At 73.0% G+C, this 54,721-nt stretch carries 53 protein-coding genes, 1 tRNA gene and 2 pseudogenes (1 of these 56 cut by a window edge); 25 read left to right on the top strand and 31 right to left on the bottom strand.

What is annotated here, in order from left to right; genetic code table 11:
- Positions 1–590: the 3' end of a M6 family metalloprotease domain-containing protein gene (locus IF99_RS0118940; protein WP_030997732.1), read on the top strand. It extends 613 nt beyond the left edge of the window; the window shows 590 of its 1,203 coding nt (coding positions 614–1,203); its start codon lies beyond the left edge, outside the window; its stop codon occupies positions 588–590.
- A gap of 72 nt (positions 591–662) precedes the next feature.
- On the opposite strand, the gene IF99_RS0118935 is transcribed toward IF99_RS0118940, so the two are convergent.
- The 7 genes from IF99_RS0118935 to IF99_RS30920 all read right to left on the bottom strand — a co-directional run bounded on the left by IF99_RS0118935 (position 663) and on the right by IF99_RS30920 (position 7,280).
- Positions 663–736 (bottom strand) — tRNA-Lys (locus IF99_RS0118935).
- The gene (locus tag IF99_RS32560; RefSeq protein WP_030997731.1) at positions 727–1,311 is read right to left on the bottom strand and encodes a hypothetical protein; all 585 of its coding nucleotides are present in this window, start codon (positions 1,309–1,311) and stop codon (positions 727–729) included. The genes IF99_RS0118935 and IF99_RS32560 overlap by 10 nt, the downstream gene beginning before the upstream one ends.
- 206 nt (positions 1,312–1,517) lie before the next feature.
- On the bottom strand, positions 1,518–1,859 hold the full coding sequence (locus IF99_RS0118925) for a hypothetical protein (protein WP_030997730.1): 342 nt from the start codon (positions 1,857–1,859) through the stop codon (positions 1,518–1,520).
- Between the two features lie 166 nt (positions 1,860–2,025).
- Positions 2,026–3,357, bottom strand: coding sequence for an AAA domain-containing protein (locus IF99_RS0118920; protein WP_030997728.1), 1,332 nt, complete (start codon positions 3,355–3,357; stop codon positions 2,026–2,028).
- Positions 3,354–4,946 carry a hypothetical protein gene (locus IF99_RS0118915; RefSeq protein ID WP_030997727.1) on the bottom strand — a complete coding sequence of 531 codons (1,593 nt, stop codon included), beginning with the start codon at positions 4,944–4,946 and terminating at the stop codon, positions 3,354–3,356. Before IF99_RS0118915 ends, IF99_RS0118920 begins: the two co-directional genes overlap by 4 nt.
- Positions 4,946–6,193, bottom strand: a complete 1,248-nt coding sequence (locus IF99_RS0118910) for a hypothetical protein (RefSeq protein ID WP_030997726.1) — start codon at positions 6,191–6,193, stop codon at positions 4,946–4,948. The genes IF99_RS0118915 and IF99_RS0118910 overlap by 1 nt, the downstream gene beginning before the upstream one ends.
- A complete protein-coding gene (locus IF99_RS30920; RefSeq protein WP_234340752.1) occupies positions 6,114–7,280 on the bottom strand; it encodes a phosphatase PAP2 family protein in 1,167 nt (388 codons plus the stop codon). The genes IF99_RS0118910 and IF99_RS30920 overlap by 80 nt, the downstream gene beginning before the upstream one ends.
- 342 nt (positions 7,281–7,622) lie before the next feature.
- Between IF99_RS30920 and IF99_RS0118900 the strand changes: the two genes are divergently transcribed.
- Complete coding sequence (locus IF99_RS0118900; RefSeq protein ID WP_030997724.1) at positions 7,623–8,228, top strand: histidine phosphatase family protein; 606 nt, start codon at positions 7,623–7,625, stop codon at positions 8,226–8,228.
- A 162-nt stretch (positions 8,229–8,390) separates the two neighbouring features.
- On the opposite strand, the gene IF99_RS35000 is transcribed toward IF99_RS0118900, so the two are convergent.
- Positions 8,391–10,055, bottom strand: a complete 1,665-nt coding sequence (locus IF99_RS35000; RefSeq protein ID WP_234340751.1) for a hypothetical protein — start codon at positions 10,053–10,055, stop codon at positions 8,391–8,393.
- 190 nt (positions 10,056–10,245) lie between these two features.
- On the opposite strand from IF99_RS35000, the gene IF99_RS0118890 reads away from it, so the two are divergent.
- Both IF99_RS0118890 and IF99_RS0118885 read left to right on the top strand, forming a co-directional pair.
- Complete coding sequence (locus IF99_RS0118890; protein ID WP_051703566.1) at positions 10,246–10,617, top strand: hypothetical protein; 372 nt, start codon at positions 10,246–10,248, stop codon at positions 10,615–10,617.
- Positions 10,618–11,060: 443 nt separating this feature from the next.
- Positions 11,061–12,482 (top strand): hypothetical protein, encoded by a 1,422-nt coding sequence (locus IF99_RS0118885; RefSeq protein ID WP_030997721.1) that lies wholly within the window; start codon positions 11,061–11,063, stop codon positions 12,480–12,482.
- A 178-nt stretch (positions 12,483–12,660) separates the two neighbouring features.
- Here the strand turns inward: IF99_RS0118885 and IF99_RS0118880 are convergent, their stop codons facing one another.
- Positions 12,661–13,515 (bottom strand): spermidine synthase, encoded by an 855-nt coding sequence (locus IF99_RS0118880; RefSeq protein WP_030997720.1) that lies wholly within the window; start codon positions 13,513–13,515, stop codon positions 12,661–12,663.
- A gap of 156 nt (positions 13,516–13,671) precedes the next feature.
- Here IF99_RS0118880 and IF99_RS0118875 point away from each other — a divergent pair, with 156 nt between their 5' ends.
- Together IF99_RS0118875 and IF99_RS32555 are read left to right on the top strand one after the other, a co-directional pair.
- Positions 13,672–14,400 (top strand): response regulator transcription factor, encoded by a 729-nt coding sequence (locus IF99_RS0118875; protein WP_051703565.1) that lies wholly within the window; start codon positions 13,672–13,674, stop codon positions 14,398–14,400.
- A 186-nt stretch (positions 14,401–14,586) separates the two neighbouring features.
- Positions 14,587–14,760 carry a CsbD family protein gene (locus IF99_RS32555; protein WP_078655155.1) on the top strand — a complete coding sequence of 58 codons (174 nt, stop codon included), beginning with the start codon at positions 14,587–14,589 and terminating at the stop codon, positions 14,758–14,760.
- Positions 14,761–14,939: 179 nt separating this feature from the next.
- On the opposite strand, the gene IF99_RS0118865 is transcribed toward IF99_RS32555, so the two are convergent.
- The gene (locus IF99_RS0118865; RefSeq protein ID WP_030997718.1) at positions 14,940–16,616 is read right to left on the bottom strand and encodes a bifunctional aspartate transaminase/aspartate 4-decarboxylase; all 1,677 of its coding nucleotides are present in this window, start codon (positions 16,614–16,616) and stop codon (positions 14,940–14,942) included.
- A 33-nt stretch (positions 16,617–16,649) separates the two neighbouring features.
- Complete coding sequence (locus tag IF99_RS34045; RefSeq protein ID WP_158716622.1) at positions 16,650–16,841, bottom strand: hypothetical protein; 192 nt, start codon at positions 16,839–16,841, stop codon at positions 16,650–16,652.
- A 323-nt stretch (positions 16,842–17,164) separates the two neighbouring features.
- Here IF99_RS34045 and IF99_RS0118860 point away from each other — a divergent pair, with 323 nt between their 5' ends.
- Entirely contained in the window at positions 17,165–18,199 is a 1,035-nt protein-coding gene (locus tag IF99_RS0118860; protein ID WP_030997717.1) for a LacI family DNA-binding transcriptional regulator, read from the top strand.
- Between the two features lie 187 nt (positions 18,200–18,386).
- Here IF99_RS0118860 and IF99_RS0118855 read toward each other — a convergent pair whose 3' ends face one another.
- The 3 genes from IF99_RS0118855 to IF99_RS0118845 all read right to left on the bottom strand — a co-directional run bounded on the left by IF99_RS0118855 (position 18,387) and on the right by IF99_RS0118845 (position 20,265).
- On the bottom strand, positions 18,387–18,995 hold the full coding sequence (locus tag IF99_RS0118855; protein WP_199806518.1) for an endonuclease: 609 nt from the start codon (positions 18,993–18,995) through the stop codon (positions 18,387–18,389).
- 54 nt (positions 18,996–19,049) lie between these two features.
- The gene (locus IF99_RS0118850; protein WP_030997714.1) at positions 19,050–19,658 is read right to left on the bottom strand and encodes a DNA polymerase ligase N-terminal domain-containing protein; all 609 of its coding nucleotides are present in this window, start codon (positions 19,656–19,658) and stop codon (positions 19,050–19,052) included.
- Between the two features lie 220 nt (positions 19,659–19,878).
- Positions 19,879–20,265, bottom strand: a complete 387-nt coding sequence (locus IF99_RS0118845; protein ID WP_030997713.1) for a DUF4267 domain-containing protein — start codon at positions 20,263–20,265, stop codon at positions 19,879–19,881.
- 113 nt (positions 20,266–20,378) lie between these two features.
- On the opposite strand from IF99_RS0118845, the gene IF99_RS0118840 reads away from it, so the two are divergent.
- Entirely contained in the window at positions 20,379–20,957 is a 579-nt protein-coding gene (locus tag IF99_RS0118840; RefSeq protein WP_030997712.1) for a TetR/AcrR family transcriptional regulator, read from the top strand.
- A 242-nt stretch (positions 20,958–21,199) separates the two neighbouring features.
- On the opposite strand, the gene msrA is transcribed toward IF99_RS0118840, so the two are convergent.
- The gene (gene msrA / locus IF99_RS0118835; protein WP_030997711.1) at positions 21,200–21,709 is read right to left on the bottom strand and encodes a peptide-methionine (S)-S-oxide reductase MsrA; all 510 of its coding nucleotides are present in this window, start codon (positions 21,707–21,709) and stop codon (positions 21,200–21,202) included.
- Between the two features lie 449 nt (positions 21,710–22,158).
- On the opposite strand from msrA, the pseudogene IF99_RS34370 reads away from it, so the two are divergent.
- From IF99_RS34370 to IF99_RS0118820, 3 genes and pseudogenes are all read left to right on the top strand, one after another.
- A pseudogene (locus IF99_RS34370) lies at positions 22,159–22,497 on the top strand (hypothetical protein); the annotation flags it as partial.
- Positions 22,483–22,974 (top strand): thiol-disulfide oxidoreductase DCC family protein, encoded by a 492-nt coding sequence (locus IF99_RS0118825; RefSeq protein ID WP_030997710.1) that lies wholly within the window; start codon positions 22,483–22,485, stop codon positions 22,972–22,974. The pseudogene IF99_RS34370 and the gene IF99_RS0118825, both read left to right, overlap by 15 nt.
- Before the next feature lie 23 nt (positions 22,975–22,997).
- Positions 22,998–23,936 carry a TetR/AcrR family transcriptional regulator gene (locus IF99_RS0118820; protein WP_030997709.1) on the top strand — a complete coding sequence of 313 codons (939 nt, stop codon included), beginning with the start codon at positions 22,998–23,000 and terminating at the stop codon, positions 23,934–23,936.
- Here the strand turns inward: IF99_RS0118820 and IF99_RS0118815 are convergent.
- Together IF99_RS0118815 and IF99_RS0118810 are read right to left on the bottom strand one after the other, a co-directional pair.
- The gene (locus IF99_RS0118815; protein WP_030997708.1) at positions 23,926–24,948 is read right to left on the bottom strand and encodes a hypothetical protein; all 1,023 of its coding nucleotides are present in this window, start codon (positions 24,946–24,948) and stop codon (positions 23,926–23,928) included. The two genes, IF99_RS0118820 and IF99_RS0118815, sit on opposite strands and share 11 nt — an antisense overlap.
- Positions 24,945–25,607, bottom strand: coding sequence for a hypothetical protein (locus tag IF99_RS0118810; protein ID WP_030997707.1), 663 nt, complete (start codon positions 25,605–25,607; stop codon positions 24,945–24,947). Before IF99_RS0118810 ends, IF99_RS0118815 begins: the two co-directional genes overlap by 4 nt.
- A 245-nt stretch (positions 25,608–25,852) precedes the next feature.
- On the opposite strand from IF99_RS0118810, the gene IF99_RS0118805 reads away from it, so the two are divergent.
- Positions 25,853–26,572: a VOC family protein gene (locus IF99_RS0118805; protein ID WP_030997706.1), complete on the top strand. Its 720-nt coding sequence runs from the start codon at positions 25,853–25,855 to the stop codon at positions 26,570–26,572.
- Positions 26,573–26,609: 37 nt separating this feature from the next.
- Here IF99_RS0118805 and IF99_RS0118800 read toward each other — a convergent pair whose 3' ends face one another.
- Together IF99_RS0118800 and IF99_RS0118795 are read right to left on the bottom strand one after the other, a co-directional pair.
- Entirely contained in the window at positions 26,610–27,377 is a 768-nt protein-coding gene (locus IF99_RS0118800; RefSeq protein ID WP_030997705.1) for a hypothetical protein, read from the bottom strand.
- Positions 27,374–27,559 (bottom strand): hypothetical protein, encoded by a 186-nt coding sequence (locus tag IF99_RS0118795; protein WP_030997704.1) that lies wholly within the window; start codon positions 27,557–27,559, stop codon positions 27,374–27,376. Before IF99_RS0118795 ends, IF99_RS0118800 begins: the two co-directional genes overlap by 4 nt.
- Before the next feature lie 107 nt (positions 27,560–27,666).
- Between IF99_RS0118795 and IF99_RS0118790 the strand changes: the two genes are divergently transcribed.
- From IF99_RS0118790 to IF99_RS0118765, 7 genes and pseudogenes are all read left to right on the top strand, one after another.
- Complete coding sequence (locus tag IF99_RS0118790; protein WP_030997703.1) at positions 27,667–28,500, top strand: helix-turn-helix domain-containing protein; 834 nt, start codon at positions 27,667–27,669, stop codon at positions 28,498–28,500.
- Positions 28,497–28,688, top strand: coding sequence for a DUF397 domain-containing protein (locus IF99_RS0118785; RefSeq protein ID WP_030997702.1), 192 nt, complete (start codon positions 28,497–28,499; stop codon positions 28,686–28,688). Before IF99_RS0118790 ends, IF99_RS0118785 begins: the two co-directional genes overlap by 4 nt.
- Before the next feature lie 127 nt (positions 28,689–28,815).
- The gene (locus tag IF99_RS34995) at positions 28,816–28,947 is read left to right on the top strand and encodes a hypothetical protein (protein WP_234340754.1); all 132 of its coding nucleotides are present in this window, start codon (positions 28,816–28,818) and stop codon (positions 28,945–28,947) included.
- Complete coding sequence (locus tag IF99_RS0118780) at positions 28,916–29,137, top strand: DUF397 domain-containing protein (RefSeq protein WP_030997701.1); 222 nt, start codon at positions 28,916–28,918, stop codon at positions 29,135–29,137. The genes IF99_RS34995 and IF99_RS0118780 overlap by 32 nt, the downstream gene beginning before the upstream one ends.
- Positions 29,138–29,302: 165 nt before the next feature.
- Positions 29,303–29,497 carry a DUF397 domain-containing protein gene (locus IF99_RS0118775; RefSeq protein ID WP_030997700.1) on the top strand — a complete coding sequence of 65 codons (195 nt, stop codon included), beginning with the start codon at positions 29,303–29,305 and terminating at the stop codon, positions 29,495–29,497.
- 302 nt (positions 29,498–29,799) lie between these two features.
- A pseudogene (locus IF99_RS35770) lies at positions 29,800–29,973 on the top strand (hypothetical protein); the annotation flags it as partial.
- Between the two features lie 156 nt (positions 29,974–30,129).
- Complete coding sequence (locus IF99_RS0118765) at positions 30,130–30,537, top strand: hypothetical protein (RefSeq protein ID WP_030997698.1); 408 nt, start codon at positions 30,130–30,132, stop codon at positions 30,535–30,537.
- A gap of 24 nt (positions 30,538–30,561) precedes the next feature.
- Here the strand turns inward: IF99_RS0118765 and IF99_RS32545 are convergent, their stop codons facing one another.
- On the bottom strand, positions 30,562–30,945 hold the full coding sequence (locus IF99_RS32545; RefSeq protein WP_199806516.1) for a hypothetical protein: 384 nt from the start codon (positions 30,943–30,945) through the stop codon (positions 30,562–30,564).
- A 597-nt stretch (positions 30,946–31,542) separates the two neighbouring features.
- Here IF99_RS32545 and IF99_RS0118760 point away from each other — a divergent pair.
- The 3 genes from IF99_RS0118760 (at position 31,543) to IF99_RS0118750 (ending at position 37,147) form a co-directional block, all read left to right on the top strand.
- Positions 31,543–32,091, top strand: coding sequence for a GNAT family N-acetyltransferase (locus IF99_RS0118760; RefSeq protein WP_030997697.1), 549 nt, complete (start codon positions 31,543–31,545; stop codon positions 32,089–32,091).
- 460 nt (positions 32,092–32,551) lie between these two features.
- Complete coding sequence (locus IF99_RS0118755) at positions 32,552–35,974, top strand: CARDB domain-containing protein (RefSeq protein WP_030997696.1); 3,423 nt, start codon at positions 32,552–32,554, stop codon at positions 35,972–35,974.
- A 210-nt stretch (positions 35,975–36,184) separates the two neighbouring features.
- The gene (locus tag IF99_RS0118750; RefSeq protein WP_078655153.1) at positions 36,185–37,147 is read left to right on the top strand and encodes a LysR substrate-binding domain-containing protein; all 963 of its coding nucleotides are present in this window, start codon (positions 36,185–36,187) and stop codon (positions 37,145–37,147) included.
- Between the two features lie 40 nt (positions 37,148–37,187).
- Here IF99_RS0118750 and IF99_RS0118745 read toward each other — a convergent pair whose 3' ends face one another.
- The 6 genes from IF99_RS0118745 to IF99_RS0118720 all read right to left on the bottom strand — a co-directional run bounded on the left by IF99_RS0118745 (position 37,188) and on the right by IF99_RS0118720 (position 43,408).
- Entirely contained in the window at positions 37,188–38,180 is a 993-nt protein-coding gene (locus IF99_RS0118745) for an SPFH domain-containing protein (protein ID WP_030997694.1), read from the bottom strand.
- 114 nt (positions 38,181–38,294) lie between these two features.
- The gene (locus IF99_RS0118740) at positions 38,295–40,751 is read right to left on the bottom strand and encodes an FtsX-like permease family protein (protein ID WP_030997693.1); all 2,457 of its coding nucleotides are present in this window, start codon (positions 40,749–40,751) and stop codon (positions 38,295–38,297) included.
- The gene (locus tag IF99_RS0118735) at positions 40,748–41,434 is read right to left on the bottom strand and encodes an ABC transporter ATP-binding protein (protein WP_030997692.1); all 687 of its coding nucleotides are present in this window, start codon (positions 41,432–41,434) and stop codon (positions 40,748–40,750) included. The genes IF99_RS0118740 and IF99_RS0118735 overlap by 4 nt, the downstream gene beginning before the upstream one ends.
- Positions 41,431–41,955: a PadR family transcriptional regulator gene (locus tag IF99_RS0118730; protein WP_030997691.1), complete on the bottom strand. Its 525-nt coding sequence runs from the start codon at positions 41,953–41,955 to the stop codon at positions 41,431–41,433. The genes IF99_RS0118735 and IF99_RS0118730 overlap by 4 nt, the downstream gene beginning before the upstream one ends.
- A 98-nt stretch (positions 41,956–42,053) precedes the next feature.
- Positions 42,054–42,383 carry a hypothetical protein gene (locus IF99_RS0118725; RefSeq protein ID WP_030997690.1) on the bottom strand — a complete coding sequence of 110 codons (330 nt, stop codon included), beginning with the start codon at positions 42,381–42,383 and terminating at the stop codon, positions 42,054–42,056.
- Between the two features lie 68 nt (positions 42,384–42,451).
- Positions 42,452–43,408 (bottom strand): SPFH domain-containing protein, encoded by a 957-nt coding sequence (locus IF99_RS0118720; RefSeq protein ID WP_030997689.1) that lies wholly within the window; start codon positions 43,406–43,408, stop codon positions 42,452–42,454.
- Between the two features lie 346 nt (positions 43,409–43,754).
- Between IF99_RS0118720 and IF99_RS0118715 the strand changes: the two genes are divergently transcribed.
- Entirely contained in the window at positions 43,755–46,052 is a 2,298-nt protein-coding gene (locus IF99_RS0118715) for a transglycosylase domain-containing protein (protein ID WP_030997688.1), read from the top strand.
- Between the two features lie 127 nt (positions 46,053–46,179).
- On the opposite strand, the gene IF99_RS0118710 is transcribed toward IF99_RS0118715, so the two are convergent.
- From IF99_RS0118710 to IF99_RS0118690, 5 genes are all read right to left on the bottom strand, one after another.
- Positions 46,180–48,219 (bottom strand): ATP-binding SpoIIE family protein phosphatase, encoded by a 2,040-nt coding sequence (locus tag IF99_RS0118710; protein ID WP_037827146.1) that lies wholly within the window; start codon positions 48,217–48,219, stop codon positions 46,180–46,182.
- A 23-nt stretch (positions 48,220–48,242) separates the two neighbouring features.
- A complete protein-coding gene (locus IF99_RS0118705; protein WP_051703564.1) occupies positions 48,243–48,914 on the bottom strand; it encodes a class I SAM-dependent methyltransferase in 672 nt (223 codons plus the stop codon).
- Between the two features lie 146 nt (positions 48,915–49,060).
- A complete protein-coding gene (locus tag IF99_RS0118700; RefSeq protein ID WP_030997685.1) occupies positions 49,061–49,735 on the bottom strand; it encodes a DUF402 domain-containing protein in 675 nt (224 codons plus the stop codon).
- Positions 49,736–49,778: 43 nt separating this feature from the next.
- Positions 49,779–51,191, bottom strand: a complete 1,413-nt coding sequence (locus IF99_RS0118695) for a class II fumarate hydratase (protein WP_030997684.1) — start codon at positions 51,189–51,191, stop codon at positions 49,779–49,781.
- Between the two features lie 165 nt (positions 51,192–51,356).
- Positions 51,357–53,030, bottom strand: a complete 1,674-nt coding sequence (locus IF99_RS0118690; RefSeq protein ID WP_030997682.1) for a fumarate hydratase — start codon at positions 53,028–53,030, stop codon at positions 51,357–51,359.
- Between the two features lie 270 nt (positions 53,031–53,300).
- On the opposite strand from IF99_RS0118690, the gene IF99_RS0118685 reads away from it, so the two are divergent.
- On the top strand, positions 53,301–53,975 hold the full coding sequence (locus IF99_RS0118685; RefSeq protein ID WP_030997681.1) for a DUF1707 SHOCT-like domain-containing protein: 675 nt from the start codon (positions 53,301–53,303) through the stop codon (positions 53,973–53,975).
- Positions 53,976–54,227: 252 nt separating this feature from the next.
- The gene (locus IF99_RS0118680) at positions 54,228–54,596 is read left to right on the top strand and encodes a WhiB family transcriptional regulator (RefSeq protein WP_030997680.1); all 369 of its coding nucleotides are present in this window, start codon (positions 54,228–54,230) and stop codon (positions 54,594–54,596) included.
- The last annotated feature ends 125 nt before the right edge of the window (positions 54,597–54,721 follow it).

The following is a 54,721-nucleotide window of genomic DNA, read 5'->3' as shown; positions in this document are numbered from 1 at the left end:
TCGCCCACGAGACGGGCCACGTCTTCGACCTGCCCGACCTCTACCACCGCCCGGCGGACGGCAAGGGGGACTGGGACACGCACGTCGGGGACTGGGACCTCATGGGCAGCCAGTTCGCGCTGGCCCCGGAGTTCTTCGGCTGGCACAAGTGGAAGCTGGGCTGGCTCGACGACGCGCGCGTCGCCTGCCTCCCGGCGGGCGGCGACAACCGCGTGGACCTCGCCCCGCTCGCGGCTCCGCTGCCGAAGGGGCTGCGAGGCGCGCCCCGGCTCGCCGTGGTCCGCACGGGCCCGTACCGGGCGCTCGCGATCGAGGTGCGCACGGCGCGCGGCAACGACGTCACGACCTGCTCCGAAGGAGTCCTCCTCTACGAGGTGCGCACCGACACCGCCTCGGCGCAGGGCCCCGTCAAGGTCTACGACACGCACCCCGGCACGGGGGGCTGTGCGAGCCGCTCCGTCCAGCCGGGCCTGGCCGACGCCCCGCTCGGCGTGGGCGAGACGTACACGGTCCCGGGCAGCGGCCTGCGGATCACGGTCGAGGCGAAGACCCCGGACGCCGAATGGACCGTCCGCGTCCGTAGCTCCTGACTCCCGCACCCGCCCCGGCGGGACCGCACGACAAGAAGGCCCCCCGATCGCTCGGGGGGCCTTCTTTGTCTGTGCGCCGCCAGGGACTCGAACCCCGGACCCGCTGATTAAGAGTCAGCTGCTCTAACCAACTGAGCTAGCGGCGCCTGCTGACGTCGTAGACATTAGCACCCTGGTCGGCGGGGTGCGAAATCGCAATCCGCACACCTGTCCGGGCCGCCCACAGCAGGACCTTCGGGCCCGGGAGCCAGGGGCGCGCACCCTTCGGGGCCACGAGCCAGCGGTCCCGGCCCGCGCCCGGAAGCGGGCGTTCCAGGGGCGGCAGGCTCGCGAGATCACCGCGTCCGTGGCAGAGCAGGGGCGGGAGGGGATGGCGGGGGCTGCCGCCCCACCGCTCCCAGCGCAGCAGCGCGGCGAGGCGGTCGGCCGTGCCCGGGGCGGCGAGCAGGAGGAGGCGGTCGCCGCGCTGCGCGAGCGGGCCGCAGCCGGGGCCCTCGGCCCACAGCCGCTCCACCATGCGGCGCCCGAAGAGCAGCGGCGCGCTCACGAGGTCGAAAGCGGTGCCGCAGGGGAGACGGAGCGGGGCGTGCGGCCGGGCGGCCCAGGCGCGGAGCGTCGCCTCCGGGTCGGGTGTCGCGCTCGCGAGCCAGCGGGCCCCGCCCAGGTCCCGTGCCGTCTCGCCCGTGCCGTCGCGTCGCTCCTGCTGTGTGCTGCTCGTCATGCCCCCACGGTGGCCCGCCCGCCCCGGCGGCGGACGGAGTTCGCGGAAACGGGGACAGGACATGCCGTACGGGCGTACCGTGCCCTGTCACTCGGCATATGCCCGCACGCGGCCCTGCCGCAGGCCCCGGGGCCGCCCGACGCGGGGGCGTCACGCTTCCTCGGGCGACGCGGGGGCGTCACGCTTCCTCGGGCGACGCGGGGGCGTCACGCTTCCTCGGGTTTCCCCTTGAGCAGATCCCGCCCGAACTCGATCATCTTCCGCGCGTAGTCCTCGGTCCACTGCGCCCGCTCGCCGATCGAGGCCGCCGAGAGGCGGTCGAAGCGGCGCGGGTCGGCGAGTTGCGCGGCGGCGATGGCCTGGTACTCCACCGCCCGGTCCGTGGCGGCGCGGAAGGCGTGGCTCAGCTCGGTCGCCCGGTCGAGCAGCCGGCGCGGGTCCTCGATCGCCTCCAGGTCGAAGAAGTGCTCGGGATCGGCCGCCACCTCCCTCGGCTCGTGGAGCAGCGGCGCCGGACGCAGCCGCGGTCGCCGTTCGGGCTCCGCCATAGAAACTTCCTCCATCGCACGGGTGGGAGCGGCGCGGACCACCTCCGCACCACCCACCATTGTCCCTCGCCCCCGCAAGACCGGCCTTTGGCCTCCGCCCGGCACGCGCCCCCGCCGGGCCCCGGGGCTCCTCACGTCCGGGTTTCCGTCCGCCCTCCTTCCCCCCTCACACCTCCACCCGGTGTTCCCCCAGCCGCGCGAGCACCGCGTGGTGCGCCTCCCACCCGTCGGGAAAGCGCAGCTCGACCCCCAGCCGCACCGGCTCCGTCGAAGGATGCGCGTCGAGCAGTTCGGCGACCCCGGCCCTGCACACCACGAGGCACGCGTGCCGGTGCCGTGAGGCGAGCACGCACAGGCGACCGGTCTCCAGGTGGAAGTCGGTCGCGTCGGGGCGGCCCGAGAGCGGGTGCAGGACGACGGTCACGTCGTACTCGCGGCCCTGGAGCCGGTTCGCCGTGTCCACGGTGACGTCCGTGACGCCGAGCGCCGCGAGCGCCCCGCGCACCGCCGCTGCCTGGTCGCGGTGCGCCGTGCCGACCGCGATCCGGGCCGCCGTGAGCGGCACCGCGTCCTCGCCGGGCGAGACGGAGGTGCCCTCGCGGTCCAGGAGCCGCCGCACGAGGCGCGCGAGCGCGCCCACGGCCTCCGGGTCGGTGCGGGGCGTGATGCGCGCGGGCAGTTCGAGCAGCCCCCAGCCGCCGCGCGCCGCCTCGTCGATCACGGCGTCGTAGGGGGAGCCGTCGGCGGCCCCGGCGAAACCGAGCCGCCGGTCGCCGGGATTCGTACCGCTGCGGAAGGGCGTGTACGGGTAGAACGCGGCGCTGACCAGCGGGGCGGCGGAGGCGGGCAGCCGCCAGGAGACCGGCAGGCGGTGCTGCGGAAGCTCCGGGTTGTGCGCGAGGAGGGCCGCGACGGCGGAGGCCGAGGGGTCGTGGGCGAGGCCCGCCCACTGGTCGGCGCCGACGAGCGCGAAGGGGTCGAGCTGCCCCGGGTCGCCGACGAAGAGGGCGCGCTCGAAGAGGCCCGCGACGGCGAGGAGCGCGTCCGAACGCATCTGGTACGCCTCGTCGACGATCGCGTGCGGCCACGGCTCGACGTCGCGTACGTGCGCCCACTTCGCCGCCGTCGACACGACGACGGGCAACTCCGCGAGGTCCCCGGCCCGGCTCGACTTCACGACCTGCGTGTACGCGTCGAGCGCCGGGTCGTACGCGTCCTGGTCACTGCTGTGCAGCCGTCCCACGGGCAGCTCGGGGTCCTTCGCCGCGAGGCGCAGCACGAGGTCGTCGACCTGGGCGTTCGTCTGCGCCACGATCATCAGGCGCCGCCCGGCCGCGACGAGTTCGCGCGCGGCACGCACGACGAGCGTCGACTTGCCCGCGCCCGGGGGCGAGTCCACCACGACGCCCCGGTGCGTCCCGTGCAGCGTGTCCGCGAGGATCGCCTCCGTCGCCCGCGCCGCCTCGGCACCCGGGTCGAAAGCCACGTCGTCCGTCACAGCACGTCCTCCTCGGTCACCGCGTCCGGCGCCTCCGCGACCGGCACCCCGTCCGGCGGCCCCCCGTGCGTCCACGGCGTCGCCTCCGCGTCCGGCAGCCCGGGCCCCGGCCGCTGGTCGTGCGGGAAGAGCGTGAAGCACAAGGTCTCCCCGACGGCCGGGACGGAGCCCGGGTCCGGCTCCGCGCCGCGCCCCATCCGGTCCCGCACGGTGAGCAGCAGCGCCCCGTCCTCCGTGCGCCCCGTGAAGTCGGCGGTCTGGGGCTTGCCTTCGAGCACCCGGAACACCGGTGTCCGCTCAGCGAGTTGCGGCAGGTCGTCGGTGCGCACGGTGAGCACGGGGCGGGGGCGCGGCCTGCGCCCCTCGGTGTACGTCATCTCGACGGCCTCGACGCGCCCGTGGAACGCCTCGCCCGCGAGCCGCCGTTCGGCCATGACGAGCGGGTCGTCGAGCGCTTCCTGCGCGTCGAGCCGCGCCTGCTCGCGCTCGCGCGCGGCGAGCTTGCGCGCGGCGGTCACGGCGTCGTCGCGGCGCGGCTGCGGCGGCTCGCCCGCGGCGAGGCGGTCGCGGTGGCTCGTGTACGAGAGCCGGTCGCGCGTCCAGCGCTCGGCCGCGTACGGGGCCTCCGGCAGGGTGCGGAGCAGGTCGATGCCGTGCCACACGGCGTCCCACGTGGGCCGGGTCACCCGCAGGACGAGCTGCCCGATCGCGTGCTCGGCCTCGTGCAGGGCGGCGAGGAGCGCGTCCGCGTGCTCGGGGTCCTCGGCGGCGGCGAAGCGGAGCCGGGCCGCGTCGTAGCGCTCGATCGCGGGGGCGAGGAGCTTGTTGTCGAAGGCGGGATCGGTCGCGGGGCCCGCCGGGGGGTGACGCAACTGCCCGTCCTCGTCCCGCTCCAGCTCGGCGGCGAGCGCGGCGGCGGCGCCGTCGGCGCCCTCGGGCGGGTCGAGCCAGCCGAGGAGCGCGCCGAGGTGCTGCTCCTCCATCCGGCTCTGCCCCGTCGCCCAGTGCCGTCCGAGCAGCCCCGTCATCGGCAGGAGCAGCGCCGAGCCGGGCACCCGCGCGCGCTCGCCGAAGTGCGTGAGCCACCGCCCGAGCAGCGGGACCCGCGCGGGCGCCGGATACGGCTCGTCCGGGTCCTGCTCGGCGGTCCGCCGGAACCGCATCGAGCGCCCGAGCAGCCGCACGAACTCGACGCCCGCCGTGCTCGGTACGAGCAACTGCGGCGCGTCACGGCACAGTTCCGCCTCCACCGTGACCTTCTTGCCGCTCTCGGGATCGGTCTCCTTGCGCTCGACCGTCTCGACATCCGCCGCGAACGACTCGACGTACGGGAGGACTTCGGCCGCGAGCGCCGCGAGGAAGCCGAAGCGCAGCTCGCGGTCGCGCGGCTGCGGCACGTACAGCAGCCGGGGGCGCTCGCGCTCCGTGCCGACGAGCGCGCCGAGCGGGGCCCCCGTCTCACCGGCGGTGGTGAGCGGGACGAGGACGAGGGGCCGCTCCGAGAGGTGCCGGTGCAGGCGGGTGGCGAGCGGCTGCGCGCGGCCGGCGCGCACCGCTTCGAGGCGGGCCAGAGTGGCGATGAGCGACATCAGGCGGCCTCCCCGGCGCGGGCGTCCTCGGGCGCGGTACGGGCCCGGGGCGCCCCCACCGGCGCCCCGCCACCCGCCGCCGCGCCCGTACCTCCGCCCGGTGCCTCGTGGCGGGCCAGCGCCTCGCCGCGCAGCCGGTGCGCCCGGCGCAGCGCGGCGACGGCCGGGTCCGCCGGGTCGCCCGCCTCGCCGTGGGCCGCGGCGAGGACCGCGCCGACCGTCGCGAGCCCGCCCAGCTCGCCCCGTACCGCCCGGCCGAGCGCCGTCACCTCGTCGCCCGAGCGGGCCGCGGCGCGGCAGTGGAAGGCGAGTTCGCACGCGGAGAGGCACTCCGGGGCGTACGTGGCGGGCACGGCGGCGACCGCCGCGCGCAGTTCCTCCGCGGGCAGCGCCGGGTCGAGGACCGTGCCCTCGGGGAGCGCGGCGAGCAGGTCGGCGACGCGCGTGAGCCGCGCGAGCTGGCGGCGCGTGACGGAGAGCTGCTTGCGGATGTCGACGGGGGCGGCGGTGGGGAGGTTGGAGAAGTCGCGCGGGCAGACGAGCAGCACCCTGTCGCGCACGCGCGCCGCCGGAACCCCCTCCGCGAGCCCTTCGAGGGCCAGCACGTACACCGCCGACTGCCGCGCCGCCGCGCCCACCTTGGCGGGATCGGCGGCGCCGTCGATCATCGGGAACGACTTGATCTCGACGACCGTCCACGTGCCGTCCGGGGCCACGACGACCGCGTCCGGTTCCAGGTACGCGGGCGAGCCCGCCACGTCGAGCGCGAGCATCGGGTGGTCGAGCAGCGTCCACCCCTCGCGCCCGGCCGCCTCGCGCAGCGCCTCGGCCGTCCGCCGCGTGCGCGCCTCGGGGCCCTGCGCGGCGAGATCCGGTACGTGCCGGGAGGCGGGCGTCGGCTCGGGGCCGCCGCCGAGCAAGGCGTGGGTCAGGCGCAGGAGTTCGGCGCCGCCGTCCGCCTTGACGCGCGCCTCGAAGGCGTTGCCGCGCATGAACGCGAACTGGGACTGCCCGGCGTCCGAGGGCGCGCCGAGGGCGGTGGCGAGGGCGTTCTTGTCGATACCCGCGCCGTCGAGCAGGGCGCGGCGGTCGCAGCCCGGGTTGGCGGCGAGCGCGGCGAGCGCGCGGGCGTCGAGCGGGCGTGGCGCCGTCCCGGGCCCGCGCAGCTCAGCGAGCCGCCGCCGCAGCCCCGCCGGGGCGCTCGGCGGGGCTCCGGTGCGAGGGTCGTTGCTGGGGTATTCGCTCACCCGGCGAAGTCTCGCATCCCCCACCGACAACACCCTCACCGCCGACACCCTCGCCGCCCCCGGCCACCGTGTACGTCCTCCCGCCCGCGAGCAGGACGGGGCGCAGCCGCCGCGGCAGCCGGGGCCGCAGCCACTCCCGTGCCCGCGCCGTACCGTGCAGCAGCGGGCGCGCCAGGAGCGCGCCCGCGCCCATCACGGCCGCGCCCGCGAGCGCGTCGAGGAGGTAGTGGTTCGCCGTGCCCATCACGACGAGCGCCGTGATCGTGGGGTAGGCGATCCCCGCGGCCCGCATCCAGCGCGTGCGCGCGTGGCGCCACAGCAGGAAGCCGCACCACAGCGCCCAGCCGACGTGCAGGCTCGGCATCGCCGCGTACTGGTTCGTCATGCCGCCGAGGCCGCGCGGCGCGCTCGCCTCGCCGCCCCACCAGCCCCAGTCGCTGAACTGCGCCATGGTGTCGACGAATCCGTGTCCCGCCGCGAGCAGGCGCGGCGGGCACGTGGGCAGGAAGGTGAAGCCGATGAGGCCGATGAGAGTCGAGGCCATGAGCCAGGTGCGGGCCGCGCGGTAGACGGTGTGCCGGGCCCGGAAGAGCCAGATGAGCACGAGCGGCGTGACGAGGTAGTGCAGCGAGGCGTACCAGAAGTCGGCCGGGATGCCGAGCCACGGCTCGCGGGTGAAGAGGCGGTTGAGCGGGTGTTCCAGGTTGATGTGGAGGAACTTCTCCACACGGAGTATCGCGAGGCCGTGGTCTATCGCGTCCCGCACGTCGCCGCGGGCGAAGAGGCGGCCCGCCGAGTAGACCCCGTACAGGAGGGCGAGCAGGGATATCTCGCTCCACCAGCGCAGCCGCACGGGCGGGGGAGGGGCGGGTGGCGCCGGGTCGGCGGATAGCGGGGAGTCCACGGGCGCCGCCGGGTCCGCGGGCGCCCCCGGGTCCGCGGGTATCTCCGTGTCCGCGCGTATCGCGGGGTCGGCGGATATCGCGGGCTCCGTCGGCGCCGCGGGGTCGGTGGCGGCGGGCGCTCCTCCCGGCTTCCGGCGTACGGGGCCGAGCCCGCGAGGGGCCGGGGCCTCGGTCTGCTGCATCCGCTCGTTCTCCTCGCTCCGCCGTTTCCAGGCCGGGTGCCCGCGCCCGCCGCACCCAGACCTCGCCCCGGCGCGGCGGCCCACTTTACGTACGGATGCGGCCTTGTGGCGGGGGTGACCCCCCCGCCTCGTGAGATCCCCGCGTGTCACGTGGGCTTTCGGTGCGGTTCTCCCGGGGTTTCCCCGGGAGGATCACGTCGCCCGCGAAGAACACGGGTACAGCGCGCAAGCGGGACGAACCCGCGCGGAGCGGACGCCGGGGCCTGCGCGATGATGGGGCGGCGCGCCGTCGATCCGTACGCCCCGCGCCCCGTTACGCACCCGTACAGGAGAGACCCCGCCATGTCATCGTCGTCCGCCACCCGTGTCCTGCTCGTCCGTCACGGGCAGACCGCCTGGTCCCGCTCCGGGCAGCACACTGGGCGCACCGACATCCCGTTGCTGGAGGACGGCCGGCGGGACGCGGCGCTGCTCGGCAAGCGGCTGCGGGAGGAGCCCTTCGCCGGGCTCACGGAGGCGGTCGTGCGGACCTCGCCGCTCGCGCGGGCCGCCGAGACCTGCGAGCTCGCCGGGTTCGGCGGGCGCGCCGAGCCGTGGAACGCGCTCATGGAGTGGGACTACGGGGACTACGAGGGGCTCACCCCGGCCGGGATCCAGGAGCGGAACCCCGGCTGGTTCCTGTGGCGTGACGGGGCGCCCGGCGGCGAGTCGGTCGCGGAGATGACGGCGCGCGTGGACTCGGTCGTGGAGTGGGCGCGGGCGCTGGGCGGCACCGTGGTGCTCTTCGCGCACGGGCATGTGCTGCGGTCGGTGTGCGCGCGATGGCTGGGCGAGCCGCTGGAGTTCGGGGCGCGCGTCCGGCTGGCCCCGGCGTCGCTGTCGGTCCTGGACTGGGCGTACGGGCGTCCGGCGATCGACACCTGGAACGACACCGCCCACCTCTCCTGACGGACCCGGCCTCGCCGCCGGGAGCGCCCGCGCCGGTATCGGGCGGCTCGACGTGCCCGGTCGCTCCTACCTCGCGCCCCGCGCGCGACGAGCGTCCCGCCACCGCCGCGCTGTCTCCCGCCCCGCCCCGCCGCGCCGGGCGGTCGCGCGGGCTCGGGCGGGTCAGGCCGCCGCCAGGAAGCGTGCCACCTCTTCGCTTCTCCTGGCCCCGTGCTGCGCCAGCCGTCCCCGGGTCGTCCGGAGTATGGCGTCGATGCGGGAGGAGCGGACCTCGCGGTGCAGGAGGCGGAGGACCGCACGGCCCGTCGTCGCCGCCTCCTCCGGGTGGCCGGCGGCGCTGAGGTCCTGCGCGAGTTCGGCGGTGTAGAGGGCCTGGTTGCGGGTCAGGTGCGGCGTGCGGGTGGCCGCGTGGGAGGCGGCGCGGCGGGCGTGGGTGAGGGCGCGGGGCCAGTCGCCGAGGCTGCTCCAGCACTGCGCTTCCAGCCAGTCGAGTTCCGCCTCGCTGTAGAAGCAGAGCAGCCACTCGGGGTCGTCGGGGCCCGGCCCCTTCGCGTACAGGCGGTGGGCGCGCGCGAGCGCCTCCTCGCAGGCCGCGCGGTCCGCGAGCCCGGCGCGCCCGCCCGCCTCGCGCAGCGCGAGCAGCGAGAGCAGGTGCGGCGCGGTGAGCCGCCGCGCGGCCCGCGCCCCCGCCTGGGCCGCGCGCACCGCCTCGCGCGGGTGCCCGGCGTCGCGCGCGAGGAAGGCCGAGTTGCAGAAGGCGTGCGCCTCCAGGCCCGCGTCGTCCGCGAGCCGGGCGGCGGCGAGCGCCTCCCCGTAGTGCGAGCGGGCGTCGGCGTAGCGGCCCGAGTCGTGCGCGAGCCAGCCCACCGAGAGGGACAGCTCGCCCGCCGCCACGTGCAGCCGGTCGCTGGTGGACTGCCGCGCGGTGCCCGCGTCGAGGAACTCGTGCGTGCTGCGGAGCACCCCGGCCGCGTGCTGGAAGACCCGGCCCGCCCCGTGCCTGTCGTCGAGGCGCCTGATCTCCCGTACCGCGTCCTCGACGGCGGCGATCTCCCGCTCGCCCGCCCGCTGCCCAGGGATCGCGGGAATCCGCGGCGCGGCGGCGGCCGTCGCGCCCGTACCGAGGAGTCCGGCCGCGAGCGCGCCGGCCGTCGCCGCCCCTGAACCGATGAACGCGCGACGGTGCACGTCGCTCTCCTCGTCGTGTCGGTGCGGCTCGCCGTCGGCGGGCGCCTGCCGGTGCCCGTCCGGCGGCGCGCCCGGTCGCGGCGGCGCGTAAGGCGGTTGCTGGCCCGGGGGCGTCGGGCGTGCCGCCCTGCGTCCCCGTACCGTCTCGCGCGGAGCGAAACCGAGGTCACTGAGTGTGTGCCCGGGAAACAGGTGCAGGAACACTCGTTCGTAGGCGTAATTGGGGCAGCGGATCTCCCCGGCCTCGACGCGTCCGATGTACCGCGCGTCGCACGAGACCGCTTCGCCGATCTCCCGTCCCGCCCGCCGCACCCGCGCCGCGAACTCCCCCGGCGAGAGCCGCCCGCGCAGCGCGCGGAAAGCGGTGTTCGGCCGGGGAACGCGCTGCTCCAGCACCTGTGGGGGCGAGTTCGGCACGTGGGGTGGCGAGGGGGCGCCACGCTCTCCGGCAGGCTCCTGGGACGAAAGCGGCTGCGGTGCCGACGAGGTCATGACCGGCCTTTCGTGCGGTACGGGGTCGGGGCGGGGCGGCCGTCGAGACGGGGCCACTCGTGTGCCGACGGAGCAGAAAGATACCCGCTGTGACCGGATCGACACAGGCGGTTGGCTGACGGGGGAGGAGCGGCCGTGATCCGCCATGAAATGCCATGCTTCTCGGTGGTGTCGTGCCGTAGCCCCCGAGGGGGTGCGCGCGTTGGACGGTGCGGGGAACGAGGAGCCGCGCCCCCGGCCTGGCGGCCGGGAGGTGCCCCCGGCTTCGCAGCGATAAGGAGGGGTTCCCGTGCCGGAGTCCACTGCGTCCACCGATCCGTTGCCGGCCCAGCCGCCGATGGGCCTCCCGCCCGCCTGGGACCTCGTCACGGTCCCCGTGCGCCAGGGCCTCGAAGCGGTGGACATCCTGCGGCGCAGCACACCGCTGCTCGGCCCGGTCGTGCACGACGCCCCCTGCGAGACGCTCGGCTTCGTCGTCCCCGAGGGGACCGCGCGCGGCTGGGACGTGCCGGGCAGCGCGTGTACGGAGACGGCCGGGCGCGGACTGCGGCTCACCACCCCGCCGGACGCCTGCGGGCACACGGGCAACGCGACGGGCACGTGGCTGCTGCCGCCCGAGGAGAGCGGCGAGTCCACGGACCCGGCGATCCTGCGCCACGCGCTGGGCGAGGCGGCCCGCACGATCGAGGCGGCGGACGGCAGGCGCTGACCCGGCGGGGGCCCCACCGCGCGGCCCCTGCCTCGCGCCCGCCGGGGATCAGGCCGGTAGCGCTGGGCGAACCGGCTCGGCCGGAAGGGCGGAACAAACGCCATCCGCTCCGCTTCCCTCGCCCGCCGCGAGGTGCGCGCGCGTCACGGCGGGCCGAGTGGCGGGGCTCGTTGCCTCAGCCCGCGAACCCGGCCACCCAGGAGCGCGCGGCCCGCGCGGCGACCTCCTCGGGCCGGGCTCCTCGCACCACGTGCCGAGCCCGCCGCCGACGGCCGGCGCGGCGACGCCGTGGGCGATCGCCCACAGCTCGGCGGCCCGCTCGGCCGGGACCCCCTCGTTCTCGGCGCTCGCGGGCCATATTTCCCGCGCCCTGCGCGGACCCGGCCCCCTACGATCACCCGGTACGGCTGCTGGAGGGGTGGGAATGCTTTGGAGGGGTGGGAATGCTTGAGGACGTCGAAGGCGGGAGAGCGGCAGCAATACGGCTCGCGGGAGGTGCGCCGCTTCGGCGCACGCTCGATGTCGCCGATCCCGCTGACTGGCTCGCGCTGGACGCAGGGGTGCGTGAGGTGGCCTGGCACCGCTCTCAGGTCTTGCCGGGGTGGGAGCGCTCCGCCCCCCTGCCCGCCGACCTGGCTCAGGCCGACGAATCACGGCTCGCCCTCGCCCTCTGCCACCGCGACGGGCGGATCCGTCAGGAGGCGGTACGTCAGTCGGTCCGGTACCCCGGTCTGTTGCCGTTGGTCGTGATCCGGTGCGCCGACTGGGTCGGGCCGGTGCGCGAGCACGCGCGGCGGCTGCTGTGCGAAGCCTTGAACGTGGGCTCTGCCCTCGACCTCGCGCCGCTCATCCTCCGCGTCGGCCGCCGCGGCAGAGGTGCCTTCGGCGTCGAGGTGCTCGGCCACGTCCTGCGCCAGGCATCTCACGGGCAGCTCGCTGTCCTCTTCACCGCCCCCGACCGCATCGTCCGGCGGTTCGCGTACCGGCTGGCCATCGAGGGCCGCCTGCTCCGTCCCGCCGAGCTGGCCCGCGCCGCCGCCTGGGACCAGGACACCGTGGTCCAGGACCTGTGTGCCACAGCGGCGCTCACGGCTCTGGGGGATGAGGATGCCTACGAGGCTGTGCTGCCTCTACTACTGTCCGCACGCAACCCGCGTGTCCGTTCGACCGGCGTCACCGCGCTGAGACGGGCGGGGTGGCCGGAGCGGGCGGAGCCGTTTCTCAGCGACCGTTCCGCGATCGTGCGCGCTTGTGCCCGGTATGTCGTACGACAACGGGGCGGTGACCCGGCCGCCTGGTACAGGGAGCGGTGCATGGCACCTGACCACCCCGAGTTGCCGCCCGGTGCGGTCATCGGGCTGGCCGAGTGCGGGAACCGCGCGGACGCCGGGCTGCTGCGGCCGCTGCTCGCGCACCCGGCGGCCAGGGTGCGGGCGCGGGCGGTAGCAGGGTTGCGGACGCTGGACTGTGCAGACGCGCAGCAGATACGGCCGCTTCTCGACGACCCTGCCCCCGAGGTCGTCCGCGAGACCACCACCGCCCTGCTGCCCTCGGCCAAGGAGCTGCCCGCCGACTGGCTACTGGAGCGCACCGGTTCCCAGCGGCCGCGGCACGTCCGCGTCGGCGCCTTCCGGCTGCTCGACGCGCGCGGCGGCATCGTGGCGATTCGGGCGGCGGTCGGTCTGCTCCAGGATCCCGATGTGAAGCTGCGCACCTGGGCCGCGCACTCAGTGCAGCGCTGGCATCCGTCCCCGGACGAGCGGCGCGGAGACGCGGAGGTGGGGGAACTGCTCGGCCGGAGCCGACACCTCCTCAGCGACTACACGCTGCACCGGCTCAAGTGGGAGGCCGGGGTGAACAGTTGAGAGTGCGCTGCGGTCCAGAGAACCGCGCTCAACACTCGCCGCCCGGGGGACGGTCGTCGCCCGATCCCCCCGCCGTCGCGGGACAGCCCGGCCCGTCCCCGTCGCCCGCAGTCGCCGGGCGTCCCTGGACCGGCACCCGGGCCCGTCCCTCCGTCCCCGGTCCGCCCCCCGTCGCCTCCTACGGCGCGAACACCCCCGCCGGTGGGGCCGGTGAGCGTTTCGCGGTTGTGTCCCGGACCGCTGTCGCCCCGCCCGTGAAGTCCCGGAGCGCGCGGCCGTGTTCGACGCGGCCGGGGTGGGGGTCGGAGGCGACCGCGCGGGTGTAGGGCGCGAGGGGGAGCGGGACGGCCGAGGCGGCGAGGACCGCGTTGCCGAAGTGCTTGCCGCGCAGCACCGCGGGGTCGGCGGCGAGAGCGAGTTCGGGGAAGACCTCCGCCGCTGTCGCGATCTGGCCGCGCAGGAAGGCGAGCGGCGGCCCGTCGGTCAGGTTCGCGACGTACGTGCCCGCCGGGGCCAGTACGCGGCGGACCTCGACGAGGTACTCGGTGCTCGTGAGGTGCGCGGGTGTGCGGGCGCCCGCGAAGACGTCCCCGATGACCAGGTCGGCCCAGTCCTCGGGGAGCTTGGTGAGCACCTCGCGCGCGTCGGCGGCCCGTACCCGTACCCGCGCCCGCGGATCGAGCGGCAGGTGCGCGCGCACGAAGGCGGTCAGCGCCGCGTCGACCTCGGCGACCTGCTGCGTCGAGCGCGGGCGGCTCGCGGCCACGTACCGCGCGAGCGACAGCGCGCCGCCGCCGAGGTGCAGCACTCGCAGGGGGTGTCCCGCCGGGGCGATCAGGTCGGCGAGGTGGCCGATGCGGCGCTGGTAGGCGAAGTCGAGGTGCTGGGGCGCGTCAAGATCCACGTAGGACTGCGGCGCCCCGTCCAGCGTCAGGGTGAAGGCCCGCGCGCGCCCGCGCTCGGGGACCAGCTCCGCGCGCCCGCCGGCCACCTCGGCCGTGAGCCCTCCGGCCTCGTTCCTCTTCCGTGCCATCCGGGCATGCTACGGGGGTGGCGCGAAACCTCCCAGGTCACGGCCGCCCCGCACCCCCGGCCCCACCCGCCCCTACCGCGCCAACCACGCTCCCGCCAGGGCCGTTTGGGCCCTTCCGGGGCCTCGCGCCCGCCGGATGGGCTACCGTCCCTGCCTATGGCGCGTGTGCTCGTGGTGGAGGACGACCCGTTCGTGCGTTCGGCCCTGATCCGGCACCTGTCGGAGGCCGCGCACGCGGTGCGCAGCGTGGGCACGGCCCTGGAGGCGCTGCGGGAGGTGGCCCAGCACGAGGTGGACCTCGTCGTACTCGATCTGGGCCTGCCCGACCTCGGCGGGGCGGAGGCGCTGCGGATGCTGCGCGGCCTCACCAACGTGCCCGTCATCGTCGCGACCGCCCGCGAGGACGAGGCCGAGATCGTCCGCCTCCTCCACGACGGCGCCGACGACTACCTCGTCAAGCCCTTCTCCGCCGTCCACCTCCTCGCCCGTATGACCGCGGTGCTGCGCCGCTCCCGGCCGGGCCGCGAGGAGCCCGCGGGCGTCCTCACGGTCGGCGGACTGCGCGTCGACCCCTTACGCCGCCGCGCCGAACTCGACGGCGTGGAACTGGACCTGACCCGACGCGAGTTCGACCTTCTCGCCTTCCTCGCGGGCCGCCCCGGCGTGGTCGTCCCGCGCCGCGAACTCCTCGCCGAGGTGTGGCAGCAGTCCTACGGCGACAACCAGACCATCGACGTTCACCTCTCCTGGCTGCGGCGCAAGCTCGGTGAGACAGCCGCGGCCCCGCGCTACCTCCACACGCTGCGGGGGGTCGGCGTGAAGCTCGACCCTCCCGTACGGGAGCCGGCACCGCCCCCGGCCCTGCCCCTGCCGCCGCTCTCCTGACACGCCCGCGGGACCACCCGACTGACGCGCCCGCGGGACCACCCGACTGACGCGCCCGCGGGACCACCGGACGGAGCGCTTGAGGGGGCCCGCGCGGAACTTTCCCGGACTCGCGGGTTTTCCCTCGCGTCCCTCGGGCACCCGGATCGTGACGGAACTTACTGGACCAAACGGACGGAGCGCGACATGGCCACGGACGACAAGACCCAGGCGAAGACCGAGCAGGCCAAGGGCAAGGTCAAGGAGACGGCCGGCCGTGCGGTGGGCAACGAGCGGCTCACCGCGGAGGGCCGTGCCGACCAGATGAAGGGCGACGCCCGCCAGGCCAAGGAGAAGATGAAGGACATCGCCAAGGACTGAGGAGAGCGCCACGGCTGACGACGCCTCGTGGACGGCCGGAGCGACCGGCGCGTCCGGGAAGAGGCGCGGAGCCCTCGGCGACCCCGGTCACGGGTGGTGGCCCCCGGAAGACTCTTCCTGGGGCCACCACCCGTGTGCCGTGCGCACCACCCGGGCCGCGTCAGCTCTTCCGGCACGCGTCAGTTCTTCGCCCGCCGCCACTCCTCCTCGTACTCGTCGAAGACGGCCCGCAGGCGGTGCCCGATCCGCAGGTAGTCGAGGTCGTCGAGGTTCGCGAGCGAGACCCGTACCGACCACTCCGGGCCGTCGAAGCCGCCGCCGTTGAGGAGGACGACACCGGTCTGCTCGGCGAGGCGGAAGAGCGGGTCGATGGGCTCGTACGTGTCCCGGAGGTAGCGAGCGAAGTCGGCGCCGCGTGTGCGCCCGGCCTCGGCGAGGAGGTCCAGCTCGACGTAGTACCCGGCCCGCAGCGGGTCCTCGGGGAGCGTCATCCCGGCGCCCTCCAGGAGAAGTCGCAGCCGGTCGGCGACGATCCGGCGGACGCGGTGCTTGTACGCCCGGCCCTCGTCGAGCAGGCCGAAGAGCGAGAAGAGCGTCATGAGGACCTGCTGCGGTGTCGAGAGCCCCGCCGTGTGGTGGAGTGCGACGTCCCGCGAGTCGGCGACCATGCGGTCGATGAACCGCATCCTCTCCGGTTCCAGCGTGAGCGTCCCGTACCGCTTGGCGAGCCGGTCCTTCGCCTCCTCGGGCAGCGCGGCGATCCGCCGGTCGATCACGTTCTCGTCGTGCAGCGCGACGACACCGAGCCGCCAGCCCGTCGCGCCGAAGTGCTTCGCGTACGAGTACACGAGCAGCGTGTGGTGCGGGAGGTCGGAGGCGAGCGAGGTGAAGCCTTCGACGAAGGTCCCGTAGACGTCGTCCGTCACGATGACGAGGTCCGGATTGGGCCCGGCGACGATGTCCTTGAGCTGGTTCCTGACGCGCTCGCTCAGCGCCAGCGACGGCGGGTTGCTCGGGTTGACGAGGCATACGAGCCTGACCGAGGGATCGGCGAGCTTCGCGACCTCCTCCTCGGGGTAGTGCCACTCCCGCACCCCTTCCTCCGCGCGCATGCTCGCACGGACGAGGACGACGTCGAAGTCGAAGGTGTCGAGTCCCGGGATCTCGATGTACGGGGTGAAGACCGGCACCATGAGCGCGACGCGGTCGCCCTTCTTGACGACGTCGTTCTTCAGGAGCGAGTCGAAGATGTAGCACATCGCGGCCGTGCCGCCCTCGGTCGCGAAGAGGCTCACGTTCCCCTCCGGCAGCGCGCCCCCGTACAGCTCCTCACCGAGGTACCCCCGGACGATCCGCTCGGCGCAGGGCAGGACGCGGCCCGGGACGGGGTAGTTGTCGCCCGCGACGCCGTCGGCGAGTTCGTGCACGAGCGTGTCCGGGTCGAGCCCGAAGCGCCGCCGCGCCTCCGCGACGCACCGTCCGAGCAGCTCCGTGCCGGGGAGCCCGGGGTGGCGGCGCAGGAACGAGTCGAGGCGCTCGCCCGCGCCGCGCGCCTCCGGCATCCCGCCGAGGTGGTCGGCCGTCCACACGCGCTGCGACTCCTCCAGCGCGAAGTAGCCGAGCGCGTGGAAGGCTTCGCGCGGCCCCGTCGCGAGCCAGTTCGGGTTGCCCCGGCCCGCGTTGAGCATCTGCGTCTGGGAGGTGCCCTTCCGGCCCGGCTCGTCCTCCTGCTTGTGCTGCGCGAGGCCGATGAAGACGTCCTTCAGCTCGAACGGGCTGAGCCGCCCGTACCGCCTGATCTGCTCGCGGCTGTAGCCGGAGGAGTGGTCGACGGCACGGGATGCGGGCTGGTTCATGGCGTACTCCTGGAGAGGGACCCGTAGGGAGTCTCAGTGGTTCGGCAGGACGACGACCGCGCCGTGGATCGTCAGCGGGGCGTCGCCGAAGGCGCACGGCTCCGTGTCACGGGGCCACGGGGCGCGGTCGGCGTGCCGAGGGGACGGCGACGGCGAGGCGGAGGGGGCGCGGGGACGGTCGTGGACGATCCCCTTACGCCGAGTACAGGGGGTCGATTCGGGCATAACGGGGAAATTAGCAGTGCGGGGCGGGGGAGCCGGGTGGCACGCGGGGGCGTGCGGGGCGGAAGGACGTACGGGGCCGTGGGCGGCGCCGGGGCAAACGGGTGCGGGGCGCGGGGGCCGTTTCGAGGGGCGGTGACCGGGGTGGTGCGGTGGGGGTGAGGGGCACGGGTGGCCGGGGCCCGTGGGTGCGGGGGAGCGGGTCGCGAGGGTGAGGGGGACCGGACCCCTCTCCCGCCGGGCGCGCCCCATGCGCACAATGGGCGCGCGCGGGTGCGCAGGTGCCGAGGTGCCCCGTACGGCAGGGCGAGTGGTGGGAGAGCGAGATGACGCGGGTGAAGCGGGGCGCCGGACGGCCGACCCTTGAGGAGGTCGCGAGCCGTGCGGGCGTGGGGCGCGGCACCGTCTCGCGGGTCATCAACGGCTCGCCCAAGGTCAGCCCGCGTACGCGCGCCGCCGTCGAGGCCGCCGTGCTCGAACTCGGCTACGTGCCGAACACCGCGGCGCGCGCGCTCGCCGCGAACCGCGCGGACGCGATCGCGCTCGTCGTCCCCGAGCCGCAGACCCGCTTCTTCGCCGAGCCGTACTTCTCCGACATCGTCCTCGGCATCGGCAGCGCGCTCGCCGACACGCCCCTCCAGCTCCTCCTGACCTTCGCGGGCGGCGAACGCGAACGCGGCAGGCTGTCCGGCTACCTCGACGCGCACCGCGTCGACGGCGTCCTGCTCGTCGCGGTCCACGCCGACGACCCGCTCCCCGACCGCCTCGCCGAACTCGGCATGCCCGCCGTCATCAGCGGCCCCCGCTCCGCCGCCGAGACGCTCCCCTCGGTCGACTCCGACAACTACGGCGGCGCCGTCGCCGCCGTCCGCCACCTCCAGAGCCGGGGCCGTCGCCGCATCGCCCACATCACGGGCCGCCTGGAGGTCTACGGGGCCGAGCGCCGCCTCGCGGGCTACCGCGCCTCGGTCGAGGGCGAACCCCTCGTCGCGGAAGCGGACTTCACGGAGGAGGGCGGCCGTCGCGCGATGGCCGAACTCCTGGACCGCGCACCCGGCCTCGACGCCGTCTTCGCCGCCTCCGACCTCCTCGCCTCCGGCGCCCGTCACACCCTGCGGGCCGCGGGCCGCCGCATCCCCGAGGACGTCGCCCTGATCGGCTTCGACGACAGCGCGATCGCCCGCCACCTCGACCCGCCCCTGACCAGCGTGAGCCAGCCGACCTCCGAGATGGGCCGCGTGATGACCCGTATGCTCCTCGACGAGATCGCCGCCCGCGGCGCGGGAGCCGGCACCCCGAAGGGGACGCCGGGCCGTCAGACGGTCCTGGCGACCCGGCTGGTGGTGCGGGAGTCGAGCTGAAAAGGGCTGGTCGCGCGGCCGTTTCCCCCGGCCGTCAGTGGCGGCGGTGGGGCGAGGGCGTATCCGCGCAGTCCCGCACAGCGCCCACCGCACAGCGCCCATGGCGCCCGGTACGCACTCTCGCCGCGCCGGGCGCGAGCGCGTGGCCGACGCTGACCGCTCACCGACGCGCTCCGCCCGGTGGGCGTCAGGAGGCGTGCTCCTTGACGTCTTCCACCACCTTCTTGTCCAGGGCCGCGCGGACCAGTGCCGCCGCGAAGGTCGCCGGGTCGTCCGTCAGGCGGGCGAGGCGGCGGGGGTCCTTCGGCAGGCCCAGGCGTTCGGCTCCCTGGAGGGCCTTCGCGTCGAAGCGGGGGGCGTACTCGGGCCAGACGGACTGGGCCTCGCGGAGGAAGATGTCCACTCCCGTGGGGCCGATGCCCGGGATCTCGCGGAGCTCCGAGGCGAGCGTCCGCTCGTCGCCGTCCGCCTTCTGACGGGCCTTGCGCAGGTCTCCCGACCACTCCTCGCGGACCAGGTCGGCGCCCTCGCCGAGCTGGGTCGCCGTGCGTTCGTCGTACCGGCGGTAGTGGCCCTCGCCCAGCGCGTCCACGCGTTCCTGCCAGCTTGCCTCCTCCATCGCCTTCGGCGAGCGCAGGCCGTGCGCGAAGAGCGCGCGGGCCGCCGCCGTCGCCACGTCCGCCCGGATACGGGCCGACAGCAGCAGGCTCAGGACGAGGAGCTGGTAGAGCGGTTGCGGGGTGTCGCGGAGGGTGATGCCCGCTTCGGCCGCGTAGGTCGTGCCGTGGCGTTCCATGAGGGTCGCCGCAGTGCTGGCTCGGGTCACTTCTCTCAGTCCTCTCCGGGTCGGTCAGTCCTCTTCCGCCACCTGTCCCAGCGTGCGGCCCGTACGGGCCGAGCGGGCGCGGTGCGGGTCCGGGGTGCCGTGCCCCTCGCCGGGGCGTACGCCCTTCTCGCGGGCCTTGATCAGGAGCCACGCCTCCTCGCCCTTGCCGCCCGTGCGGAAGCGTGTGAGCGCGTACTCGCCGTGGAGCTTGTCGCCCTCCAGGCGGAAGGTCGCGTGGCCGGAGGCGAGCGCCTCGTCGAAGGGGAGGGGGTGGCCGCGCTTGTCGTGGCTCAGGGGCTCGTAGGTGCCCTGGTCCCAGACCAGTACGGTGCCGCCCCCGTACTCGCCCTTCGGGATCACGCCCTCGAAGGTGCGGTACTCCATGGGGTGGTCCTCCGTGGGGACCGCGAGGCGCTTGTCGCGCGGGTCGTCGGACGGCCCCTTGGGCACCGCCCACGACTTCAGGACGCCGTCCACCTCCAGGCGGAAGTCGAAGTGCATCCGGCGCGCGTCGTGGATCTGGACGACGAAGCGCGGGTGCGCCTTGGCGTCCGCCGCGAGCGAGCCCGTGCCGGACGGCTCCCTGGTGCGGGTGAAGTCGCGCCGGTCGCGGTACGTGCCGAGCGGTTCCATGGGCGGGTCCCTTCCGGCGAAGGCGGCGGTACGTCCCCCGATCGTGCCCCGGTCGTGTTCCCCCTGATCGTGCCCCGTACCCCCAGCATGACGCGCCCGCCTCCGCCCCGCCTCCGGACGGGCGGGAGGCCCTGGGAGAAGGGCGTGGACACGGTGAGACGGGGGCGCCCGGAGCCGTTGGGACCGGCTTCGGGCGCGCCCCTGCCGTGCGCCGCGCGGCTCAGGACAGCAGGAGGACGACCCCGGCGGCGGCCAGGACGGCCGCGGTGGCGCCGTGGATGCCGAGCCACGCCGCGACCGGCCCGCCGCTGAACCGCACCGCGAGCGCGTCGGCCGCCGCGGCGCCCGCGCCCGCCAGCGCCAGCCATCCCGCGAGGTGGTGGCCTCCGCCGAGCAGCCCGATCATCAGCATGAGCCCGAGGGTGATGTCGCGGTTCCCCTTCACGGAACTCCAGGCGCGGAAGGCCGGCAGCTCGGCGGGGGTGTCCGGGATGCCGAAGTCGGTGGCGGCACGCGGCGTGAACTGGAAACGGGCCCCGATGAGCATGATCCCGACGGCGATCGCCCAGGCGGTGACGGTGGCCGTGGTGGTGAGGACGGTAGGCATGACGGGCGTACTCCCCTTCGGTCGGCGCCGACCTCGTGTCGAGCGCCGCTCTCTTCGCTAGCAATGCTAGGCATAGCGTCGGCCTGTTGTCTAGCGACGCTAGAATTCGGAGCATGTCCATCACAGCGAACCGTCGCGAACGTGAACGAGCCGAGCGGCACCGGCTGATCCTTTCCGTGGCACGGGAGTTGGCCGAGTCCGAGGGCTGGGAGGCGGTCACCACCCGCCGCCTCGCGGAACGGGTGGAGTACAGCCAGCCCGTGCTCTACAGCCATTTCAAGGGGAAGGGCGCGATCGTCGAAGCGGTCGCCGAGGAGGGTTTCGCCGAACTGGGCGCTCTGCTGCGGCGGGCGCGGGCCGCGGCGGGGCCCGGGCGGCGGAGCGTGGTCCGGGCGGTGTGCGGGGCCTACCTGGACTTCGCCGTCGAGCACGAGGCGCTCTACCAGGCCATGTTCGTCATGCCGACCGGCTTGACGTTCGCCGGCGAGGAGACGCCGGAGGTGCTGCGCGACACCTTCGACGCCTTCGTGGAGGCGCTGCCCGAGGAGACGGACGCCCGGGAGGGGCGCGCGGAGCTGCTGTGGGCGGCGCTGCACGGCATCTCCGTCCTGTCCGCGACGGGACGGGTCCCCACGGAGGGCGGGGAAGCGCGTCTCGACCTGCTGATCGACGGAATCGTGCCGGGCGCGTGAGGAGGCGGGGGGTGGGGCACGGGGCGGGAGGTGCGTGAGGGCGGGGGACCAGGGGCGGCCGACGCGCGCCGGACCTCGCTGAGCCCCCGCCGCCCGCGTCACCCTCGGCCCCCCCCCAGGAAAGGGGCGGGCGTCCACCGCCTGGTGAACGCCCGCCCCGCCCGGGACCGCCGCCTGCCGCTACCGTTCAGGGCTACCGTCCCCGCCCCGTACCGTCGCCTGTCGCTACCGTCCCCGCCGTCTCACTTCGCCTCGGCGGAGGGCAGCTTCCAGTTCGGTCGCGGGAAGTGGCACGTGTAGCCCTCCGGGTAGCGCACCAGGTAGTCCTGGTGCTCCGGCTCGGCCTCCCAGAAGTCGCCCGCGGGCTCGACCTCGGTCACGACCTTGCCCGGCCACAGGCCGCTCGCGTCGACATCCCTGATCGTGCGCTCGGCCGTCTCGCGCTGCTCCTCGTTCGTGTAGAAGATCGCGGAGCGGTAGCTCGAACCGATGTCGTTGCCCTGCCTGTCCTTCGTGGACGGGTCGTGGATCTGGAAGAAGAACTCCAGGAGGTTCCGGTAGCTGGTGCGCTCGGGGTCGTAGAGGATCTCGATCGCCTCGGCGTGCCCCTCGTGGTTGCGGTACGTGGCGTTCGCGACCTCGCCGCCCGTGTAGCCCACCCGGGTCGAGACCACCCCGGGCTGCTTGCGCACCAGGTCCTGCATCCCCCAGAAGCAGCCGCCCGCGAGGACCGCCTTCTCCGTCTGCGCCATGCCGTCATCCCTCTTCAGTCGTAGCCGAGCCGCGCACGGCACGCCGTCCGCGGCTTCCACCTTGCCGTCCCGCACGTGTCCGTGCACACCGGAAGGGCCGGAGCGGCTGCGACGTACGCGCGGGTGCCGGGCGTCCGCGACATGCCCGCCGCGAGTCGCCCGCCTTGACTGAACACCGCGCACACCACCTCGTATGCCCCGTCCTCGGCGTCGTCCCGGGCGCCACCGGCGGGACCGGCCGCCGCACCGTCGTCTGGCCCGGTCCCGCCGGACCGGGCGAGGCGTTCCGGTCCTGGCCCCGACAGCACGCCGAAATTGCCCGGAAGCGCCCTCGAATCGGCCCCGGCTCCGGACTTGAACATGTTCAAGAACGAGTCTACCGTCATCGACGACGGCACTTTTGAACGCGTTCAAGTGTTCAGCCGGTTCGAGGGAAGAAAGGTGGGGCAATGGACCTCACGGTTGTCACGTACGTCGTGTACCTGGCCATCAGCGTCGGGCTCACGGTCTGGGTCGCGCGGACGCTCAGCAGCAACGGGCGGATCTTCCTCGCGGACGTCCTCAAGGGGAACGAGCCGCTCGCCGAGGCGGTGAACCGTTTGCTCGTCGTCGGCTTCTACCTCGTCAACCTCGGTTTCGTGGCGCTCTACCTGCGCTCCGACAAGGTGGTACGGGACGCTTCGGGCGTCTTCGAGGCGCTCTCGGTCAAGCTCGGTGTCGTCCTGCTCGTGCTCGGTGTCCTGCACCTGGGGAACGTGTACGTGCTCAACAAGATCCGCCCCCGGGGCGAAGGGGGCGAGGTCTTCGGCCTCACGGTGCTCTACGACGCCGAGTGCTCCCTGTGCTCGTACGTACGGAAGTGGCTCGGCGGCAGACCGCAGCTCGTCCCGCTCGCCTTCGTTCCCGTCGGCTCCGCCGAGGCCGCGGCCCGCTTCCCCGGTCTCGACCAGGCCGCGACGCTCGCCGAGATCACGGTCGTCGGGGACGGTGGGCAGGTCTACCGGGGGCCGGCCGCCTGGATCGTCTGCCTGTGGGCGCTCGCGGAGTACCGGTCGCTGGCCCTGCGGCTGAGCACCCCGGCGGGTGCGCGGCTCGCCCGGACCGCGGTCCTGCGCGCGGCGAGGTGGCGCGAGGCGCGGCGGCAGCCCGAGGGCTGCGGCGCGGGGGGCTGCCGCCGCGTGGACGGCTGGGAGTACCTGCCCGAGCGCGGCTGGGTGTACAGGCGGCCGGGGCCGGACCGCTGGGGAGGGGGCGAGGTGGCCTAGGGTCGGGTGTCGTGGTCGAGGAGATGAACAGCGAAGAGGCGCGGGGTCCCGAGCCGGAGGAGGCGGGCCCCGCGCCGCGTTCCGGGAAGTTTTCCGGGAAGTCCTGCGGGGAGGCCGAGGCGGTCGGTGAGCCTGAGGGGGCCGGGAAGGCCGAGGCGGTCGGTGAGCCCAGGCGGACCCGGGAGGCCGAGGGGGCCGGTGCGGCCGGGAGGGCCGGGAGTGCTTCCCGGCAGAAGAACCTCCCCAAGGGCGAGCAGACCCGGGCCCTCATCATCGAGACCGCCCTCCGTCTCTTCCGCGAGCGCGGGTACGACAAGACGACCATGCGGGCCATCGCGCAGGAGGCCGGGGTCTCGGTCGGCAACGCGTACTACTACTTCGCAGGCAAGGAACACCTCGTCCAAGGGTTCTACGACCGCATCGTCGCCGAGCACGCGGTGGCCGTGCGCCCTGTGCTCGACGGGGAGCGGGACTTCGAGAAGCGCTTCCTGGGTGTCCTCAAGGCGTGGCTCGAAGTCGCCGCCCCGTACCACGGTTTCGCCGGTCAGTTCTTCAAGAACGCCGCCGACCCCGACAGCCCCCTGAGCCCCTTCTCACCCGAGTCCGAGCCGGCGCGGGACGTCTCGCTCGACATCCACCGCGAGGTCCTCGCCGGTTCCAGGGCGAAGGTGACGCCGGAACTCGCCGACGCCTTGCCCGAGTTGATGTGGCTGGCACAGATGGGCCTGGTCCTGTACTGGGTCTTCGACCGCTCGGAGGGCAATGAGAAGACGTACCGCCTCGCCGAGCGCGCCGCCCGCCTCACCGCGCACGGCGTCCGCCTCTCCCGGTTCCGCGTGCTGCGCCCTCTCGTCAACGAAGTGCACGACCTCTTCGCGGACTTCCTCCCCGGCATGGCCGAGACGGTCGCCCGCCGGGCCTCCTCGCGCGGGGCGGACGAGGGGGGCCCGGTCAGCGGTTGACGGACTGGATCTCCCGTACCGTGACATCCTGCTCCGCGCCGAAGCTCCCGTCCGGGAGCGGTTGCGGCGCGGCGACCCCCGTACCGGTCCAGTTGATCTTCCAGGTGAGCGTGGCACGCAGCGGGAAGGTCGCGTCTCCCGAGGAGCGCAGATACGTGACCCCGCACGGCGGTGTGCGGTCCGCCTTGCCCCGCGCGAAGGGCTCGCCGATCCGCCCGCCCGCGAGCGGGCAGACCCCTGAGCCGGGCAGGGTGCGGGCGTCGGGCGTGCCGGGTTCGAGCGCGAGCGAGTGCGCGGTCGCCGTCGTCGTCGCCCGGATGCCGAGCAGCGGCACGGAGGCCGTCACCGACACCGGCGCGAAGTCGCCCGCGTCCAGCCAGGCCCACGTCGGCAGGTTCACCTTCGAGGCGTCCCCGGGCGCGAGCCGCACCTTCGTGGAGGGGACGCGGACCTCGGCGTACGCGAGGCGCGCGAGCATCTCCGGGGTGATGGCCTGCGGGATACCGGCGGGCGGCGGATCGCCCTTGTCGACCCAGAAGATCGGCTTGTCGCAGTCGAGCGCCCCGGGCTCGCCCTCACGGCCGGGCGTGACGTACGAGGCCCACCAGTACCCCTTGCCGGTCTTCTCCTTGTTGAACTCCGGGTAGTCGCCGTCCTTGTAGTACGCCCGCTGCTTCGCGTCCCACTCGTAGCCGGTGGACTCGGCCGCCCAGATCGGCTCCAGGTACGCCTTGAGCTGGGCGGGAGAGTACTTCGGCGCGTAGTAACAGGCGGGCGGGGTCCAGTCCGAGGCGGCGGTGACGGGACCGGCCTTGGCACCGGAGCCGTTGTGCGAACGATCGAAGACGACGGCGCCCGCGGTGGCGGACAGCGCGCCGTCGGGGTTGGCGTCGCCGGAGACGTGGGCCTGGTCGCCGCCGAAGTCGTCCCCGGTACCGGCGTGCGCGGGCACGGCGGCCAGAAGAAGCACGCCGGTCACCGCCACGGGGAGGGCGAGCCGCTTCGTCGTCATGGCTGGCACAGCGCACTCCCGGCGTCGGAGATCAGCTTCTCGGTGACCCAGACGCCTTGGTCGTTCAGGCGCAGGCGGGCGTTGTAGAGGACGTAGTCGTCCTTCGAACCCTGGGTGAGTTTCGTCTTTCCGGTCTTGACACTCTTGCGGTACGCCTTGCTCTGGTCCTCGCAGTAGACGAAGCCCGCCGTCCCGTCGTCGTTGAGCTTGAGGTTCGGCTTCGTGTAGCGCATGGAGCCGGTGACACGGTCGTTCGTGTCCACGAAGCGCTGCACGTAAGCCTGGGCGTTGGCAGCGGCCTCCCCGGACGCGTAGAAGCGGAAGCCGGGGTCCGTGGGCTTCTGCCGCGTGACAGCCATCTGGAGCGACTTGATGAACTCTTCGGTGTCCTTGTAGACAGCGTCCTTCTTCGTGTCCCCTGTGCCGGGCCAGTCGAACGCGATCTTCAGGTCTTCCGGCAGCTCGATCTTCGGCCGCTCCGCGGTCTTCTCGCTCCGGCTCGGTGAAGGACTCGGCTCGGCGCTGCTCCTCGTCGGCTCCGCGCCCTTGACGCCATCGTCCTTCTTCGACCCGGAGTCGTCACCCCCGCACGCGGAGAGAGACGCGGCCAGCGCGAGTGCGACCCCGGTCGTCAGGACGGACGCGGTACGGCGATTCACGGACAACTCCCTTGTGCGGGTCGGCTCACGGCGCGCTCACACGGTACTGAGTACATCCGGCCCGCACCACCTGTCACCACTTTCGTGACCGGCTTGGCACGTACATGGCGCTCCACCGCGAAATCGCGGGCGAAAATCCTGTGGTGGGAAGGGCGTACTGCGCCGAGGATGAGGCCGTTTCCTTCCTGGGGGGTGCTCGTGGTCGTGGCGACCATCCCGCACCTCCCCGCGCAGATCGGAACCCCATGACCGTACGACTCGACGCGCTCTGCCTCTCGGCGCAGGACCCCGCGCGCCTCTCCCGCTTCTGGTGCGACCTGCTCGGCGGCGGGGATGTGGGGGAACGGCCCGACGGCTGCCACGAGTTCACCCCGGCCACCAACCCCGGCCTCCCCCTCCGCTTCCGGCCCGGGGCGGCACCCAAGACGGCGCAGAACCGGCAGCACTTCGACCTGACGAGCGCGTCGCCCGCGGACCAGGAGGACACCGTGGCGCGCGCCTTGTCCCTCGGGGCCCGGCACACGGACGTGGGCCAGCGCCCGGAGGAGGGCCATCGGGTGCTCGCGGACCCCGAGGGCAACGAGTTCTGCGTGATCGAGGCGGGCAACGCCTTCCTGGCGGGCTGCGGCAGGATCGGCGCGCTGGCGTGCGACGGCACCCACGCGGTGGGCGTGTTCTGGAGCGAGGCGCTGGGCTGGCCGCTGGTGTGGGACGAGGGGGAGGAGACGGCGATCCAGTCCCCGGCCGGGGGAACGAAGTTCACGTGGGGCGGCCCCCCGCTGATGCCCCGCACCGCGCCCGACCGCTTCGCCCCGGACCTCGTCCCGGAGGCCCCGGGCACGTACGAGTCCGAGGCGGCCCGCCTCCAGGCCCTCGGCGCCCGCCTCCTCGCCCGGGAGGATGGCCACGCGGTCCTCACCGACCCGGACGGCAACGAGTTCCGGCTGCTTGGCGGAGCGGAGTGACAGAAGGCCCGCGAGGGGCGTCGGCAGGTCCGAGTACCTAAGCGGGCGCGCCTGTTGTCGCGAGCACGCACCTGCCGGGGTGGCCGGGGTAGAGGCCGCATGGGTGGGGGCCGGGCTGTGGGCGAGGGCAGAACGGGAGGCGGCGGGCCTGGTACGGGGGCACTTCCCGCGTGAACGTGACCCAGACGGCCCCGTCGCACAACGGCCGTACGACACCGACGTGTTCGACCCCGTCATGCGCGGCGAGACCGCACCGGGTACGGGCCACGACACCCCCGCCGGGGACTCCGGAACTCGCGCGCTTCGCGAAGATCCCCATGATCTCGGGGACGTCGGTCTCGGCGTCGCAGCGGTTGGGCGGGAGCGGCGCGGGGGTGTCGCTCGCCCGTACGGGGTGGGTCCCCTCCGGGGGAATCGGGCGGGCGCCCAGCTCGTACCAGGTGCCGCCGATGTCGGGGCACCGCAACGTGAACGGACAGCCCAGGGCGAGCACTTCTCGTACGCGTCTCTGCCGTTCCGCGTCCTCGGCCCACGCGCGCAGCGCGGCCGGGGCGTCGGGCCGGCGCGCCGCGACGGGCCGTACGAGCCCTGGCGCGAGCCACCGCGCGACGGGTCCGGGATCGAGCCGCACCGCGAGCCGCAGCGCCTCACTCCGCAACCAGCCCGCCGCCTCGTGGTGCGCGAGCACCGGCACCCGACCGAGCAGCACGGCCTTCCGCACGTCCCCACCCCGCGACACCACGGTGTAGGGGGTGTCGTGGACCGAGGCCGCCGCCGCGACGGTGCCGGGGAACGCGCCGCTCACGCCACCGCTCCCGCGTGCGGGTGGCGGGCGATGAGCACGCGGCAGTCGGTGGCACGGGAGTGATCGCCACGCCCGGCGGCCTCGCGTTCCTCCGCGCGGAGGCGGCGACAGGTGGGGCAGGTGGGGGAAGGGGCCGACTCGGACCGCGCCGTGGCGCCCAACTGCCGGGAGGGGAAAGGCATGAGGGATCACTCCTCTGTGTAGCGAAGTGGCTACCGATGGTCCCAAGGTGGCTTATCGTGGGTTCCTCATCAACTTGCGTCATCTGATTGGTGAAAAGGGGCCGCTGATGGTCAACCGGAAGTCTCTCGACCCCACTTCCTCGGGCGCTGCCGCCTACGGGGCGTATCTGCGCAGGCTGCGCGACGAGCGAGGCTGGTCCCAGGAACACCTGGGCGACCTCCTCGGATGCAGCGGCGGCCACGTCTCGGCGGTCGAAACGGGCCGCAGACACCCGACTCAACAATTCTCAGCACGATGCGATCAAGTGTTCGGGGTAGGGGACGTTTTCGTACGACGTGCGGCGAAGCTCAGGAACCGCCCGCTGCTCGAAGGAGTCGTGGAGTATCTCGAATACGAACGGCGTGCGGTGGAGATCCGGTCCTATGAAACCGGCGTGATCACTGGCCTGCTCCAGACCCCCGACTACGCGAGGGCCATTGAGGCGGATGCCGTACGGCGTGGCGTGGCTACGCGCGAGCAGGCGGAAGAGCGGGTGAAGCTTCTGCTGGAGCGACAGAGTCTGCTTGACCGTTCCCCCGAGCCTCCTTTTGCCTTCATGGCGCTGGATGAAGGATGCCTGCACATACAGATGGGTTCCGCGCAACTCATGCGAGAACAGTTCGATCGACTGCTTGAGTTCGCCGCACGACCGAACAGCGTTCTCCAGGTGGTCCCCTTCACCGCCGGCGCCCAGCGTTCGTTCCGGCTCCCCATCACGATTTTGACGATGCGTGACCGGACGCTGCTGTCGTACGCGGAGTCGGCGCACCGTGGCCATCTGGACCAAGTGGCAGCGTCTGTCGCGCCGAGGCTTGCGGCCTACCATCAATTGATGCGCGACGCGCTTTCCCCTGCGGGTACTGTCGCCATGATCCACGCACTACGAAAGGGCCTCGCATGACTACCAAGCCCCAGTGGCGTACGTCTTCCTACAGCGGTCAGGGTGGCACGTGTGTCGCGGTGGCCACCAACCTGGCCTCCGTCACCGGCACGGTCCCGGTCCGCGACAGCAAGCGCCCCGAAGGTGACGTGATCGCCTTCGGTCGCGATGCCTTCACCTCGTTCCTCGGGGCTGTTCGCCAGGGGTGATCGCCTGGAGTTCCGCATCCGCGAGAGCCCGTCGTCTCCCTGACAGGGGGCGGCGGGCTCAGCTGGTGAAGGGGCAGTGCAGCGTCTCCTCGACCTCGCCGAGGAGAGCGCTCATGTCTCGATTCGGGTGCTTCCGTCCGGGGCGGGTCTCCACGCCGGGATCGACGGTGCTTTCCAGCTCCTACACTGCGAAGTGGGGGCGCCGCACTGCATGAAGGGCCCGACACATGAACAAGAAGGTCGACCTCACGAACGCTGAGTGGGCGAAGAGCGAACTGTCCAATGGCAGTGACAACTGTCTGGAGGTCGCGTTTGTCGATGGCGTCGTAGCGCTGCGGGATTCCGTGGACGTGGGCGACCCGGCCGCTCAGGTCCTGATCGTCTCGCGCAAGGACTACGAGCTGTTCACGGCGAGCGTGCGCGCGGGGCAGGCCGACCTGCTTCCGTAGGGTCCGGCCGGTTCTTCGGGGTCCGTCGCAGTCTGCTGGCAGCGGCGGGCTTCGTCGTCTCACGTGACGGGTATCCCCGTGTAGTCATCGGTCGGGAGCGGGGCACGTCCCCCGCAGCGGATGCCGGCGGCGCGTTCAGTGATTTGCGAGGCGAGGAGAGAACTCATGGCGGCACAACTCCCTCACTGGTGCACGTCCTCTCACAGCGGTCAGGGTGGCTCGTGTGTCGCGGTGGCCACCAACCTGGCCTCCGTCACCGGCACGGTCCCAGTCCGCGACAGCAAGCGCCCCGAAGGTGACGTGATCGCCTTCGGTCGCGATGCCTTCACCTCGTTCCTCGGGGCTGTTCGCGAGGGGTGATCACCTGGAGTTCCGCATCCGCGAGAGCCCGTCGTCTCCCTGGCAGGGGGGCGACGGGCTCTGCCGGTGCGGGGGTGATGGCTTATTGGGCTTCACGAGGCGAAGGAGAGCGGCATGACGTCAGATCCCCCTCAGTGGTTCAGGTCCTCTCACTGATCGTTTCAGGATGAAGCCTGTTGGGGGCTTGGTGGTTGTGAAGCTTCCCCTTGACGTTGGACACCTGGAGACTGGGTCGTGAGGTTCCAGAGGAAGTAGTGCCAGGTGGGAAGTAAGAGCAACCCCGGTAGGCGTACACGGAGGAGTTCAAGCGGGACGCGGCCACTCTGGTCCGTTCCTCCGGTGGGACCGTCACCGAGGAGGCCCGGGAACCCGGCGTCAGCGCCGAGGGGTTGCGCAAGTTGACCCGTGAGCAGGCCGAGACGATCGAGGTGCTGCGAAAAGCGGTGGTCTTCTTCGCGAAGGAGAGCGATCGGTGAACAGCGATCGGTGAACGACGTGTACGTGCCGTAGTTCGTAGTTTCCTTCAAGGCTTCTGGGCCCGGCAACTCTCAGCGAACGTCGGAGAATCGACCCTGAATGCACAACGGACAGTGCCGCTGTTGGGGAACGCCCCTGCCTGACATCATGATCACATGAGACTACCGCTGCGCGTCGTCCTCTGGATCTACATCGCCTTCAACGTGCTTCAGACCATCGTTCTCAGTTTCACCCCGGAAGTCGTGGACCGCGCCTACCGCGGCGGCGAGATGACCCCCATCCGCCACTTTCAGTGGTACGCGATCGCCGGCTACCACGTACTGATCATCGCTGTCACATGCGTCGCCATGAGCCTCAAGCGCGCTGCCGACCGCCGCAAGATCATCGTGATCAACGCGCTGATGTACATCCTCTGGGACTCCGCCGCGCAGGTCATCCACTGGGGGGACGCCATCGGCATGTCAACCTCGGATCTGTTGATCAACGCCGGCGTCAGCTTCACCGTCGGCATCATCCTGCTCGTCGTGGCGAGACTGGATCGCGACGCCGAGCCCGCGACGTGATGCACCGGGTCCTTGACGGATCGGTCAGCGCGAGAAACAGCAGGCCATGGGACGTGTGTGCGCCGCTGTAGTTCTTCCAGTTGTCCTTCCCAGTGCGGCGCCGAGTGCGGATGAGGGTGCCGTCCAGCAGGACCACGACCCCGCCGGCCGCAGGCGATCTTCTTCAGTGCGCGGTCCGGGCGCGGTCACGGGGGACAGCAGCCGGATCACTTCCATCACCCAGCGGCGCACGGTGGAGGCGGATACCGCGTTACCGCCGGCCATGTCGGCAAGACGCTGGTCGTGACGGAGCACGGCGAGCACGATGACCGCCTGAATCCCGGAACTGGCTTGACGCCAGCGGGTGTTCAGCCGGTTGCGTTCCTGGCGTATCAGGTCGCCGACGAGATCGAGGGTCCGCTTCGACACCGGAAGCCGAACCGTTCCGCGCGTGGGAGCGACCGGATCGGGCGCCCTCTATATCCCGGAGCGGTGGCGTCCTCCAGGACGACGGGCATATCCGTCCGGCGCCTGCCGCGTCTCAGCGGCCCGCCCCGCACCCTGCTGCTGCATCCCACCGGCAGCGCTTTTCTTCACGAGACGTCATCGAGGGTTCACGGGTGTTCGCCCGCCCGGTCTTCCCCTTGCCTGTTGCCCCGGGTCGGACAGCGGCACTTGGACTTCTCTCCGGAGCTCCGCACCCCGCCCTACCAGCGACGCACGTCCGGGTGCGGACGGGCCATCGGACACGGAGCCGGGGTGACCCTGTCGTCGGCGCCATCGCCGACCCCCTCTCCAAGAGCGCGTGGCTCGGGTGGTGAAGGTGCGACCACGGAGGCACTCGATTTTGACGAACATCCAGAGGTTCTCCGCGAGGGCGCCGACCGCCGCAGCCGACCTGGGCCTCTCGGGGGCGCGCCGCAGCCGCCCGTCACAGCCGTCCAGGGCCCCATGGCCGTCCCGGCCTCCCAGCGCGCACGGCTGCCCTCCGCCGCAACCGACCCTGGCGTCCGCCACACTGGACCCATGCCGCTCCTCGTCACCCCCCGCCTCCACCTGCGCCGCTTCCGTCCCGAGGACGCACCGGTGCTCGCCGCCTACCGGTCGGTGCCGGACGTGGCGCGGTACCAGGGGTGGAGCGCGCCGGTGGGGGAGGAGGAGGCACGACTGCTCGTGCGGCAGTTCGCGGCCGGTGACCCCGAGGCGCCGGGCTGGTTCCAGTACGCGGTCGAGGAGCGGGCGACAGGGGCGCTGGTGGGAGACGTCGGGGTGCGGCTCGACGAGAACGGTATGCAGGCGGATCTGGGCTTCACGCTCGCTCCGGCCGCTCAGGGGCGCGGGTACGCGACCGAGGCGGTACGGGCCGTGCTCGGCGACCTCTTCGGACGGCGTGGCCTGCACCGGGTCTCGGCGGAGTGCGACGCCCGCAACCACGCCTCGGCCCGGCTCCTCGAACGCGTGGGCTTCCGGCGCGAGGGCCTGCGGCCCGCGTACACCTGGCTCAAGGGCGAGTGGACCGACGACGTGCTCTACGGGCTGCTCGCGGAGTGGTGGCGCGACGGAGGGGGCGACTGAGGGGCCCGGGCCGCGTCCGGCCCGCTCGCGCGTCCTCTGCGCCGACCGGCAGGGGATGAGGCCCGCGCCCATCGGCGCGTAAGTGCCGCCGCCGCCCCCTCGCCGCGCCGGAAGCCCATGCGGCTCCGCCTGCGCCCAGGCGTCAAGGGGCGCGAGACGGGCGCCGGGAGTTGACACGGTGTGACGGAAGCTCACTCGGCGTGGCAGTTCTGTCCCGGGCGTTGACAAATCTTTGACTTGTCAGAAATCTGTTTCCAAGTGGCCGCAAAAGACTGACGAGTTCGCTCAAAAAATTACCAACCTCCCCCTCTCCATGGTGATTCGAGAGGCGCGCCCGTCCGGGCCCCCACCCCGCCTGTCCGGGCCCCACCCGGTCCGGCACCGTCGCCTGCCCGGGTCCGCCCGGTCCGGCGCCGCCCCACCCTCTTCTCCTCGCACCGAAAACCGAACAGAGGACAGCATGAGACGGAAGCCATCCGCCCGGCGGGCGATCACCGGGCTCCTCGCGGCCTGCCTGATCCCCCTCGGACTGCTCCCCGCGACCGCGCACGCCGCCGCGCCGGCCGCCCCGGGGCCCAACCTCGCGCTCGGCCGCCCCGCGACCGCGAGCGGAGCCAACGGCCAGTACGGCGCGGGCAACGTGACCGACGGCAACCAGAGTTCGTACTGGGAGGGGCCCGCCGCCTCCTTCCCGCAGTGGGTGCGCGTGGACCTCGGCGCCACGACCTCGGTCGACGAGGTGACGCTCAAGCTCCCGACCACGTGGGAGGCGCGCGACGAGACGCTGACCGTCCAGGGCAGCACGGACGGCAGCACGTGGAGCACGCTCTCCGCCTCCGCGAAACGCACCTTCACGCCGGACTCCGCGAACGCGGTCACGGTCGGCTTCCCCGCCGCCGAAGCCCGGTACGTCCGCGTGCAGGTGAGCGCGAACACCGGCTGGCAGGCCGCCCAGCTCAGCGAGCTGGAGATCCGCGGCGAGGGCGACGGCGGCACCGGCCCCGGTGACCCCGGCACGCCGCCCGTCACCGGGACCAACCTCGCCAAGGGCAAGCCCGTCGAGGCCAACGGCTACGTCCACACCTTCGTCCCGGCGAACGCCAACGACGGGGACGCGCAGACCTATTGGGAGTCGGCGGGGCTTCCCGGGCAGCTCACCGTGAAGCTCGGCGCCGACGCCGACATCTCCGGCGTCGTCGTCAAGCTCAACCCCGGGAGCGACTGGGGTGCCCGCACGCAGGCGATCGAGGTGCGGGGGCGGGGCCAGAACGCGAGCGGCTTCTCCACGCTCAAGGCACGCGCCGACTACAGCTTCAGCCCGGCGGGCAACAAGAACACGGTGACCATCCCGGTGACCGGTCGCGCCGCCGACGTACGGCTCGACATCGCGGCCAACTCCGGTGCTCCCGGCGGGCAGATCGCCGAGATCGAGGTCGTCGGCACCGCCGCGCCCAACCCCGACCTCACCCTCACCGACCTGACCTGGACGCCCGCCACGCCGTCCGAGAAGGACGCGGTGACGGTGCGGACCACCGTCCGCAACGCCGGTACGGCCGCCTCGCCCGCCACCACCGTGGACGTCAGCCTCGACGGCACGGTCGCGGGCAGCGCCGCCGTCGGCGCGCTCGCCGCCGGTGCCTCGCAGACCGTCTCGGTCGACATCGGCAAGCGCCCGCAGGGCTCGTACGCGGTCTCCGCCGTCGTCGACCCGAAGGACACCGTCGTCGAGCAGGACGACAGCAACAACAGCCGGGCGGGCGCGAGCGAGCTCGCCGTCTCGCAGAGCCCCGGCCCCGACCTCCAGGTCACCGGCATCGCGACCAACCCCGAGAGCCCGGCGGCCGGAGCGAACGTCAGCTTCACCGTCGCGGTCAAGAACCGCGGTACGACGGGAGTTGCGGCCGGGACCGTCACGCGCCTGACCGCGGGCACGACGACCCTCGACGGCACGACCCCCGCCGTCCCCGCCGGTGCGACCGTGCAGGTCCAGGTCCCCGGTACGTGGAAGGCCACCGACGGCGGCGCGACGCTCACCGCGACGGCGGACGCGACGCACACCGTCGCCGAGACCAACGAGGACAACAACACCTTCGCCCGCTCGATCGTCGTCGGGCGCGGCGCCGCCGTCCCGTACATCGAGTACGAGGCCGAGGACGGCACCTACACGGGCACGCTCCTCACCGCCGACGCGAAGCGCACCTTCGGCCACACCAACTTCGCGACGGAGTCGAGCGGCCGTAAGTCCGTCCGGCTCGACAAGACCGGCGAGTACGTGCAGTTCACCTCCACGACGCCCACCAACTCGATCGTCGTGCGCAACTCGATCCCCGACGCCGCGAACGGCGGCGGCCAGGACGCGACGCTGAGCCTCTACGCGAACGGCCAGTTCGTGCGCAAGCTGAACCTCAGCTCGAAGCACTCCTGGCTCTACGGCTCCACGGACGACCCCGAGGGCCTGACCAACACCCCGGGCGGTGACGCGCGCCGGCTCTTCGACGAGGCGAACGCGCTGCTCACGCAGACGTACCCGGAGGGCACGACGTTCCGCCTCCAGCGCGACGCGGGCGACACCGCGGGCTTCTACATCGTCGACCTCATCGACCTGGAGCAGGTCGCGCCCCCCAAGTCCAAGCCCGCCGAGTGCACCTCCATCACCGAGTACGGTGCCGTGCCCAACGACGGCATCGACGACACCGACGCCCTCCAGCGCGCGGTCATGGCCGACCAGGACGGGAAGATCGCCTGCGTCTGGATTCCGGCGGGCCAGTGGCGCCAGGAGCAGAAGATCCTCACCCCCGACCCGCAGCACCGGGGCCAGTACAACCAGGTGGGCATCAGGAACGTGCGGATCGAGGGCGCCGGCATGTGGCACTCGCAGCTCTACACGCTCACCGAGCCGCAGGACGCGGGCGGCATCAACCACCCGCACGAGGGCAACTTCGGCTTCGACATCGACGACAACACGCAGATCTCCGACCTCGCCATCTTCGGCTCCGGGCGCATCCGGGGCGGCGACGGCAACGACGAGGGCGGCGTCGGCATCAACGGCCGCCTCGGCAAGAACACGAAGATCTCCCGGGTGTGGATCGAGCACGCCAACGTCGGGGTCTGGGTCGGCCGCGACTACGCCAACATCCCGGAGCTGTGGAACCCGGGCGACGGCCTGGAGTTCAGCGGGATGCGCATCCGCGACACGTACGCCGACGGCATCAACTTCACCAACGGCACGCACGATTCGACCGTCTACGACTCGTCCTTCCGCAACACCGGCGACGACTCGCTCGCGGTCTGGTCGAGCAAGTACGTCAAGGACACCTCGACCGACGTCGGCGCGGACAACCACTTCCGCAACAACACCATCCAGCTGCCCTGGCGGGCCAACGGCATCGCGGTCTACGGCGGTCACGGGAACACCATCGAGAACAACGTCGTCTCCGACACGATGAACTACCCGGGCATCATGCTCGCCACCGACCACGACCCGATCCCCTTCAGCGGCCAGACGCTCATCGCGGGCAACACGCTGCACCGCACGGGCGGGGCCTTCTGGAACGAGGACCAGGAGTTCGGCGCCATCACCCTCTTCGCCCAGGGAGCGGGCATCCCCGGCGTCACCATCAGGGACACGGACATCCTCGACTCGACGTACGACGGCATCCAGTTCAAGACGGGTGGCGGCACGTACAGCGGGGTGAAGATCTCCCACGTCCGCATCGACAAGTCGAACAACGGCTCCGGCATCCTCGCGATGAGCGGCGCCCGCGGTGACGCGACCCTCTCGGACGTCACGATCTCGCACTCGCGCGACGGGGACGTCCTCGTCGAGCCCGGCTCGCAGTTCACGATCACCGGCGCCCCGACGAAGGCGTCCGCCACACGCTGACCCGCGAGGCCCGCACGACCCGGGCCCCGCCCGCTCCCTCCGCGTGAGAGGGCGGGCGGGGCCCTTCGTCGTGATACGGGTCTCTTGTCGCGCTTTCCGGTTGATCGCACCGACTCGTTAGGATCGAGAGACAGTGATCGGGGGAGCCGATCAATCGCCGCCGTCGCAGGACGCCTTCTGCGTGAGCCCTTCTTCTACGTGAGTCTTCTCGTGAGTACGGAACATGTCCTCGCCGCCGACAGCCGCGCGCGCCAGCCCACGCTCGCCCAGCTGCGGGCCTTCGCCGCCGTCGCCGAGCACCTGCACTTCCGGCAGGCCGCCGCCGTGCTCGGCATGAGCCAGCCCGCCCTGTCCGGAGCGGTCTCCGCCCTGGAGGAGGTGCTCGGGGTCACGCTCGTCGAGCGGACCACGCGCAAGGTCCTGCTCTCGCCCGCCGGGGAGCGGCTCGCGGTACGGGCCAGGGGGGTGCTCGCCGAGGTCGCGGGGCTCCTGGAGGAGGCCGAGACGCTGCGGGCGCCGTTCACGGGGACGCTGCGGCTCGGGGTCATCCCGACCGTCGCCCCGTACCTGCTGCCCACCGTCCTCGACGTGTGCGCGCGCCGCTACCCGGACCTCGCGCTCGAAGTGCACGAGGAGCAGACCGCCGCGCTCAGCGAGGGGCTCGCCGCCGGACGGCTCGACCTGCTGCTGCTCGCGCTGCCGCTCTCGACGCCCGGCTTCACCGAGATCCCCCTCTTCGACGAGGACTTCGTGCTCGTCACACCGCTCGGGCACCGGCTCGGCGGACGGGAGGGATTGCCGCGCGACGTCCTCACCGAACTGCCGCTCCTGCTGCTCGCGGAGGGGCACTGCCTGCGCGACCAGGCGCTCGACGTGTGCAGGGAAGCGGGACGCGGCGACGCGAAGGCCGTGACGACCACGGCGGCGGGGCTCTCGACGCTCGTGCAGCTCGTGGCAGGCGGCCTCGGGGTGACCCTCCTGCCGAGGACCGCCGTACCGCTGGAGACAGGGCGCAACCCCCGCCTGGGCACGGGGTACTTCGCCGGGCCCGCGCCCTCCCGGCGGATCGGGCTGGTGCTGCGGGACGGCTCCGCGCGGGCGGGACAGATGGCGGAGCTGGGGGAGGAGCTGCGCCGGGCGTTCGAGGAACTGCCGGTACGGGCGGCGGCGTGAGCGGGCGCGGGCGGGCGGCGTCCCGCGGACGCCGCGGAGGTCACCGCGCCGGGATCTCCGGCCAGACCTCCCGTTCCAGACGCCGGCGCTCCGCCCGGGTCCGGGCCGCACTCTGCTGATCGGCCATGCTGCCGTCGAGAGCGGGCGCCGCGTGGACGGCACGCGCGGTCCGCGTGCGGGCGCGGGCGCGGTCCGTGCGCGAGGAGGCCGCCTCCCCTGAGGGTCCGGCGTCCAGCGGGACGGACTCGCCGCCCGAAGCGGGAACGCCGACCTTGTCCGCGGCCTGCTGGAAGAAGCGCAGCAGCTCCACGGGGAACGGCATGACCAGCGTGCTGTTCTTCTCCGCCGCCACGTCCACCACCGTCTGGAGCAGCCGCAGCTGGAGCGCGCCCGGCGTGTCGGCCATCGTGCCCGCCGCCGCGGTGAGCTTGCGGGCCGCCTGGGCCTCGCCGTCCGCCGCGATGACCCGCGCGCGCCGCTCGCGTTCCGCCTCGGCCTGCTTCGACATCGACCGCATCATGTCCTGCGGCAGCGCGATGTCCTTGATCTCGACGCGCTCGACCCGTACCCCCCAGGGGTCCTCGGTCGGCGCGTCCATCACGGTGCGCAGTTCGGCGTTGATGCGGTCGCGGTCCGAGAGCAGCGTGTCGAGGTCGGCACGCCCGATGACGGAGCGCAGGGAGGTCTGCGCGATCTGCGAGACCGCGGAGGGGTAGTCGCTCACGTTGACGAGCGCCTTGACCGGGTCGATGACCCGGAAGTAGACGACCGCGTCGACCGTGACGGTCACGTTGTCGTTGGTGATGGCCCCCTGCGGCGAGACGCCCAGCACCTCGGTCTGGATGGAGACCCGTTCCATGTGGTCCCCCACGGGCCGGATGAGGCGCAGGCCGGGCTGTCTGATGCGCGGCAGCAGGCGGCCGAAGCGGAAGACGACCCCGCGCTGGTACTGCTGCACGTTGCGCACGCTCAGCCCCAGCAGGATCACCACGAGGAGTGCCACCACGACGATGGCGATGACGAGTGCGGTCATGAGTACCAACTCCAGGACACGAGACATGGAGGTGTCCGCACGTCCCACGGTAGGACCGTTCCGGCACGGGCGCGAACGGCCACGTACCGGAACAGTCCCGCCGAAAAGACCCGCCTACTCCGTGCGCAGCCCCGTCGCCCGCATCGTGCGGTGCAGCGCCGGGAGCGTCAGCAGCGTCACGAGGAGCATCGTGCCCGCGCCCGCCGCGACGAGCGGCAGGAAGACGAACCAGTCGACGACCTGCTTGTTGATGAGCCGCACCAGCGTCCAGCCGAGCGCGAGGCCGCCCGCCGTCGCGACGCACAGCCCGAGCACGACCGGGATCGCCGTCTGCCACAGGAGCGACCAGGCGAGCGAGGAGCGCTTCGTACCGAAGGCCGCGAGAGCCGCGAGCAGCCGCTTGCGCTCGCGCAGTTGCTCCAGGAGCGAGACGAGCAGCGAGGCGCCGATGAGGGCCGTCGTCAGGATCGCGCCGCCCGCGAGACCGTGCCGCACGCTCGCGTACGCGGTGTCGCGCCGCGTGCTGGCGTACGTCCACATCCGCACGCTCGGGTCGACGGCCATGACCGCGTTGCGCGCCCGGTCGATCGCCCACGGGTCGTCCGGGTCGGTCTTGACCCGCAGGTTGGTCGATCCGCCGCCCTTGCCGAGGATGCCCGCGTCGATGGCGCCCGGGGTGATGAGGAGGCCGGAGCCCTCGTCGCCCTCGGGGGTGCGGATGCCCTTGACGTCCTTGACGTCGCGGGGGACCCGCCACAGCTGCGCGTGCTTCCTCTCCGGGGCGACGTCGATCTCCCGCCCCGCGCGGGCCACCTGCCACGTCTCGGCGTTGGTCTGCTTGTCCCACTCGTCGTGGGCCGTCTGACGGGCCCGGAAGACGTCGCCGTCCGCGCACGAGGGCAGCTTCGCCTTCTCGCGCAGCGTCACGCAGTCGCCGACCGTGATCCACACGGTCGACGGCTCGCCGTCCTCGTCGACCTCGGGCCGGGGCCCCGCGGACTGCGCGTACCCGGTGATCTCCGCCGTCACCCGGCCCACGCCGGGGGTCTTCGCGGCCGCCGCGCGGTACCGCTCGGCGAGCTTCCAGTCAGTGACGTTGCTGGAGACACCGAGGGTCGCGCGGGTCGGGTCCTGCCCGGTCGTCTTCTCGAAGTCGTCGCCGACCGAGCTGACCATCATCTGGAGCGCGATCGCGCCCGCCACGGCCACCGTGATCCCGCCGACCGCGCGCGCCGCCGTACCGCCGCTGAGCTGGAGCCTGCGCACGGCGAGCTGCCAGGGCACGGAGCCGCCGCGCAGCCGCCGCACCACGAACTCGACGAGCCAGGGCAGCAGCGTCGCGAGCCCGATGAGGGTGAGCGAGGCGCCCCCCGCGAGACGGTACGGGTCGATGCTCTGTGCCTCGCGCTCGCCGGCCGTCGCGCGCAGCCGCTCGTCGGAGAGGAGCAGCGCGAGCCCGATGAGCGTGATGAGCAGCCGCCACCACACCCTGCGCCCGCGCGTCGCGGTCTCCCGGAAGACGCCGAGCGGCTCGATGCTCACCGCGCGCAGCGAGAAGAGCGTCACGGCGACCGCGCACACGGGCACGGCGAGCACGATGAGCAGGGCGAGCAACGGCACGGGCGTGAGGTCGCCGGGGAAGGCGCTCGTGCCCACGATGCTCACCTGCGGGGCGAACTGCCGCCCCACGAGGAGGAACACGACGCCCAGGGCGATTCCGAGCACGGCGGCGGCGAGCGCCTCACCGGCCGCGATCCTGCGCGTGCCGGCCGCGTCCGAGCCGACCAGGCGCAGCGCGGCGAGCCTGCGGTCGCGCCGCTCGCCGCCGAAGCGCACGGCGGTGCCGATGAAGAGCACGACGGGGATGAGCAGCACGACGCAGATCATGACGATCAGCGCGACGAGCAGCGGGTCCATCCGATCGTGCAGCGTGAGGCGTTCGCCCCAGCCGCCCGCGTGCCGGAGGTCGCTGTGCGGCTTCGCCGCGAGGTCGCCCGGATTCCCGTAGAAGTACAGCTCGTTCGGCTGGTCGAGACCGGCCGCGCCGATCGTGCCGACTTCCTTGTACGGGGCGAAGCGGGCCTTCAGGACGGCGTCGCCCGAGCCGTGGAGCCGGTCGTGCAGGGCGGGCGAGACGAACATCTCGCCCGCCTTCGGGAAGCGGTCGGTGCCGGGCGGCGGGCTCGCCTGCTCGCCCTGCTGGGCGACGAGGAAGCCGCCGATCGAGACGTCCTGGTACTCGCTGGAGCCGTCCGAGACGAGGAAGGCGCGCGGCGACTCCTTCGCCACGCCGGTCGAGAGCGTCGTGGGGCGCCGGGCGTCGAGCCGCTCGTCCTTCTGCTGGAGGAAGGTCGGCACCGAGGAGGCGAGGAAGAGGAGCAGCACGCCGAGGCCGATGCCGACCGCGGTGAGCGCCGTGCGCGCCCAGCCCTCGCGACCGCCCGAGACGGCGAAGCGCACGCCGAGCAGCAGGTCGCGCGCCCAGGTGGCGAGGCGGCCGGTGGCGGTGGGCGCGGGCGGGGGCGGGGGAGCGGCGTCCGCGGTGCGGCCGAGCGTGAGGGGGCTGGTCATACGAGGCGCTCCATGTCCCGGGAGCGGCCGTCCCGTACGACGACCTCGCGGTCCGAGTAGGCGGCGACGCGGGCCTCGTGCGTGACGAGGACGACGGCGGCGTTGGTCCCGCGCGCGGCCTCGGTGAGCAGTTCCATGACTCGTTCGCCGTTGAGCGAGTCGAGCGCGCCGGTCGGCTCGTCGGCGAAGAGGACGCGCGGGCCCGTGACGAGGGCGCGGGCGACGGCGACGCGCTGCCCCTGGCCGCCCGAGACCTCCCCGGGCCGCTTCGCCGCGAGGTCCTCGACCTCCAGGCGCTCCATCCACGCGTAGGCGGCCTTCTCGGCCTCCTTGCGCTTGACGCCGTTGAGGCGCAGCGGCAGGGCCACGTTCTCGACGCAGCTCAGCTCGGGGACGAGCTGGCCGAACTGGAAGACGAAGCCGAAGTCGCTGCGGCGCAGCGCGCTGCGGCGGCTCTCCGGCAGCGCGCTCAGCTCGGTGCCGCCGTAGTGGATCGTGCCCGCGTCCGGCGGGACGATTCCGGCGAGGCAGTGCAGCAGGGTGGACTTGCCGGAGCCGGAGGGGCCCATGATGGCGACGACCTCGCCCGCGTGGATGGAGAACTCGGCTCCGTCGAGCGCGGTCGTGGGGCCGTAGGACTTGCGCAGTCCCTCGGCGGAGAGCAGGGAGCCCGAGGGGATCATCCGTTCACTTCCTTGGCGAGCTTGCCGAGCCTGGCGGTCGCCAGTTCCAGCCAGCGCAGATCGGCTTCGAGGTGGAACAGGGCGTGGTCGCAGATGAGCTGGTCGGCGAAGTCGCCCTTCCGCTTGCGTTCGGTGAGCGAGCGCATCAGGCGCAGGTGCTCGGCGCGCTGCACGTCCATGACGTCGTGCGCGTCCCGCCGGGTGAGCAGGGCGAGGACGACCTTCGTGTACAGCGTCGACTGGAGGTACGGGTCGGGCTTCTCGGGTGTCGCGAGCCACTGGGCGACGTCGGTGATCCCGGCGTCCGTGATCGCGTACCGCTTGCGTTCGGGGCCCTCGCCCGCCTCGATCCCGTCGACCTCGACGAGGCCGTTCTTCAGGAGGCGGGACATGGTCGAGTAGACCTGGCCGTAGTGCAGCGGCTTGTCGTGCCCGAACTTCTCGTCGAAGGCGCGCTTGAGGTCGTACCCGTGGCGAGGCCCCGTTTCGAGGAGGCCGAGGAGTGTGTGACCGATGGACATGGCGAGGACTATACATGGGAGGTATACGCGGGGTGTATACCGTTCCGGGGAAAGGGCCGGACCCTCCAGGGGCCCGGCCCGTGACCGGTGGACCCGGCTCAGTCGCGCTCTTCCGGCGCCTTTCCCGGACGCCCCGGCGGCCTGCCCCGGCGCGGGATCGGGGCCGCCGAGGAGGGCAGGCGGCCCGCCTCGGCGAGGGCCCGGCGGAGCAGGTACTCGATCTGGGCGTTGCTGCTGCGCAGCTCGTCGGCCGCCCAGCGGGCAAGCGCGTCGTGCACCTTCGGGTCGAGTCGCAGGAGTACCTGCTTGCGCGCCGCGCGCGCCGGTCGCCACGCACCCGCCCGCTCCCCGGGCGCGGACCCTTCCTCCCCGGGCGCGGACCCTTCCTCCCCGGGCGCGGACTCCTCGTCCGCCGCGCTGTCGTTCATCGCCGCCTCGCCCCTTGGCCGTGCCGTCAGGCTGTGTTCGTCGGGCCGTGCTTGTCAGGCCGTGCTTGTCAGTAGAGGGTGCCCGCGTTCACGACCGGCTGGGTCGCCCGGTCCCCGCACAGCACGACGAGCAGGTTGCTCACCATCGCGGCCTTGCGCTCCTCGTCCAGCTCCACGATGTCCTGCTGCTGGATGCGGGCGAGGGCCTGCTCGACCATGCCGACCGCGCCCTCGACGATGAGCCTGCGCGCGTCCACGACCGCGCCCGCCTGCTGGCGCTGGAGCATCGCGGAGGCGATCTCGGGGGCGTACGCGAGGTGCGTGAAGCGGGACTCGACGATCTCGACGCCCGCCGCCTCGACGCGTGCGTGCAGTTCGAGCGCGAGCTTCTCGGTGATCTCCTCGGCGTTCCCGCGCAGCGAGAGGCCCTCGCCCTCGTGGGCGTCGTAGGGGTACTCGATGGCGATGTGCCGCACGGCCGCCTCGGTCTGCGTCGCGACGAACTCCAGGAAGTCGTCGACCTCGAAGCTCGCCTGCGCGGTGTCCTCGACGCGCCACACGACCACGGCCGCCAGCTCGATCGGGTTCCCGTAGGCGTCGTTGACCTTCAGGACGGCCGTCTCGTGGTTGCGCACCCGCGTGGAGATCTTCGTGCGGCTCGTGAGCGGGTTGACCCAGCGCAGTCCGTCGACGCGGATCGTGCCCCGGTAGCGGCCGAAGAGCTGGACCACGCGGGCCTCGCCGGGCGCCACCATGTTGAGCCCCGCCATGGCGAAGATCGAGGCGATCGCGAGCAGGAGGCCGACGACGATGAGCACCGCCTTCGCGCCCGTCGAGCCGACCGCGGTCGCGACGACCACGAGCGCGATGCCGACGACGAGGCCGAGCAGTCCGAGGAGCAGGGCGAGCCCGCCGCCGATGCTCTTCGCGGTGAACTCCGTCACGCGCGGCTTCGGCATCTCGGCGAGCTGGCCGGGTGCGAGCTCGTCCCCGTGCGGGGTCTCGGGAGTGGGGTGGGTGGACATGGGTGGTTCCCCCGTTCTGTCGCGGATGTGGCGGCGGCGACGGCCGTGACCGCCGGGGCGTACCGGCCCTGACCTGGGGCGGCGCGTCCGTGCGCGGAGGACCGGGAAGCTCCCGGGCCCACCGTTGCCGCGCTTTCAAAGTGATATCACATTACCCCGGATGGCAACCATGCACACTTCCGTGGAGTCGGTTTCAGTACGGGACGGTGCTGATTGTCACGCCCGGAAAGACAGGATCGGGAGCTGTTTGTCCAAGAGCGCGGTGTTAGCTTTCAAAGCTGATCGAGCCACGGCGCGAGCCACCGTGGACCACGGTGCACACCACTGAGAAGGAGCGGCCGGCGACATGGGGCGAGCGGACGAGAGGCGAGCACGTCGCGGGCGCGGCGACTCGCGCGGGCGTGTGCGCCGCCTGTTCACGTGGAAGAAGCTGCTCGGCACCTTCTTCGGCCTGTGCCTGCTCGGGATAGCCGGCTTCGTCGGCCTCTACCTGTACGTCGACGTCCCCCAGGGCAACCCCGACGCGACCCAGCAGGCCAACGTCTACAAGCTCAAGGACGGCACCGTCCTCGCCCGCACCGGCCAGCGCAACCGCGAGATCGTCGGCCTCGACCGCGTCCCGAAGGACGTCCAGCACACCTTCGTCGCCGCCGAGAACAAGAGCTTCTACAAGGACAAGGGCGTCGACCTCAAGGGCACCGCGCGCGGCCTGCTCAACACCGTCACCGGCAAGGGCAAGCAGGGCGGCTCGACGATCACCCAGCAGTACGTGAAGAACTACTACCTCACCGCCGACCAGACCGTGAGCCGCAAGCTCAAGGAACTGGTCATCTCGCTCAAGGTCGATCAGAAGTACTCCAAGGACGACATCCTCGCCGGGTACATCAACACGAGCTACTACGGCCGGGGCGCCTACGGCATCCAGGCCGCCGCGCAGGCGTACTACGGCGTCGACGCCGACCAGCTCGACGTCGCCCAGGGCGCGTACCTCGCCGCCCTCCTCCAGGCCCCGAGCCAGTACGACTGGGCCGTCGCGACGCCGACCGGAAAGACCCTCGTCACGAAGCGCTGGAACTACGTGCTCGACAACATGGTCGACCAGCACTGGCTCGGCGCCGGGGAGCGCGCGAAGGTGAAGTTCCCCGTCCCGCGCGAGGAGCCGCGGGACGCCGGGCTCACCGGGCAGAAGGGCTACCTCCAGAAGGCCGCCGAGAACGAGCTGATACGCAACGTCGCCGAGAACGACGACCTCTCGCTCGACGAGGCGAAGGCCAAGGTGGACGCGGGCGGCTATTCGGTCACGCTCAACATCGACCCCAAGAAGCAGGCCCAGCTGGAGAAGTCGGTCAAGAATCAGCTGATATCCAAGCTCGACCCCAAGAACCGCACCGTCGACGCGAACGTGCAGGCGGGCGCCGCCTCCGTCGACCCGAAGAACGGCAAGATCCTCGCCCTCTACGGCGGCCGGGGCTGGCCCGAGCACTACACCGACAACGCGACCCGCACCGACTACCAGGTCGCCTCCACCTTCAAGCCGCTCATCCTGGCCGCCGCGCTGGAGAACGGCGCGACGACGCAGGACGGCAAGCCCATCACCGCGTCCACCGTCTACGACGGCACGAGCAGGCGCCCGGTCAAGGGCAGCGACGTCGCCTTCGCCCCGCCCAACGAGGACGGCGTCGACTACGGGCCGATCAACGTCCAGACCGCGATGAACAAGTCCGTCAACTCCGTCTTCGCGCAGATGGGCGTGGACGTCGGCATGGACGAGGTCATGAAGACGGCGGGCAAGCTCGGCATGGACGTCGAGAACGAGGACGCCGTGCCCGCCCAGACCCTCGGCTCGATGGGCGCGAGCCCGCTCCAGATGGCGGGCGTGTACGCGACGCTCGACCACCACGGGCGCAAGGTCACCCCGCAGATCCTCAAGTCCGTCACGTACGGCGGCGCCGACGTCAAGCTGCCGAGCGCGATCGGCGACCAGGTCGTCAGCCGCCAGACCGCCGACTCGGTCACCTCGGTGCTCACCGGTGTCGTCGACGACGGCACGGGCAGCGCGGTCCGCAACAAGCTCCAGCCCGTCGCGGGCAAGACCGGCACGTCCGACGACAACAAGTCCGCCTGGTTCACCGGCTTCACCCCGAACCTCGTCACCTCGGTCGGCGTCTTCGGCGAGGCCGCGAAGGCCGGGACGACGGCGGACGGCAAGAAGTACGCCCAGCACGCCCAGGTCTCGCTGAGCGGCGCCGCGGGCGGCGGCCGGGTCAACGGCGGTGGCTTCCCCGCCCAGATCTGGGCCGACTACACCTTCAAGGTCGCGGGCGCCCCCGAGAAGTTCGACCTCGACACCGACATGGGCGCGGCCACGACCCCGACCGCCGACCCCACCCCCTCGGACACGCCGACCCTCCCGGAGAGCCCGTCCCCCTCCACATCGGCCCCCGAGGAACCGAGCCCGGACCCGACCACCGAGTCCCCGAGCCCCGACCCGACCACGCCGGAACCCGACCCGACGGACACCGGTGACGGCGGCCTCCCCACGCACACCCAGGACCCCGGCGACCCCGGCGAGGGCCTCCCCTCGTTCCCGCCGCGCCCCGACCAGGGACAGCAGGGCCAGGGCCAGAACGGGAACGGCTTCTGACAACGAGGTGCCCCCGGCCCCGGGAACAGACCCGGGCCGGGGGCACCTCCACGCGTACGGCCTCCGCGTCCGGAGCGCGGGCCCGGCGCCGTCCGGCGCGAGGACGCGGGGCGCCCCCGTGCCGCGCCTACGCGTCCAGCTCGAACCAGACGACCTTCCCGTTCCCGAGCCGCGTCGCGTCCCACCTGCGGGCGAGCCGCTTCACCAGGAACAGCCCGCGCCCGCCCTCGTCCGTCGTCCGCGCGTTCCGCACCCGGGGCAGTTGCGGCACGTCGTCGCCGACCTCCACCCGGAGCACGTCCGTGCGCAGCAGCCGCAGCGTGACGGGGTGCGTCGCGTAGCGGACCGCGTTCGTCACGACCTCGCTCACCAGGAGCTGCACCGTGTCGATGTGCCGCTCCAGGCCCCACCGCTCCAGCGCTTCCCGCGCCAGCCGCCGGGCGCGGGAGACGGCGCGCGGCTCCGGGTCGAGGAACCAGAAGGCGACGTCCTGCGGCGCGATCCCCTCGAAGCGCGCGGCGAGCAGCGCGATGTCGTCGTCACGGTCGCTCGGGCCGAGCACGTCGAGCACCGAGTCGCACAGCGCCTCCAGCGGCGGCGCGTGGTCCGCGCCCGTCAGCCGCGCGGTCTCGGCGAGCTTCTCGGTGAGCTGCTCGATCCCCGTCCACACGTCCCGCAGCCGCGACTCGACGAGCCCGTCCGTGTAGAGCAGCAGCGTCGCCCCCGAGGGCGCGTCCAGCTCGACCGCCTCGAAGTCCACGCCGCCGACCCCGATCGGCGCCCCCGGCGGCACGCTGAGCACCTCGGCGCGCCCGTCCATGTGGAGCAGGAGGGGCGGCGGGTGGCCCGCGTTGGCGACCGTGATGCGGTGTGCGACGGGGTCGTAGACGACGTACACGCACGTCGCCATGCGGTCGCTGCCGAGCCGCTGCGCCTGCTCGTCGAGGTGGTGCAGGACCTCGGTCGGCGGCAGGTCGAGCCCGGCGAGGGTCTGCGCCGTGGTCCGCAGCTGGCCCATGATCGCCGCCGAGGTCATCGAGTGGCCCATGACGTCGCCCACGACGAGCGCGACGCGCGAGCCCGGCAGCGGGATCGCGTCGTACCAGTCGCCGCCGACGCGCGCTGTCTCGGCGGCGGGCAGGTACCGGCTCGCGAGCCGCACCCCCGTCGCGTTGGGCAGCGTCTCGGGGAGCATCATGCGCTGCAACTCGTCGGCGATGTACGCCTCGCGGCCGTAGAGCACCGCCTTGTCGACCCCGAGCGCCGAGTGGGTCGCGAGCTGCGCCGCCACGAGGAGGTCGTCGGGTGCGAAGGGCACGCGTTCGGGGGCGCGCAGGAAGACGGCCGCGCCGATCACCCGGCGGCGCCCGCGCAGCGGGGCGAGGATCGCCCGCCGCCCGTCCACCCCGGCGAGCGGCGGTACGGCGTCGGCGCCGAGCAGTTCGGGGAGCGCGGCCCGCGCCGCCTTCGTCCCGCCGAACAGCGGCCGGACCCCGCGCAGCACCTCGGCGAGCGCGCCGTCCGGCTCCACCTCGCACATCTGCGCGCCGCGCACCGAGCCGTCCGGGAGCGGCGTCGCCGGGAGGAGCGCTCCCGAGAGCGTGTACTGCCCGGTGAGCATCCCCGGGTCGGGGATGCGGTCGGTGCGGCGCAGGCGCAGGACGAGCGGTCCCGTGGGGCGCTCGTCGCCGACGGGGAGCGGGTCGCGGAGGTAGACGAGGATCGCGTCGGCGAAGACCGGCACGCTCGCCCGGCACAGGCCCATGACGATCTCGTCGAGGTCGATGCCGCGGGCGATCCGGCGCGTCGCCGCGCCGACGAAGCGCAGCCGCTCGCCCTCGGCGCGCTCGCGCTCCTGTTCGCTCGGGTGCGCCGGGGGCTCCTCGTTGAAGGCGCGCGGCGCGGAGGTGCCGCCCGCGGGCGCCGGTGGGGCCTCGGCGCGCGGCCGGACGGGCTCGGCGGCGGTGGGGGCGCCGCCGCCCCTGGAGTCCCGGGCGTGGCCACCGCCCTCGGCGCGCTCGCGCTCCTGGCCGGTCGGCGCCTCTTGCGCGGCGGGGCCCTGCGGCGCGGGCAAGGGCTGCCCCGCCGCGCCGTGCGCGGCATGCAGCAGGCCGCCCGGCGCCTGCGGGTGGGGGGTGGGTTGCTCGGTCACGCGTGTCGAATCCATCCGTCCGGCTGAGCGGCCCGCGCTCAGACGCGCCGGCAGTTCAGGAAAAGCTGGAACTCGGGAGGGGTGTCGGTGCTGGCGGGGGCGTACGAGTACGAGTCCTCGCCGGCGATCTCGAACCCGGCATCCCGCACGGTACGGCGCAACTCCTCGCGGAGGTAGCCCGAGACCCGGATCTCGTGCCCCAGGAAAGGAATCGTCGCGTCGTCGAGGTCCGCCTCGACCATCGACAGCGCGAGCAGCCCGCCGGGACGGAGCAGGGAGCGCAGGGAACGGAGCGCGTGCGGGATCTCCGGGCGGGGCAGCATGAGCAGGGTGAAGAAGCACGTGATGCCGTCGAAGCGGCCGAGCCCGTCGGGGCCCTCGGCGCGCAGCGAGGCGAGGTCGCGCCGCAGGAACCGGGCCCCGGGGACGTGCGTCGTGGCGAGTTCCACCATGCGGGGCGACAGGTCCACGCCGGTGACGTCGAACCCGGCATCGACGAGGTCCTTGGCGGTCGGCAGCCCCGTGCCGCTGCCCACGTCCAGGACCCGCGCCCCGGCGGGCAGTTCCTTCGCGAGCCAGGCACCGGCCGCGATCTGGCCCTCCTTGTGCGGGAACGCCTCGTCGTAGCGCCGCCCGATCGCGTCGAACGCCGCCGCCTGCCCCGAGCGGTCCGGTCTGCCGGCCCCGTATCCCTCGTACCCCACGCTCACGTACTGTCCGCCCCTCGTTGACTCTCGGTCAACCTCCGTGCACGCCACGGCGGTTGCGCCCCCCTGTCGGGCCGTCCCGCGGAGCTAGATCCTACGTTTGCCCCTCCGGGGGGCGGCAAGAGTCTCATGAGCCCGGCCCGGCCGTCTCATGCCGTCACCCCGGCGGGCAGCCGGTCCCAGTCGGCGGGGAGCGCCGGTACGGGCCAGGAGGGCTCGGGCCGCCACTCGGCCCACGGCTCGCTGAACGGGGCGCCCCAGGCCGCGATGAGCGCGACGGCCGCGCGGCCCGCCTCGCGTACCCCCGCCGCCGTCTCCGGGCTCATCAGCCCGTCCGCGCACGCCTGCGCGAACTCGTCCTCGTCCCGCCAGGACCAGGAGCGGTCCCGCTGGACGTCGATGTCGAGGAAGTGGTCCACGGAGTCCACGCCCGCCGGGTGCCGCCGCAGCGGCTGCTCCAGGTTCACGTACCAGTTCCTGAAGGTCCAGTCCTCGTCCCACCACAACCAGACCGACCAGGGTTCACCGGTACGGGCGAGCTTGAGGACGCCGTTCCCCCACCAGGGCTCACGCCCGGTGGTACGGGGGCGCGTGTACCGGCTCGCGAGCGGCTCGGCGTGCACCGGGGTGCCGTCGGCGAAGACCGGCCGCACGCACTCCGTACCGGGCGCGAGCCAGGCCGCGAGCCGGTCCCCGGTGTCCTCGACGACCGTCATCGGGCGGCAGATGTGCACGCCCTCGTCGCCGCGGGTCCCGTTGGCGCGGTAGCGCCAGAGGATGGGGGTGCCGGGGGACCAGCGGGGGGCGGCGGTTTCGTGGGGCATGGGCGGATTTTACGCCCGGCCCCTCCGCCCCCCGGCCGGCCGCCTACGGCCGCGTCATCCGCAGCACGTCCAGCGCCTCGTCCAGCTGCTCCACCGTCAGGTCACCCCGCTCCACGTACCCGGACTCGATCACGACCTCGCGGATCGTCTTGCGCTCCGCGAGCGACTTCTTCGCGACCTTCGCCGCCTCCTCGTACCCGAGGTACTTGTTGAGAGGCGTGACGACGGACGGCGACGACTCCGCGTACTCGCGCGCCCGTTCCACGTTCGCCGTGATCCCGTCGATCGTGCGGTCCGCGAGGAGCCGCGAGACGTTCGCGAGCAGCCGCACCGACTCCAGGACGTTCTTCGCGATGACCGGCAGCATCACGTTCAGCTCGAAGTTCCCCGCGGCGCCCGCCGCGCCCACGGTCGCGTCGTTGCCGACGACCTGCACGGCGACCTGGAGGACGGCCTCGGGCAGTACGGGATTGACCTTGCCCGGCATGATCGAGGAACCGGGCTGGAGATCGGGCAGGTTGATCTCCGCGAGGCCCGTGCGCGGCCCGGAGGACATCCAGCGCAGGTCGTTGGCGATCTTCGTGAGCGAGCCCGCGATCGTCCGCAGCTGCCCGGACGTCTCGACGAGCCCGTCCCGCGCGCCCTGCGCCTCGAAGTGGTCGCGCGCCTCGGTGAACGGCAGCCCGGTGACGCGGGCGACCTCGGCGATGACGGCGGCCGAGAAGCCGGGCGGCGTGTTGATCCCCGTACCGACCGCCGTGCCGCCCAGCGGCAGCTCCGCGAGCCGGGGCAGCGAGGCGCGCAGCCGTTCGGTCCCGTACCGCACCTGCGCCGCGTAGCCGCCGAACTCCTGGCCGAGCGTGACGGGCGTGGCGTCCATGAGGTGGGTGCGGCCCGACTTCACGACATCGGCGAACTCCTCGGCCTTGCGCGCGAGTGCGGCGGCGAGGTGGTCGAGCGCGGGGATCAGGTCGTGCGTGACGGCGGAGGTCGCTGCGATGTGGATGGAGGAGGGGAAGACGTCGTTGGACGACTGCGAGGCGTTGACGTGGTCGTTCGGGTGCACGTCGGTGCCGAGGCGCTCCGTGGCGAGCGTCGCGAGGACCTCGTTCGTGTTCATGTTCGAAGAGGTTCCCGAGCCGGTCTGGAAGACGTCGACGGGGAAGTGCGCGTCCCAGCGGCCCTCGGCGACCTCGTCGGCCGCCTCCCGGATCGCCCGCGCGCGCTCCGCGTCGAGCACCCCCAGCTCGGCGTTGACCTTGGCCGCCGCCGCCTTGATCTGGGCGAGGGCGCGGATGTGCGCGCGCTCCAGGTGCTGGCCCGAGATCGGGAAGTTCTCGACGGCGCGCTGGGTCTGGGCGCGGTACTTCGCGTGCGCGGGCACCCGCACCTCGCCCATGGAGTCGTGCTCGGTACGGAACTCGGGCGCGGCGGCGGACTCGGGGGTCGCGGACATGGAACGGCGCTCCTCTCCATCGGGGACCCGCGCGGGACGGCGCGGGGGCTCTATGGGGGCAGCGGCGGGGCGGGGGCGGATATTCCGTGGGGGCGAGGCGAGGGCGGGCGGTGGGGCCGGGCGGTACGGGTGCGGGGGCCCCGCACCCGTACCGCCCGGCCTTCGTCAGCCGAGGCCCGGGCCCCGCACCGGGATGCTCGTGAAGGTCGGCGCCGGGGCGGGCTCGGTGAAGAAGTCGTTGCCCTTGTCGTCCACGACGATGAAGGCCGGGAAGTCCTCGACCTCGATGCGCCAGACGGCCTCCATCCCCAGCTCCTCGTACTCGACGACCTCGACCTTCTTGATGCAGTCCTGCGCGAGGCGCGCGGCCGGGCCGCCGATGGAGCCGAGGTAGAAGCCGCCGTGCGTGGCGCAGGCGTCGGTGACCTGCTGCGAGCGGTTGCCCTTGGCGAGCATGACCTTGGAGCCGCCCGCGGCCTGGAACTGCTCGACGTAGGAGTCCATGCGCCCGGCGGTCGTCGGGCCGAAGGAGCCGGAGGCGTAGCCCTCGGGCGTCTTGGCGGGACCCGCGTAGTAGACGGGGTGGTCCTTGAGGTACTGCGGCAGGCCCTCGCCCGCGTCGAGCCGCTCCTTGAGCTTGGCGTGCGCGATGTCGCGCGCGACGACGAGCGGGCCGGTGAGCGAGAGGCGGGTCTTGACCGGGTACTTGGTCAGCTCGGCGAGGATCTCGTCCATCGGCTGGTTGAGGTCGATGCGCACGACCTCGTCCGCGCCGTCCTCGGAGAGGTGCTCGTCGGTCGTGTCCGGCAGGAAGCGGGCCGGGTCCGTCTCCAGTTGCTCCAGGAAGACGCCCTCGGCGGTGATCTTCGCGACGGCCTGGCGGTCGGCGGAGCAGGAGACGGCGATGGCCACGGGGCAGGAGGCGCCGTGCCGGGGCAGGCGCACGACCCGTACGTCGTGGCAGAAGTACTTGCCGCCGAACTGCGCGCCGATGCCGATCTTCTGCGTCAGCTCGAAGACCTTCTCCTCCAGCTCCTTGTCCCGGAAGCCGTGCCCGAGCGGCGAACCCTCCTCGGGAAGCTCGTCGAGGTAGTGCGCCGAGGCGTACTTGGCGGTCTTGAGCGCGAACTCGGCGCTCGTGCCGCCGACGACGATCGCGAGGTGGTACGGCGGGCAGGCGGCGGTGCCGAGCGAGCGGATCTTCTGCTCCAGGAACTTCATCATGGAGGACTCGTTGAGGACGGCCTTCGTCTCCTGGTAGAGGAAGGACTTGTTGGCGCTGCCCCCGCCCTTGGCCATGAAGAGGAACTTGTAGGCGCCGCCGTCGGTCGCGTACAGCTCGATCTGGGCGGGGAGGTTGGAGCCGGTGTTCTTCTCCTCCCACATGGTCAGCGGCGCCATCTGCGAGTAGCGCAGGTTGAGCTTGGTGTACGCGTCGTAGATGCCGTGCGCGAGGGCCTTCTCGTCCTCGCCCGAGGTGAGCACCTGCTGGCCGCGCTTGCCCATGACGATCGCGGTGCCGGTGTCCTGGCACATGGGCAGGACGCCCGCGGCGGCGATGTTCGCGTTCTTCAGCAGGTCGAGCGCGACGAACTTGTCGTTCGAGCTGGCCTCGGGGTCGTCGATGATGCGGCGGAGCTGGGCGAGGTGGGCGGGGCGCAGGTAGTGCTGGATGTCGTGCACCGCCTCGGCGGCGAGCGTGCGGAGCGCCTCCGGATCGACCTTGAGGAAGGTCCGGCCGTCCGCCTCGAAGGTGGAGACCCCCTCCGAGGTCACCAGCCGGTACGGCGTGGTGTCCTCTCCGGTGGGCAGCAGATCGGTGTACGCGAACTCCGGCATCGTGACGCTTCCTCGTGTGGGTGACGCGGGGCGGAGGGTGTGGGTCGCCCCCGGGCCGCCCGCGACCCGGCTTCCTGGCTCCTGGGCGGCGCCCTTCAGGTTAGAACCTCGCGAACGGCGGGCGTTTGTGAGGTAGGGCTCAGTGGTGGCTCGGTGGCTTGGTGGGGCGGGACGCGCGGCGCTGCCCGGCAGCGGGCCCCTCGTGCGGAAGGGCGGAAAGGGCCCTCGCGCGGGGTGACGCGATCTATCGCGTTTCGGTACCCTGCGGCAGTGGACCTCGACAAGCGCCCCCAGACCGCCCAGCGCCTCACGACGACCGCCGGGGAGGGTGCGAGCGGCAGCCCCGGCCTGCGCGCCTCGGACGCCGATCGCGACCACTACGCGGCGATCCTGCGCGAGGCGCTCGCGGAGGGCCGACTGACCGCCGAGGAGCACGCGGAGCGGGTGGAGGCGGTCTACGCCGCCCGTACGCACGCGGCCCTGGAACCCCTCGTCGCCGACCTCCCGCGCCCCGCCCCGGCGCGTACGTCCGCCGCTCTCCCGCCGACCGGCCCGGCGGGCCCCGAGGAGGACCTGTACGCGGTGTTCTCGCAGGCCGTGCGCCGGGGCAACTGGCGCCCGGCGGCCCGCATCCGCGCGTACGCGATCTTCGGGGGCGTCAAGCTCGACCTGAGCGAGGCGATCTTCGAGCACCGCCACATCTCGATCCGGGCGTTCTCGGTCCTGGGCGGCGTCGAGATCCGCGTGCCGGAGAACGTGACGCTGCACGGCGGCGGCAGCGGAGTCCTCGGCGAGTTCCAGGTCAAGGGCCTCCAGGCCACCGACCCCGAGGCCCCGTCCGTCCACGTCGAGGGCTTCGCCGTTCTGGGCAGCGTGAAGGCGGCGCCGAAGCGGGGACGGCTGATCCGCGAGCTCTCGCGCCATCTGCGGAAGCGGCTGGGCTGAGGGCCCCACCCCGCGCGGACATCCCTGGCACACCCCTCGGCGCCCACCCTCGGCGATCCCCATCGCGCCCACCCCCGCCGGGGCCCGCCGGGCCCCCGCCACCCCGCCTCGCCGGGTGTCACACATCGCCCCTCCCGACGCCGGGCCCCCACGCAGTGCATAGGCGCGCGCACAGCGGGTAGAGCTTGCTCCATCGCTCGTCACACGTCGCTCGTCGCTCGCGAAGCCGTTAGCCGTCGTCAGGAGTAGACCGTGCTGTACTCGCCGCGTCAGTCCCTCCCGATCAGCGCCATCCCCCAGCAGCGGTCCCCCGAGCCGGAGCGCCAGCGCGATACGAGCACCCCACCCCGCGACAAGGACACCCCCTGGCACGCCGAGGCCGTCTGCCGCCGCGACGAGGCGGGCCTCTTCTTCGCCCCCTCCAAGGAGCCCACCGCCGCGCGCCTCTCCCGGGAGGACGCCGCCAAGCGCGTCTGCGCCGGCTGTCCCGTCCGGGTCGAGTGCCGAGAGCACGCGCTGGTCCAGCCGGAGCCGTACGGCGTCTGGGGCGGTCTCACGGCGGCCGAGCGCCGTGTCCTCCTGGCCCGCCGCCGACGCCGCACGGTCGCCACCGCCCGCTGACGCGCCGACACCCGCCGCCCAGGCGGGCCGGTCCCGCCCGGAGGCCCCCGCCCCCGCACTCCTCCCCGCCCCGGCCCCCGCACTCCACCCCGCCCCGGCCCCCGCACTCCACCCCGCCCCGGCAC

Origin of the sequence: Streptomyces sp. NRRL F-5630, from assembly GCF_000719475.1 — a bacterium.
GTDB lineage: Bacteria > Actinomycetota > Actinomycetes > Streptomycetales > Streptomycetaceae > Streptomyces.
Note: the sequence above shows the minus strand (reverse complement) of the source record. Positions and strands in the feature narration are given on the sequence as shown.

Coding starts and splice junctions, on each gene's coding strand:
- IF99_RS32560 (WP_030997731.1), bottom strand. CDS start 1,311: ATGACGAGCAGCACACAGCAGGAGCGACGCGACGGCACGGGCGAGACG.
- IF99_RS0118925 (WP_030997730.1), bottom strand. CDS start 1,859: ATGGCGGAGCCCGAACGGCGACCGCGGCTGCGTCCGGCGCCGCTGCTC.
- IF99_RS0118915 (WP_030997727.1), bottom strand. CDS start 4,946: ATGTCGCTCATCGCCACTCTGGCCCGCCTCGAAGCGGTGCGCGCCGGC.
- IF99_RS30920 (WP_234340752.1), bottom strand. CDS start 7,280: ATGCAGCAGACCGAGGCCCCGGCCCCTCGCGGGCTCGGCCCCGTACGC.
- IF99_RS0118900 (WP_030997724.1), top strand. CDS start 7,623: ATGTCATCGTCGTCCGCCACCCGTGTCCTGCTCGTCCGTCACGGGCAG.
- IF99_RS35000 (WP_234340751.1), bottom strand. CDS start 10,055: ATGGCGGATCACGGCCGCTCCTCCCCCGTCAGCCAACCGCCTGTGTCG.
- IF99_RS0118890 (WP_051703566.1), top strand. CDS start 10,246: ATGGGCCTCCCGCCCGCCTGGGACCTCGTCACGGTCCCCGTGCGCCAG.
- IF99_RS0118885 (WP_030997721.1), top strand. CDS start 11,061: ATGCTTGAGGACGTCGAAGGCGGGAGAGCGGCAGCAATACGGCTCGCG.
- IF99_RS0118880 (WP_030997720.1), bottom strand. CDS start 13,515: ATGGCACGGAAGAGGAACGAGGCCGGAGGGCTCACGGCCGAGGTGGCC.
- IF99_RS0118875 (WP_051703565.1), top strand. CDS start 13,672: ATGGCGCGTGTGCTCGTGGTGGAGGACGACCCGTTCGTGCGTTCGGCC.
- IF99_RS32555 (WP_078655155.1), top strand. CDS start 14,587: ATGGCCACGGACGACAAGACCCAGGCGAAGACCGAGCAGGCCAAGGGC.
- IF99_RS0118865 (WP_030997718.1), bottom strand. CDS start 16,616: ATGAACCAGCCCGCATCCCGTGCCGTCGACCACTCCTCCGGCTACAGC.
- IF99_RS34045 (WP_158716622.1), bottom strand. CDS start 16,841: ATGCCCGAATCGACCCCCTGTACTCGGCGTAAGGGGATCGTCCACGAC.
- IF99_RS0118860 (WP_030997717.1), top strand. CDS start 17,165: ATGACGCGGGTGAAGCGGGGCGCCGGACGGCCGACCCTTGAGGAGGTC.
- IF99_RS0118855 (WP_199806518.1), bottom strand. CDS start 18,995: ATGGAACGCCACGGCACGACCTACGCGGCCGAAGCGGGCATCACCCTC.
- IF99_RS0118850 (WP_030997714.1), bottom strand. CDS start 19,658: ATGGAACCGCTCGGCACGTACCGCGACCGGCGCGACTTCACCCGCACC.
- IF99_RS0118845 (WP_030997713.1), bottom strand. CDS start 20,265: ATGCCTACCGTCCTCACCACCACGGCCACCGTCACCGCCTGGGCGATC.
- IF99_RS0118840 (WP_030997712.1), top strand. CDS start 20,379: ATGTCCATCACAGCGAACCGTCGCGAACGTGAACGAGCCGAGCGGCAC.
- msrA (WP_030997711.1), bottom strand. CDS start 21,709: ATGGCGCAGACGGAGAAGGCGGTCCTCGCGGGCGGCTGCTTCTGGGGG.
- IF99_RS0118820 (WP_030997709.1), top strand. CDS start 22,998: ATGAACAGCGAAGAGGCGCGGGGTCCCGAGCCGGAGGAGGCGGGCCCC.
- IF99_RS0118815 (WP_030997708.1), bottom strand. CDS start 24,948: ATGACGACGAAGCGGCTCGCCCTCCCCGTGGCGGTGACCGGCGTGCTT.
- IF99_RS0118805 (WP_030997706.1), top strand. CDS start 25,853: ATGACCGTACGACTCGACGCGCTCTGCCTCTCGGCGCAGGACCCCGCG.
- IF99_RS0118795 (WP_030997704.1), bottom strand. CDS start 27,559: ATGCCTTTCCCCTCCCGGCAGTTGGGCGCCACGGCGCGGTCCGAGTCG.
- IF99_RS0118790 (WP_030997703.1), top strand. CDS start 27,667: ATGGTCAACCGGAAGTCTCTCGACCCCACTTCCTCGGGCGCTGCCGCC.
- IF99_RS0118785 (WP_030997702.1), top strand. CDS start 28,497: ATGACTACCAAGCCCCAGTGGCGTACGTCTTCCTACAGCGGTCAGGGT.
- IF99_RS0118780 (WP_030997701.1), top strand. CDS start 28,916: ATGAACAAGAAGGTCGACCTCACGAACGCTGAGTGGGCGAAGAGCGAA.
- IF99_RS0118775 (WP_030997700.1), top strand. CDS start 29,303: ATGGCGGCACAACTCCCTCACTGGTGCACGTCCTCTCACAGCGGTCAG.
- IF99_RS0118765 (WP_030997698.1), top strand. CDS start 30,130: ATGAGACTACCGCTGCGCGTCGTCCTCTGGATCTACATCGCCTTCAAC.
- IF99_RS0118760 (WP_030997697.1), top strand. CDS start 31,543: ATGCCGCTCCTCGTCACCCCCCGCCTCCACCTGCGCCGCTTCCGTCCC.
- IF99_RS0118755 (WP_030997696.1), top strand. CDS start 32,552: ATGAGACGGAAGCCATCCGCCCGGCGGGCGATCACCGGGCTCCTCGCG.
- IF99_RS0118745 (WP_030997694.1), bottom strand. CDS start 38,180: ATGACCGCACTCGTCATCGCCATCGTCGTGGTGGCACTCCTCGTGGTG.
- IF99_RS0118740 (WP_030997693.1), bottom strand. CDS start 40,751: ATGACCAGCCCCCTCACGCTCGGCCGCACCGCGGACGCCGCTCCCCCG.
- IF99_RS0118735 (WP_030997692.1), bottom strand. CDS start 41,434: ATGATCCCCTCGGGCTCCCTGCTCTCCGCCGAGGGACTGCGCAAGTCC.
- IF99_RS0118730 (WP_030997691.1), bottom strand. CDS start 41,955: ATGTCCATCGGTCACACACTCCTCGGCCTCCTCGAAACGGGGCCTCGC.
- IF99_RS0118725 (WP_030997690.1), bottom strand. CDS start 42,383: ATGAACGACAGCGCGGCGGACGAGGAGTCCGCGCCCGGGGAGGAAGGG.
- IF99_RS0118720 (WP_030997689.1), bottom strand. CDS start 43,408: ATGTCCACCCACCCCACTCCCGAGACCCCGCACGGGGACGAGCTCGCA.
- IF99_RS0118715 (WP_030997688.1), top strand. CDS start 43,755: ATGGGGCGAGCGGACGAGAGGCGAGCACGTCGCGGGCGCGGCGACTCG.
- IF99_RS0118710 (WP_037827146.1), bottom strand. CDS start 48,219: ATGGATTCGACACGCGTGACCGAGCAACCCACCCCCCACCCGCAGGCG.
- IF99_RS0118700 (WP_030997685.1), bottom strand. CDS start 49,735: ATGCCCCACGAAACCGCCGCCCCCCGCTGGTCCCCCGGCACCCCCATC.
- IF99_RS0118695 (WP_030997684.1), bottom strand. CDS start 51,191: ATGTCCGCGACCCCCGAGTCCGCCGCCGCGCCCGAGTTCCGTACCGAG.
- IF99_RS0118690 (WP_030997682.1), bottom strand. CDS start 53,030: ATGCCGGAGTTCGCGTACACCGATCTGCTGCCCACCGGAGAGGACACC.